A 57186-nucleotide genomic window follows, 5' to 3' on the forward strand; every position below is an offset into this window, starting at 1 on the left:
CCGGCGTGGTCGCGGCTTCGGCAAAGCGTGATGTACCGATCAGAATGCCGATGGGCACGCCAAGCGCAAGCGCGATCGCCAAGCCCACCAGCACACGGCGCAAGCTGACCATGACATGCAGCGGCAGGTCGGAGCCCGTCAGCAACTCGCCAAGCGCGGGCAGGGCAGCGGTTGGCGAGAAGCGTGCGGCGAAGCTTTCCGGCCGCGCCAGAACATCGGTGCCGAGCCACCAGGCTGCCAACAAGACGCCCAAGCCCAGCAAGCCAAGAACCAGACGGAGCGAGCGGGCGCGCAAGAGATTTGCGCGCGCGTTCAACGCCGGCGCCGAGGCCGGCGCAAGGTTGCTGGCAGAGAGGGGCTCGGATTGGACGCTCACGCCGCAATGATCTCCTGGCGTGTGTAATCGCCGGCGAGGCCGAACGCCTGAAGGCCGCCCGAGGCTTCGAGCGCTTGCTTGACGAAGCGATCGTCGACGAGATCCTTGGCAGCGAATTCTGGATCGAGCGCATCGAGGAAGGCACGGTCACCTTCGATCATCGTGTCCTTCAAACGGCGCACCAGCTCTTCCGTGTAGCTCGGGAAGGGGTAGGGCTGGAAGTCGATGCGCTTTTCGCGCCAGTCGGGATGACGGATAGCGCCGCTGTCGACGTATGTCTGGATGTCGGCTTCCTCCGGCGCCAGGACGCGCTTGAGAACGGGTGCCGCATGCGGCGTGTAGCGGTTCGGATCGTCTTTCGACAGCAACTGGGCGGTTTCGGCGCGGTTCTCGCGCGTCCAGAGCTGTGCCTTGACCATCGCGTTGACCACCTTCTGTGACCATTCGGGCCGGTCGGTCAGGTCGGCTTCCTTCATGAAGACGACGCAGCAGGCATGGTCTTTCCAGACATCGCCGGTGAAGCGCAGGATCTTGCCGACATTGAGCGCTTCGCCAGCCGCATTGAACGGTTCGGCCACGATGTAGCCGGCGATCGTGCCGGCAGCCAGCGCCGGCACCATGTCGGCGGGCGGCAGGATGACGAGGTTGACCTCGTTGGCGGCTGGCGTACCCGTCTTCTTGGAGACCGGCGTCAGGCCGTTTTCACGCAGAAGGGTTTGCAGAACCACATTGTGGATCGAATACCAGAAGGGAATGGCGACCGTCTTGCCGCCGAGATCCTTCACCGCGTTGATGTCCGGTGCGACGCTGAGGCCGGAGCCGGCGGTGTGGTTCCAGGCCACGACCTTGGCGGGCGCCTTGCTGCCATAACGTGCCCAGACAGTGATCGGCGACAGGAGGTGCACGACGTTGACTTGCCCAGCAAGGAAGGCCTCCACGATCTGCGACCAGGAGCGGAACATCACCGGCTTCTCGGCCTTGAGGCCCTCGGCGTCGAAGAAGCCTTTGCCATGCGCGACGAGCAGGGGCGTTGCATCCGTGATCGGCAGATAGCCGATGCGGACGGGGGCGTCCGGCTCCTGGGCTCGCGCTTCACCGGCGCGGAGGAATGGCAAAGCGCCGGACGCAGTCAGCAGAGCCGACAGCTTGAGGAGGTCGCGTCGGGAAAAGAAATCGTCGGTCAGCATGAAAACCCTCCTGTTAGTGGTGAAGCCGCGCGTTGCGGAGTGTGGAAAGAATGTCGATGCGCAAGCGGCCGAGTTCGGACACGGCATCATGGCGTGGTTTAGGAAGATCGATCGTCCACTGCCCGATCTCGTGACCGGGCGAGCCGCCAAGCAGGATGATGCGGTCTGACACCAGCAGCGCCTCATCGATGTCGTGGGTGACGAGGACGGCAGACGTTTCTAGATCACGGACGACCTTGAGCAGGAGGTCCTGCATCTCGGCGCGGGTGATTTCGTCAAGGGCGCCGAAGGGTTCGTCGAGCAACAGCACCTCCGGCTTGCGAGCCAGACACCGTGCCAGTGCTGCGCGCTGCGCCATGCCGCCTGACAGTTCGGACGGCCGGCGACGGCGAGCATGATCGAGGCCGACTTCCGCGATGGCCGCATCGATGCGATTCTGGCGTTCCTCGCGTGAGAGCTTTGGTTGGCGGGCAAAGTCGAGGCCGAAGGCGACGTTCTTTTCAAGATCGAGCCAAGGAAGCAGGCCGGGGTTCTGGAAGTTCATCGCAAGCCGTGGATGAACATCGGACAAGGCTTCCCCATCGATGCGGATGGTGCCCGAGGCGGGTGCCTGCAAACCGGCCAACACGCGCAGGAGGCTGGACTTGCCTACGCCGCTTGGCCCGAGAAGCGTGACCACCTCGCTCTTGTCGAGTGAAAAATCGAAGTCCTTCAAGACCGGGGCGCTTTGCCCTGGATATCGAAGGGAAATACCGTGTGCTTCCAGAATGGGTCCGGGGCCTGCTGTCATCAGGCCGCATCCCGGCGTTGTTGCAGGGCTGTACGAAGCTGGACGATGCTTGGCGTGATGATGGGGATGAAGGCGGCTTCGCGCCAGCGCCGGGCAAAGGCGCGGCCGGGTTCTTCCAGATAAGCGCGTCCGCCGGACGCTTGCAGCTCGAGCTGAACGGCTTGCGCGACGATGTCGGCAAGCTCGATGCGAAGCTCGAACAGCGAGGAGGCGTCTGTCACGAAGGCCTGGGAACGCAAACCGGCGGCTAGGCGCGCGTGAGCATCATCAAGCTGCCGCGATAGTTGCGCCAGCGGTTCACCGAGAACGCCGCGACCGGCACCGGCGCAAGCTTTCGCCTCGCTCAGCGCGCGCTTTGCCAAGCCAATCGACATGCCGCATTGCAGGCCGGCAAAGGCCGGGCGCGACTTCGGCAGCCATTCCCTTGCGTTGGTGCTGATGATGCGGTCATCGCCGATCTGCACATCATTGATGGCCAGCGCCGCGGTGTTGGCCGATCGCATGCCCATCAAGGCAAGATCCTCGGTCCTGGTCATGCCGGGATCGTCATGGGCGAAAGAAACAACAAGGACGCGGCCATCGTCATGATCCACCGCGCCGGCGACATGGAAGCCTTCGGGGCGCAAGTTCGTCACCCACGGCATTTTGCCGTTCAGCGTGAGCGTATCCGAGCCGGTGGCCGAGATCTGCAGGGGTTCGAGGCCGCCCAGAAATTTCATGGCATTGGACAGGCCTGTAGCACCGGCGAGACGACCCGCTAGAAGGTTCGACAGCAGGCGCTCGCGCAGACCCTGGTTCTGGCTGTCGAGCAGGAACTGGATATAAGCGCGCTGGCTCCACAACACGAAGGCGGAGGCTAGTGAATGCGACGCCACGTCCGCAATCGCGTTCACCGCATCGACGACATCACCGCCTGAACCGCCAAGAGCAGCCGGCACGCCGATCGCCGGATAGCCCGCCTCGGCGAGCTGCGGCAGGATGTTCGAAGACGGTTCTTCACCGCGATCGATCGCATCGGCTGCCGTTTCGATCCAGTCTGCGAAGCGCTTGGTCTCGGCTTTGGTGCTGCTGCCCTGCATGATGTTACTCGGCAGCCTGGGCCCGGTTGGTCCATGCAAATTGCTGAAGCTGTTCGTTTAGCGGCGGCTGGCCGAGATTGTTCGCAAAGTTGCAGAGCGTGGCCAGGCTGACGCCGAGCACGACTTCGAGGGCTGCCTGATCATCGTAACCGGCTGACTTGAAGGTTTTCAACTCGGCATCGACAACGGCGCCGCGTCCAGCGATGACGGCCTCGGTGAAGCGGGCGACAGCGTCGAGCTTGGCGTTTTCGATGGTGTTGCGGCTGCGCAGGGCTTCGACGGTGCCGGCATCGAGCCCGGCCTTCTTGGTGGCGACGGCGGTATGGCCGGCGACGCAGAAGCCGCAGCCATGGATCGCAGCAGCGGTGATCTGCACGACCTCACGCTCGGCCAGCGACAAGGAAGCCCGACCATTGATGCCGCCAAGCGTCAGATAGGCTTCAAGCGCGGTCGGCGCATTGGCGAGCACGCGCAAGAGGTTGGGAAGAAAACCATTGGAAGCCTCAGCCTTGGTGAGAAGCGGCTTGGCTTCTTCAGGAGCGTTTTCGATGGTGCGCAGTTCGAGCCTGGACATGGTCGGCCTTTCTAAACGGTGGTAGCGGCTGGTCCCGCACTGGGTCTGCGCGGGCTAGCGGCGAGAGGGAGATCTGTCTGTCCTGTTAAGCTCAGCGACGAGGAAGCCAACAGTTTACGGACAGAACCCACTAAGTCCCGCAACAGCTACCTGAATGCAGTCGTTTTGTTGAGGAATGACATTCGAACCGCGACGGGTTCTTTAGAACATCGTTCTCAAGCTGGGCTGGCTGAATCTACTCAGAGAAGCTGTCGGCAAAGAGTTCGTTCTTCAGCTCACACGATGACAAGCGCCCGGAAGTCATTGACGTTTGTGAGTGTAGGGCCAGTCTTTAAGAGATCACCCAGCCGTTCGAAGAAGCTGTAGCTGTCATGGGCAGCAAGACAGGCTTTCGCGTCCATGCCGGCCTGTGTTCCGCGCGCCAGCGTATCGGGTGTGATGATCGCGCCGGCTGCGTCCTCAGTGCCGTCGATTCCGTCCGTATCGCCAGCGATGGCCCAGATGCCGTCTTGCCCCTCGAGAGCTACTGCGAGCCCCAGCAGGAACTCCGTGTTGCGGCCGCCTCGACCGGCTGAGCCGGCGCCGATGGTGACCGTTGCTTCGCCGCCGGACAAGATCACCGCCGGACCTTTGATTGGTTGGCCCCTGTGCTTAGCCGAGCGCGCAATGCCGCCGAGCACAGTCCCCATCTCGCGCGCTTCGCCTTCGAGCGCGTCACCTAGGATCAAGGTCTGCAATCCCCATTCTTTCCCGACACGCGCTGCTGCGTCGAGAGCGAGGGCGGGCGCTGCGATGATCCGGACGTCGCCTGTGATGTCGCCGAGCTTGGGCGTTTCCACGTTTTCCTTAAGAAATTGCTGCGCGCTTTGTGGGAGATCTATGCGGCGGCGTGCTATGATTTCGCGGACGCTTTGAAGGGTGGAAAGATCAGCCACGGTCGGACCGGAGGCGATGTCAGAGGGATCGTCGCCGGGCACATCGGAGATCACCAGCGTGACGAGCTTCGCCGGCTGTGCAGCCAAAGCGAGACGCCCACCTTTCAGGCGCGACAGGTGCTTCCGCACGGCGTTCATCTCGCGGATGGTCGCTCCACTGTGGAGCAGGGCCTTGTTCACGGCCTGCTTGTCGGCGAGCGACATGGCTCCAGCGGGGGCAACCAGAAGGGAGGAACCACCGCCGGAAAACAGAGCGATCACGAGATCCTTGTCGGTCAAGCCCTGGACGGCTTCCTCCAAGGTGCGTCCTGCTTCCAGGCTCATGGCATCTGGAACCGGGTGGGCCGCTTCCAGGATGCGGATGCGGCCGGCGGGCACTGCATGTCCATAGCGGGTAACGATGACGCCCGACAGGTCCACATCGGGCCAAGCTGCATCAACCGCCCCGGCCATCGCCGCCGAAGCCTTGCCGGCGCCAATGACCACGCAACGGCCTTCCGGTTTTGATGGAAGATTCTGCGCAACCGTCTTCAAGGGATCCGCGCTCGCAACAGCGGCGTCAAACATGCGCCGCAGCAGATTGCGAACGGCATCGTCGCTCGGAATGTGCGCCGTCATTCTGCTGCCTCCCAGCGGGCCTTGCCTTGTTCAGGCTCCTTCAGCGCCTGCACGCGCTTGGCCAACCAGTCCACGAAGACGCGCACCTTGTTGCTGAGGTGGCGGGTCTGCGGATAAACGATGTAAAGAGGCAAGACCTCGCATTCCCAATCCGGGAGGATCTCCACGAGTTCTCCTCGTGCCACGGCGTCCTTCACCATGAAGCTGGCGGCTTGGCCCACACCGATGCCGGAGATTATGGCGTTGACGTAGGAGCGGGCATCGTTGACCGAGATCGCATAGCGCGGCGAGATTTCGATGACCTCGTCACCGCGGCAGAATTCCATGGATAAAACCCGACCGGCGGCGGCGTTGAGATAGCCCACCGCAAGGTGGCCTTCGGTCAGATCGTTAGGATGTGTTGGCGCTCCGTGTCTTTCGAGATAGAGCGGGGAGGCGAAGGTGCGCATCTTTAGTTCGCCGACCTTGCGCGCCACCAGCGACTGATCGGTCGGCGTGCCGCCTCGCAGCGCGCAGTCGACGTTTTCGGCAATGTAATCGACCAGCCGGTCGCCGACCCCGATATCGAGCTGTATCCGCGGATAGCTCATGTAGAAATCGCACAGGTTGGGGATGACGATGAGATCGGCGAAGGCCCCAGCCATCTCGACGCGCAATCGTCCTGATGGACCTGCCTGGGAATGCGACATCGAGCCATCGAGTTCATCGATCTCCGACAGGATCTGCAACGCACGCTCGTAATAGAGCGCGCCATCCGTGGTCACCATCACCCGGCGCGTCGTTCGGTTCAGCAAGGTCGTGCTCAGATGGGCCTCCAGCCCTTGCACCATGTTCGTGACCGTTGTCTTCGGCATGTCCAGGGCCGTTGCGGCGCGCGTGAAGTTTCCTGTTTCCACCACCCGAACGAAAACGCGCATAGCCGACAGCTGATCCACGATATTCTCCTATTGCCCGCTATTTTCGAACAGTGAAGCCAAGAATGCCTAACTTGTGCTTGTCGGTTGAGATAATAATATCGAACTCACAACAAGCAACCAGTTTTGCCAAGCGGCTTCGAGACGAACATGTCGGCGCAATCGAATAAAGACCAGATGAGCAAGGTGACTGCGTCGCCTGTGCCCATGCGGCTTTATGATGGAGCAAGGATCGGCAAGATCCCGCCCATCGTGCTTTATCTGCGCGGCCGGGCATTTCTCGACAAAGACCGCGGCGAGGTTGAACGGCCGATTGCCAAGGCGATGGCTGAAACAGGTGCCATCGTTCTAGAGGCGGACTATGGCACCATTTCGCACAACGTCTTCCCAAAGGCGATGGAATGCGCGTTCCAGGCGCTGACCGACATTGCAAGGCGGCGCAAGGAGTTCGGCGCGAGTGTGAAGTCTCCGCTGTTCGTTGCCGGTGATGAAGCAGGCGGGAATGTTGCGGCGGGCGTGGCGCTGAAAGCGCGTGATCTCCTACCCGGCGAATTGAAGGGACAGATGCTTTTTTCGCCGATGGTCGATCCGCAGATGGCGACGGCGTCGTTTCGGACTGCTGATACCTTAGGCATGCGCGAAGCCTGGTCGGACGGTTGGAGCCACTACATTGGTTCCTTCTTCCAGCATCCTTATGCGGCGCCATGCCTGTGTTCGCGGTTGGCGAAAGTGGCGCCGGCCTTGATCATCACGTCGGAAGACGATCCGCTGCATGACGAAGTGCTGAGCTATGCGGAGCGTCTAAAGGCCAGTGATGTCGAGGTTTTCCAGCATGTGTTTGCAGCCAATTGCGGCTGGACGAGTCTTTATAAAGAAGGGACCGGCAAGTGGATCCCCTCGTTCTGCACTCAGTTTTCGCAATTTATAAAAAGCGTCCACTAGAGAGATTTCAGCACCTAGTACAACTAACCCATAAGCCTTTTAGCGTGAGTATCAGCATATACTTGTAAATGATATTATGATGGAAACCAGGTTCAGAGAAGACGTACGCGCTGGACATTTCTGCAGGGCGTAACCGGGACCTAAGGGCCATTTTCTTTTTCAGCATACGCGTCGTGTCGGCGAATTGAACAAGCGGGCAATCGGAGTTGCCCAGGAGAATAAGATGTCATCGAAGATCAAGAACTGGGCCCTATGGGGTGCCGGAATGAGCGTTGCTGCGCTGATTGCAGGCGCATCATTTTATCTCGACATGCCGAAGGCTGCGAATGCTGCGCCGGCCGCTGCTCAAGCGGCTCCCGCTGTGCCGGTCAAGGTCGCGACGGTCGAGTCGCGCAGTGTCATTACCTGGCAGGAATTTTCCGGCCGGCTTGAAGCGGTTGATCGCGTTCAGCTGCGGCCGCGCGTTGCCGGAGAAATCCAGTCCGTCCACTTCCAGGAGGGTGGTCTGGTGACGGCGGGTGATCTCCTGTTCAGCATCGACCCTGAGCCCTACAAGGCAGCCGTGGCTCAGGCGCAGGGTCTTGTTGCTTCAGCCGAAGCAAAGCTCGAACTCGCCAACACCGAACTCGAACGTGGCCGCACACTGGCTGCCAAGACGACGATCTCGCAGAGCGATCTGGCTCAGCGCCAAAGCACGCAGCGGGATGCGGCCGCAGCTGTCCAGTCGGCACAAGCTGGTCTGAAGGTCGCGCAGCTTGATCTCGATTATACCGAAATCCGAGCACCAATTTCCGGACGTGCGGGTAAGATCGATGTTTCCGTCGGTAACCTTGTTGCCGGTGGTTCGGCATCCACGGCGCTGACGACGATCGTGTCCATTGACCCGATTTACGCCAGCTTCGATGTCAGCGAAGCCTTTGTTGCCAGCGTTCTGGCGGAACTTCCGGTCAACAATGGCGTCACGGCAATCGATCAGATTCCGGTCGAGGTTGCGACCCTGGCCGCCAATGCACGACCGGTCCGAGGCAAGCTGCAGTTCGTCGATAATCAGGTCAACGCGACCAGCGGCACGATCCGCGTTCGCGCCGAGTTCGGCAACACTGACGGTCGTTTGATCGCCGGGCAGTTCGTGCGGGTTCGCATGGGCCAGCCGAAGGCCGAAGATCGTTTGATGATCAGCGAGCGTGCGATCGGCACCGATCAGGACAAGAAGTTCGTTTTCTCGGTCAACGAGGCCAACACGGTCGATTATCGTCCGGTCCAGCTCGGCACGACGGTTGATGGCATGCGCATCGTCGAGAACGGCCTCAATCAGGGTGACCGGATCGTCGTAAGCGGCCTCCAGCATATTCGTCCGGGCGCAGTTGTTGCTCCGGAAGTTGAAGGCCAGGTAGCGGCCAAGTAATCGGCCGCTACCACCCGCGCACTTGTAGTTAGCTTGGAACGGGACGCTCGCAGTTTATCGAACTGCGGGCGACGGACCAGCATGTCTGTTCGACCCGTAGAGGTAGGTTCACAATGAACATTTCCCGGTTTTTCGTCGACCGGCCGGTGTTTGCCGCCGTGTTGTCGGTCTTGATCGTGGTGGCCGGCCTTCTGGGCATGCGGTCGCTTCCGATCTCGGAATATCCTGAAGTCGTTCCGCCCTCTGTGGTGGTGCGCGCGACCTATCCGGGGGCGAACCCAACCGTCATTGCCGAAACGGTCGCGACGCCGCTCGAAGAGCAGATCAACGGCGTTGAAGACATGCTTTACATGTCAAGTCAGGCGACCTCGGACGGCGTGCTGACGCTGACCGTTACCTTCAAGCTCGGCACCGATCCGGATAAGGCGCAACAGCTGGTGCAGAACCGCGTGTCGCAGGCGGAGCCGAGGCTTCCCGGTGAAGTGCGTTCGCTTGGCATTACGACCGTGAAGAGCTCGCCGGACTTCATCATGGTGGTCAATCTCGTCTCCACCGGTGATCGCTATGATCTGACCTATCTCAGGAACTATGCGACCTTGAACGTCAAGGATCGTCTGGCGCGCATCGAAGGCGTTGGCCAGGTCCAGGTGTTCGGTGCCGGCGATTATTCCATGCGCATCTGGATCGATCCCCAGAAGGCGGCGGAACATTCACTTGCCGCCAGCGACATCACCAATGCAATCCGCGGCCAGAACGTTCAGGCTGCAGCTGGCATCATCGGCGCTTCGCCGAGCTTACCGGATGTCGGTTTGCAGCTGAATGTGAACGCGCAAGGGCGCCTGCAAACGCCGGAAGAGTTCGGCAACATCATCGTGAAGACCAACGAGGATGGCGCGATCACGCGGCTGCGCGATGTCGCGCGCATCGAGCTCGGTGCGGCCGATTACACGCTGCGTTCGCTGCTCGACGGCAAGCCGGCCGTGGCGATTCCCGTGCTTCAAGCGCCCGGCTCGAACTCGATCGAGATCGCAGACAATGTTCGCGCCACGATGGACGAGTTGCAGAAGGCGATGCCGGAAGGTGTGAAATACGAGATCGTCTACGACACCACCGAGTTCGTCCGCTCTTCGATCGAAAAGGTGGTCGACACCCTGCTTGAAGCCGTAGCGCTGGTTGTGCTGGTCGTGATCGTCTTCCTGCAGACCTGGCGCGCTTCGATCATTCCGCTGCTGGCCGTTCCGATCTCGATCATCGGCACCTTTGCCGTGATGTATATGTTCGGCTTCTCGGTCAACGCGCTGACTTTGTTCGGCCTCGTGCTTGCAATCGGTATTGTGGTCGACGACGCGATCGTTGTGGTCGAGAATGTCGAGCGCAATATCGAAAATGGTCTGGCGCCGCGTGAAGCGACCTATCGCGCGATGAAGGAAGTGTCGGGCCCGATCATCGCCATCGCGCTGGTTCTGGTGGCGGTGTTCGTGCCGCTCGCATTCATCTCCGGCCTGTCGGGACAGTTCTATCGGCAGTTCGCGCTGACGATTGCAATCTCCACCGTGATCTCGGCGATCAATTCGCTAACGCTTTCGCCCGCGCTCGCGGCTTTGCTCCTGAAGGGACATCATGCCCCGAAGGATCGTGTGACGCGCGCGATGGACTTTGTGTTCGGCTGGTTCTTCCGTGGTTTCAACCGCGTCTTTGGCGCGGCGTCGAACGGCTACAGCCGCACGGTCGGCGGGTTGTTGTCGCGCAAAAGCCTCGTGATGATCATCTATCTGGCGCTGGTCGGGTTGACCTACAGCATGTTCAACGCCGTGCCGGGGGGCTTCGTGCCGAGCCAGGACAAGCAGTATCTCGTGGGCTTTGCTCAGCTGCCGGATGGCGCAACGCTCGACCGGACCGAAAGTGTCGTCAAGCAGATGAGCGACATCGCCCTGAAGCAGCCGGGCGTCAAGCACACGATCGCGTTTCCGGGCCTCAACATCAACGGTTTCACCAATGGCTCGAACGCCGGCGTGGTGTTCGCCGTGCTGGATGACTTCAAGGATCGCCAGACTCCCGAACTGTCCGGTGACGGCATCGCGATGGCTTTGAACGGTCAATTCTCGGGCATCAAGGACGCGTTCATCGCGATCTTCTCACCGCCCCCCGTCAACGGTCTTGGTACCACCGGCGGCTTCAAACTGCAGATCGAGGACCGCTCTGGCTTCGGCTACCAGACGCTCGACGAGGCCACCAAGGCGGTGATCGGCAAGGCTTACCAGACACCGGAACTCGCCGGCATCTTCTCAAGCTACCAGATCAACGTGCCGCAGCTTTATGCCGATCTCGATCGCGCCAAGGCCGAGCAACTCGGCGTCTCGGTGACGGATGTGTTCGAAACGCTGCAGATTTATCTGGGATCGCTTTACGTCAACGACTTCAACGCGTTTGGCCGCACTTACAGCGTGCGCGTCCAGGCGGATGCCGCCTTCCGCGCCAAGGCGGATGACATAGGCAACCTGAAGGTCCGGTCGCAGTCCGGCCAGATGATTCCACTTTCGGCACTGCTGAAGGTCGATGAAACCGCAGGGCCGGAGCGCACTACGCGCTACAACGGCTTCCTTTCGGCCGACATCAACGGTGCTCCGGCACCTGGCTTTTCTTCCGGACAGGCGCAGGCTGCGATGGAGAAGATTCTCGACGAGACGCTGCCGTCCGGCGTGGACTACGAATGGACGGATCTGACCTATCAGCAGATCCTCGCCGGCAATTCGAGCATCATCGTGTTCCCGCTGGCTCTGCTCCTGGTCTATCTCGTGCTTGCCGCACAGTATGAAAGCCTGACCCTGCCGCTGGCGATCATCATGATCGTGCCGATGGGCGTGCTGGCGGCGTTGACAGGTGTGTGGCTCACGGGTGGCGACAACAACATCTTTACGCAGATCGGTCTGGTGGTGTTGGTGGGCTTGTCGGCGAAGAACGCGATCCTGATCGTGGAGTTCGCGCGAGAGCTGGAGTTCGAAGGAAGAAAACCGCTGGAAGCTGCGATCGAAGCCAGCCGCTTGCGCTTGCGCCCGATCCTGATGACCTCGATGGCCTTCATTATGGGCGTGGTGCCGCTCGTCACATCGACAGGCGCTGGTGCGGAGATGCGCTCGGCCATGGGTGTCGCGGTGTTCGCCGGCATGATCGGCGTGACCTTCTTCGGCATCTTCATGACGCCGGTGTTCTACATGCTGGCCCGTCTGTTGACCGGCGCAAAGCCGCTGCGCCAGCATGATCCGGAACCGGAGCCTCTGCTCGTGCCTGCGGAGTAGCCAGCGTCCACTCGAGCCGCGCTCATCCTTGTTCGGCAAGACCGGCAAGGGTGAGTGCGTTGCTTGTGGCGGCACCTGAGGCGGTGTTGTCGAAGATGCACCAGGTTTCGGCACCCACAGTCGTTGCCTCGACCAAGGTATTGAACCAGCGCGCCAGCGTGGGGTCATCGTAGGAAGAGCGATAGATGACCGGCGAACCATGCAGCCGGGAATAGCGCAATCCTGACCAGCCGCCGGGTTCATCGGCTTGTGCAACCGGAGCCGGATCAGCGGCAACGCGTGCGATCCGGTGGTCGACCAAGAGATCAGTCGCGGCTGGCGTGAACCAGCTGACGTGGCGCGGCTCACAGGCGATTGGGCATTGAACTGCGGCTGATAGTCTGTCGAAAAGCGTGTTCGCAGCCGCGCTGTCGAATGCGTGCTTTGGAGGGAACTGGACGAGCAGCACGCCGAGTTTCTCGCCCAGGCCACCCACCTCCTCGGAGAAGCGGGCGATCAGTGCTTCCTGATCTTCGTTTGAGGCCGCATGCGAGATCGATTTTGGCAGTTTAACCGAGAAGCGAAAATCCTCAGGCACACTAGCGGCCCAGCGCTCGTAGGTCGCTCGACGATGAGGCCGATAAAAGGATGAGTTGATCTCAACGGCACTGAAACGCGCCGCATAGCGTTGCAGGTGGGTGCCCTCAGATGGGAACTGGTCTGAAACGCCGCTCGGCACCGACCATCCGGCCGTACCGATCCGCAGGGGAGCGGATGACTGGCCTGCAACTTCGCCGGTCGGCAAGCTGGGTGGAGCGGCGGCTTCTTCGATCAATGCTCTTTCCCGATAGCTGCCTCAGCGCAGCAGCCCGTCCAGATCAAACGCATCCCAGCCTCTCAGCGGCAAATCGAGTGCATCACCTCTTTGTGCATCCGGCGCGAGTTGGTTGGTCTTTCCCGCGCGCGTTCGTGCTGCTTTTCCCGCCGCGCGACGACGGTTTTCGGCAGCAGCTTGCGCGTCATCCTCACGCCAGAGGGAAGGGAGGTCGCGATCAAGCACGTCTTCGATGTGGCGGGGATCGAAGACGTGGAAGGTGACGGCCTTCGCCCGCCCACGAAGCTTGACAGTTCGCGTGCCTGCGCTCTTCAAACGGCCATCCTTGAGCCAGCGGTGACGCTCGGCCTGAGAGATCGTCAGGATATCTTCGACCTCACGCGGAATGACGGGTAGGGCTTCAATCCCATCGAGCGTCTTCGACACGAGAGCCGATAAGGCTTCGAACGCAGTGTCTTCACCTTCCGCCATGCGCAAGGCGAGAGCGCCAGACTCGACATCGAGAGACTTTCTCGCCGGGAACGGCATGCGCGCTCTCACCTCAAGCAAAATGCCTTTCGCACGAACGGAAGATCCAAGCGTCGCTGCGGGTGTGAGGGTCCATTCCTGCACCAGCTTCAGAGGCGCAGTTGTTTTCGGTTTTGATGCCATAGAGGCTAAATAAGTCGGGGACCAGCAGAGTTCCAACTATGGTACGAACGGCAGCTAAGCCTTCAGCACGCGGGCACTTTTTTCCTGCTCATGGTGGCCATAGCAAGCGGCTCTATCTTAGCCTGCACATCGTTGAAGTGGTTGCGGGATCAAATCTTCATCCACTTCGTTGGGCCGCATGAGCTTCCCCTTCAACGTTTCGCCTGACCCTTACATCCTTCTCCTGATCGGTGCCGGCTTCCTGATCGCCTTGGTAGCTTGGCTACCATTGGTGCTCCGGAGGCTACCGCTTTCCTTGCCTATTGTCTGCATCGGCTTGGGCGCGCTGATCTTTGCGATCCCCGGCGTCTCGTTTGATCCGCTTCCCGTCAATTATCCGGAGTTCACGGAGCGGTTTTCCGAGTTCGTGGTCATCATCGCCTTAATGGGCGCGGGGTTGAAGATCGACCGGATCTTCGGTTTCCGTGACTGGTCCGTCGCGTGGCGGCTGATCGGCATCACCATGCCGCTTTGTATCGGAGCGATCACCCTGATCGCGGGATGGTGGGTCGGCTTATCGTGGACAATCGCGCTCCTGATCGGAGCAGCGCTTGCCCCTACCGATCCGGTGCTGGCGGCTGATGTCCAAGTCGGGCCACCGAAGTCGGGTGAAGAAGACGAGGTTCGCTTCGGCCTGACCTCAGAAGCAGGACTGAACGACGGCTTCGCCTTTCCCTTTGTTCATCTGGCATCGCGCTAGCCCTGGCGGCATCGAGCGGCGAGCCGTGGTTCACGAAGTGGCTCACTTACAATGTGTTGTGGGAGATTGGGGCCGGCGTCGTGGCCGGATATGCCATTGGCAAGGCCTTCGGCTGGCTCACCTTTCATGTGCCGGCCGAGTCCAAGCTGGCGAAAACCGGTGATGGCCTGATCGCGCTTTCGGCGACCTTCGTTTCCTACGGGCTGACTGAGTTGATCCATTGCTACGGCTTCCTTGCCGTGTTCGTCACCGCTTTGACCTTCCGCCATTCCCATCGCGATCATGAATTTCAGCTCGATATGCACCAGCTAACCGAGCAGATCGAGCGCATCGCGATGATGGTGCTGCTGCTGCTGTTCGGTGGCGCGTTGACCAGCGGATTGCTCGCGCCGCTTACCTGGATCGACGTGGTTGCGGTTCTCGCCATCCTTTTGGTTGTGCGCCCGATTGCTGGGCTCATTGGCCTGCTTGGGCACCAAACCGACTGGACGGAACGGCTGACGCTGGCCTTCTTCGGCATTCGCGGCGTCGGCTCAGTGTACTACCTGGCTTACGGCCTCAACCAGATGGAAGAGGTGGAAGGCGCTGAGCGTCTTTGGGCTTTTGTCGGCCTGGTGATCCTGGTGTCGATCCTCATGCATGGTTTGACGGTGACGCCGATCATGCGCCTACTCGACAGGCATCATGGCAGAGACCCTGATGCCGACGAAGCGACGCCGCCGCCCGGGCTGCAAGGTCCGGCTTCGGCATTGTGATTTAGAGGGTCGAGCAGAAGACGGAGGTCTGGAGCTCAGATGACTTTGCAAAGGCGGTGGCGGCTGCTATGTTCACGGAGTGTTCCAGGTAGATCGCGCGACGAATACGACCATTTCGATGATGCACAATCGATCGATCCTGACCGAAAAGGCGGCTGACAACACGAGCGTGGAAGAGCCGCGCATCCGCAAGATCATCCATGTCGACATGGATGCATTTTACGCGTCAGTCGAGCAGCGCGATAATCCCGAACTCAGAGGCAAACCTGTAGCGGTCGGGGGCTCTGCAGCGCGTGGCGTCGTGGCTGCGGCGAGCTACGAGGCGCGTGTGTTCGGGGTCCGCTCGGCACTCCCCTCGGTAACGGCCAGACGCCTTTGCCCAGACCTCATCTTCGTCAAGCCACGGTTCGAAGTCTATCGCTCCGTGTCAAACCAGATCCGCGAGATCTTTGCGGAGCATACCGACCTGATCGAACCGCTTTCACTGGATGAAGCCTATCTCGATGTGACCGAGAACAAGAACGGCATCGGTGTTGCCACCGAGATCGCGGCCTTGATCCGCGCCCGCATCAAGGAGGTGACAGGGCTGAACGCGTCGGCTGGCATCTCCTATTGCAAGTTCTTGGCGAAAACGGCGAGCGATCTGAATAAGCCCAACGGGCAGGCCGTCATCACACCGCGTTTGGGACCGGACTTCGTGGCATCGCTGGCGATCAAGAAGTTCCATGGGATCGGTCCTGCTACGGCTGCCAAGATGCAGCGGCTAGGCATCGAAACCGGGGCTGATCTGCGTGAAAGATCGCTCGTCTTCCTCCAGCAAAATTTCGGCAAATCTGGACATTGGTACTACCGCATTGCGCGCGGCATCGACGAACGCGCGGTGCAGCCGGACAGGCAGCGAAAGTCAATCGGTGCGGAAGACACTTTCGCTTCCGACATCTTCGACCTCGACCTTGCGCGGCAGGAACTCGTTCCGCTCGCCGACAAAGTCTGGAAGCACTCCCTGACCAAGCAGTTGCGGGGTCGAACGGTGACGTTGAAGGTGAAATATGCAGACTTCCAGCAGATCACCCGCAGCCGCACCTTGCCGGACTGTGTCGCCGGGTTGAACGACATGACGGATGTCGCGGGATCGATGCTGGCAGCCTTGTTTCCCGTCAGCAAGGGCATCCGTCTGCTCGGCGTTACCCTGTCGTCCCTGGAAGGCGTCGACGGTGAGGGCGGGCAGCAGCAACTGGCTCTGTTCTAGAGCAGCCGCGGCTCCTCCTCTTCCTGTACTGGTTGAGAGCTCCCGTCTTCCAACGCACAAAGCCGCTCGACATCCTGTTGATAGGCGTTCAGGTTGATCTTACGCAGCGAGTTCTCGTTTTGGTATCGCACCGTGCCAAAGATCGGGCGCTTGACCCAGGGTCGGTCATGAAGGCCGTAAATCCAGGCGACATTGGTGAAGGAGTTGGGGTCGCGGCCGTCGAGAAAGAAGCGGTTGTTGAGCCGCAAGGTTCGGTCAAACCCGTCCTCAGGTGTTCTTGACCATTCCAGGATCTTCTTGCCCCAATACATGCGCAGGTGATTGTGCATGTAGCCGGTTTCCCGCATCTCCTTCATGGCGCTGTTCCAGCCATCATCATGCGTTTCGCCCCTGGCGAGCTGATCGTCGGTGTACAGATGCGGACGCGCGTCTCCAGCTCGTTCCGCCAGGGTTTGGCGCGCCCATTCCGGCACCGCATCCTCGTAGGAGTCATATCTAGCGGTATAGAAGACGTGGTTCATCGCGAGTTCGCGCCGAACAACCACTTCTTCCACAAAGGCCGCCTTATCCTCCCTGCTGGCATTGGCCGCCCGGGCCGCAAGCACGATCTCGACAGGTGAAATCTGGCCGAAATGGAGGTAGGGGCTCATATGCGAAGCAGCGCCTGCTTCCGGCTTACCGCGGTTGTCTCCATAGTGCTCGAAGGGACCTGATAGAAAGGCTTTAAGCCGCCGCCGCGCCTCGGTTTCGCCGCCCTTGAAGCGCTTTACGGGACCAACAGATCGATCCAGCGTCATTGAAGCCAAAACGGCGTCAGGATCTGAAATGTCGATCTCGCTTGTCAGCCCGAGCTCTTGGGCAGGATGTTTCACCTTGCGCGAACGTAAGGGGCTAAGGAAGTCTTCGAGTTCGTTTGCGATCTTAGGGCGCAACGTCCGCGCGCCAAATTCGTGACGCGGCGATGCGACCTCCACGGGTACGGCGACATCACCTTCCACCTGCACGATGCTGGTGTGCACCTTCTTGCAGATATCCGCGTACCATTCTGTCTGGATACCGAGATAACCCCGGTCGAGCACAAGAAGCGCCGCTTCCTCGGCGAGGTCGATCGCGATCCGTGCCGGCGAGCATTTGCGCATCACAAAGCCGATCTCGCGTTTGGCAAGACCCCGCGCAGCGTCGCTCAGTCCCTGCAGCAGGAAAGCATAATGGCGGGCATTGGCTTCCGGAAAGCCGTTGGCGCCATCGAGTAGGCCAAAGCATGCAACAACCGGAAGGCCCCTTTGGTTGGCTTCCTCGATAGCTAATTCCAGCGCCGGATTGTTATAGGCCCGGTTCGCCTGCTGGAGCAGGTAAAGAACATAGCGTCCCTTGGTGTCCGCCGGGGCTTCCTTGAGCATCCGTATGCGGCGCGGATCGATTGTCAATGCGTGATCCCTGGTGGATGAGGCGCCGGTATCAGCGTGTCGCTCCTGTGCTGCCCGCGTGCGGCAGCGGTCGGAGCAGTAAAGAACGTCGTTCCAGTTGCGCGCCCAAGCCTTGCGCCAAACCATAGGCCTGCCGCACTGACGGCAAGGTTTCGACGGCAGGTCAGCTTTGGCGCGCATCTTCGGCATGGCAGGCAAGATATGCTGCGGTGTGACGCGGGCAAGCTTGCAGCCGGAAACTTGCTTGATGAATGCTGACACATCTCAGTCGGATCGTGCCGCACGCCCAACCAAGTGCTCCTTATCGTTCTTGCTCGCCGGGAACATGATCGCCGTATCCATAGTTCGGCAGAGACAAGAGTCAGACCCGACAACCGGACGCAGTTCCGTGTTGATGCGGCTGAGATGGGAGGAGACAATCATGATCACCACCGACGCCTTCTACATACCCGTGCCTCTGCCTACAGGACCAGATACTAAGCGTGATATCCGCACGCTCAGCGAAATGCATGAGTTCCTGAGCGGCTGGCCGTGCGTTCGTGTCAGTCCGAGCTACGAGGCGGCACGGCGGACATGCTCTGCTGCCCGCGCGGGACGCTTGTCAGTGGAGCAAGCAAGGCGAGCACTGCTGACCTTTGCGCAATCCGCGGAATATCTTGGCAGCAAGCACGCGGCTATGCCTCGCACTGGCCAGCAATAGATCACTGCAGCGCAGATAGGTGCTGCGCGAGGGCTCGTGCTAAGACAATGAACGGTCTTAGCATGGAGCCGCCATGAATATCCGACAGTTGGAAGTGTTGCGCACGCTGCTCGCGACCGGCTCCACGATCGCGGCGGCCAAGTCGCTGGGCTTGAGCCAGTCCGGTGTGAGCCGGTTGCTTCAGCAATTGGAAGCCGACCTCTCGGTCACCCTGTTTGCACGCGACAAGGGCCGGCTTGTTCCGACGCCTGAGGCAGAACTGCTGGGCCGCGATGCGGAAAACGTCCTTCTGGCCGTCGAGCGCATGAACGGCCATGCCGAAGATCTGCGCAGCGGCGCCGACGGGCCGGACATCGTGCGCATCGGGCTGCCGAGCAGCATGTGGGAGAATTTTGCGCCGGCGATGTTGGTCGAATATGCGCGCGACTTTCCCGGTGTTCGCATCGAAACTTTCTTTGAAAGCACCACGGCGATCCAGAAGCTGCTCGAAGAGCGCGTCATCGACATCGGCTTTCTTCGAATGGAAGGGCAGACCGGCCCGACCCTGGAAGTGGAGCATGTTGCCAGCGGCGAAAGCGTCTGCGTGATCCACAAAGATCATCCACTGGCCGCACTCGAGGAAGTGTCGGTCAAGGACTTGCGGGGTGTACCCCTGATCCTGATTGGTCGTCAGCGGCCGAACCGGATGGGGCTGGACCAGGCGTTCAAGCGGGCAGGCGTGAAGCAGACGGTGAAGGTTGAAACCCACACCAACAGCTCGGCCTGTTCCTACGTCGCGCATGGACTGGGCGTGGCCATCATCAGCAGCTTCTATGCGAATCTCTATCCGCATTTGCCGGTGGTGCGACGACGCTTTCTTCCGCATTCAACCCAGCAATTTGGTATTGCCCGCTCTGCGGGCTTGCCGCTGTCGATCGCCGCTCAGGCACTTAGCGATGCTTTGACCCGACAGATCCAGCTTTCGCAGAAAAGCTTATAAAAACAGTGGCCTAGCGATCAGGTCGCTGCGGTGCACGAGTCTTCCCGTGCACCGCATCTGCATAGATGTATGATGATTATGCATAATATTGCGCATTATCGTCAAACCTTTCATAGTCTCCACAAATGAAGATGTTTGGGCCGATCATTGGATCGGTCACCAAGCCGGGGGACCAATGATACGTTTCATCCTCAATCGTGTGTTGATGGCGCTGCCGACGATCGCACTTGTTGCGATCACGGTTTTCGCCTTAATCCGCTTTATTCCTGGCGACCCGGCAGAACTGATGCTGGGCGACATGGCGCAACCGGCACAGATCGAAGCCCTGCGTACCGAACTCGGGCTTGACCAGTCGCTGCCGCAACAGTTCCTGATCTGGCTCGGGAATGTTCTTCACGGCGACTTCGGCCGTTCGATCGTCAACGGTGAAGCCGTTCTGCCACTGGTGCTCGAGCGTTTTGTTGTGAGCGCGGAAGTCGTGGTCGTCGCCGTGTTTCTGGCGAGCCTGATCGCTGTTCCGGCAGGCGTCATTGCCGCGTGGCGCCAGAACAGCGTCACGGATCTTGCGCTGGTGGGCACCGCCACCGTGCTGCTGTCCATCCCGACCTTCTGGCTTGGTCTGTTGCTGATGCTGTTCTTCGGCCTGAAGCTCGGCTGGCTGCCCGTGCTTGGTTACGTTTCCATCCGAGACAACCCGACTGCCGGGCTGCTTTACCTCATTTTGCCGGTGATGACGCTTGTGATCCATGAAGCGGGCGTTCTGATCCGCATGGCGCGCGCATCGACGCTGGAAGTGTTGCGGCTCGATTACATCACCCATGCACGGGCCAAAGGACTGTCCGAAAGCGCGGTGTTGTGGCGACATGCGTTCAAGAACGCGTTCGGTCCCACCTGGACGATGATCGGCCTGATCCTCGGTAATCTGCTCGGCGGCATCGCCGTCATCGAAACGGTGTTCACGATCCCAGGGCTGGGACGCCTGATGGTGGAGAGCATCTTCGCCCGCGATTATCCGGTCATCCAGGCCTGCCTGCTGGTGGTCGCCTTGTCCTACGTGTTGGTCAATCTCGTTGTCGACCTGCTTTATCCCCTGTTCGATCCGCGGGTGGTCGCCGAATGAAAAAGCTCACCTTCAATGGTCTGATCGGCGGCATCCTGATTGGCGTTCTTCTTGTGACGGCGTTGCTCAGCCTGGTGTGGACGCCCTTCGATCCGATGAAGCTTTCCTTCACCGCGCGCTTGGCAGCACCTGGCGCAGAACATTTGCTCGGCACCGATGAGTTCGGCCGCGACGTGCTTAGCCGTTTGATGGTTGGCGCGCGCGCTGCCATCTGGATCGGCGCGCTGACGGTGGCCTTTGCAACGGTCTGCGGAACGATCATCGGCCTGATCAGCGGCTATGCGCGCGGCTGGATCGACGGCGTGATCATGGCGATCAACAACGCGCTGATGGCCTTTCCCGGCATTCTTCTGGCGCTTGGTCTGCTCGCTGTGTTCGGGGCCAATCAGTACGGCATCATCTTCGCGCTCGGTATCGCCTACACGCCGTCCATGGCGCGTGTTGTGCGCGGCGCAGTGCTGTCGTTGCGTGAACGCGAGTTCATCGAAGCATCCAAGGTGATGGGCAACAGCGAGCTGTTCACGATGCTGCGCCACATCCTGCCCAATTGCCTGGCGCCGATCACGGTGCTCGCAACATCCATGTTCGGCTGGGCAATCTTGTCTGAAAGCGCGCTTTCGTTTCTCGGCCTCGGCGTGCCGCCTCCGGCTCCGACCTGGGGCAACATGCTCGCGGCTGGACGGCCCTTCTTCGAGCAGGCCGTGTGGCTCGGTCTCTTCCCTGGCCTGTGCATCGCGCTGACGCTGCTCGGCATCAATCTTCTGGGCGATGCGCTTCGCGACAAACTCGACCCACGCATGAGGGGGCTGAAATGAGCGGCGCTGAAGTGCATACGAACACGCTTCTTTCCGTCCGCGGCCTCTCACTGGCTGTGGCGGGAAGCGGTCGCCAGGTCGTGAAGGATGTCAGCTTCGACATCGCGCCCGGCGAGATCTTCGGCATTGTCGGTGAAAGCGGTTCGGGCAAGACGCTGACAACCCGATCGCTCATCCGACTGCTGCCGCAGGCGATTACCGTCACATCCGGCCTGGTCCAGTACAAAGGCCGCGACGCGCTTGGAATGACGCATCGCGAGCTCCGGGATCTGCGCGGCGCCGAGATCGGCGTCGTGTTCCAGGAGCCGATGACCTCGCTCAACCCGTCGATGACGATTGGTCGGCAGCTCGAAGAAGGGTTGATCCTGCACACCAAACTTCAGCCGGAGGAACGCCGCCACCGCATCCTCGACATGTTGAAGCGCGTCGGCATCCGCGATCCTGAAGGTGCGCTGACTGCCTATCCGCACGAATTCTCGGGCGGTATGCGCCAGCGCATCATGCTGGCTTCGGTGATGCTGTTGAAGCCGGCGCTGCTGATCGCCGACGAGCCGACCACGGCCCTCGATGCCGTGATCCAGCGCGATGTCATGGAACTGATGGTCGAGCTGACCCAGGCAGAAGGCACAGCCGTGCTCCTGATCAGCCACGATCTGCCGATGGTGGCGCGTTATACAAGCCGCATCGTGGTGATGGAAAAGGGTTCGATCGTCGAAGCGGGCCGAACGGAAGACCTGCTCGACGCGCCGCAGCATTCTTATACGAAGAAGCTTCTGCAATCCCTGCCGCTGCGAGGCGAAGTGCGCGTGCTCGACACGGCAAAGGCGCCGATGGTTTCGGCGAAAGACATCGTCGTCGATTATCCCGGTCGCAAGTCTTTCCTCAAGAAGGCGCAGGCCAAGCGCGCCTTGCACGGGGTGTCGATCGACATCCACGAAGGCGAAGTCGTCGCGCTGGTGGGCGGTTCCGGTTCCGGAAAGACCACGCTCGGGCGCACCATTGCCGGCCTGGTCAAGGAAAGCAGCGGCAATATCCAGTTCCAGGGACGCTCGCGCGATGCGGACTGGCGGGATTATCGCTTGAACTGCCAGATGGTGTTTCAGGATCCCTATTCTTCGCTCGATCCACGCATGACCATCCTTGCCCTCGTTGAAGAAGCGTTGCGGCTTGTTCCCGACCTCGACCGCGCGGCCAAGCGCCAGCGGGCGAGGGAAGTGCTGGAAGAAGTCGGCCTCGGCGGCGACTTTGCCGATCGCTATCCGCACGAACTGTCCGGCGGCCAGCGTCAGCGCGTGGCGATCGCCCGCGCCATCGCGCGCCGCCCGCGCTTCCTCATCGCCGACGAACCGGTATCAGCGCTCGATGTGACGGTGCGCGCTCAGGTACTCGACCTCTTCTCCGACCTGCAGAAACGCTATGGCTTTTCCTGCCTGTTCATCAGCCACGATCTCGGCGTGGTGGAACAGGTCGCCGATCGCGTGGTGGTGATGCAGGACGGGCGGATCATCGAACAGGGTGACCGCGACACGATCTTCGACAATCCGCAGGAAGCCTACACGCGCCGGCTTCTTTCGGCCATTCCCGCCCTTGCCATTAACGAGCAGGGCGGGGTGAAACTGAAATGGCGCCTGGAAGCATGATGGACACCGAACGCAACCTCGCCACTCTGCGCCGAGACCTCGACGCCATCTGCGACGCTCAGCCTTTCGTCACCCGCTTCATGGCGCGCAACCTGTTGACAGGCGACGAGGTCGGCCGGGGCGAGAACGAGGAAACGCCGTCCGGCAGCACGCGCAAGACGTCCATCATGATGGCTGCGCTGAAAGCGGTGTCGGAAGGCCGGCTCGATCTGGACGAGAAGATTGTCTACGAACAGCGCTTGGCCCAGGAAGTCGCCAGCGGCATGATCCGCTTCATGACCCCGGGGCTCGTGCTTTCGCTGCGCGATGCGATCACCGGCATGATGGTGCTCAGCGACAATGTCTGCACCAAGATGGTGCTGGAGCGCCTGACGCTGGAAGAGGTCGACGGCTACTGCAAGGCGCTCGGCATGGTGAACACGCATCACCGCTTCCTGATCCCGCCTCTGGCCCTGCCGATCGACCACTCGCTGAAAAGCGTGACCACGACCTCTGCGGCCGACCAAGTGCTTCTGCTGCAGACGATCCTCGATGCCCAGACATCTGCGGAAGCACAAGCCAAGCTTGGCTGCACGGCCGAGCTGTGCGCCTGGGCGCTACAGGTGTTGAAGAACCAGGTGCTGCGCTATGGTCTGCGTTCCCGGCTGCCCTTTGAGACCGTAACCGCCAGCAAAAGCGGTCGCGGCAAGCGTGGTCGCATGGATGCCGGTGTCGTCTACAGGAACGGCGCGCCGTTTTTCATCGTCACCGCCTATACCGACGACGTGCCTCAGGAAATGCCTGACGGCACGCCAGGCTACACGATGTCACTCGAAACCATCGGTCGCATCGCCCGCGCCTGCTGGGATCGTTTTGCGGTTCAATGATCAACGACAACAAAGAGGGTAGAACAATGAAGAAAATTCTTTTGGCAGGCGTCGCCCTGCTGGCGATCGCAGGCACGGTGCAGGCGCGCGATCTAGTGGTTGCGCAAAGTTCGGATCTGCGCTCCAACAACCCAGGCGTCAACCGTGACGGCAATACGGATGGCGTGATCCTGCACATCGTGGAAGGCTTGGTGGGCTACACCAACAGCGGCGAGGTCAAGCCACTGCTGGCGCAAAGCTTTGAGACCTCTGAAGACGGTCTCACCTATACGTTCAAGCTGCGCGACGGCGTCAAATTCCATAATGGGAAGGTGCTGACGGCTGAAGACGTGGTCTGGAACTGGACCCGTTATCTTAAGCCGGAAACCAAGTGGACCTGCCTGAATGACTTCGTCGAAGGTGGCGCGGCACCTGTCGCTGGCGTGAAGGCCATCGATGCTTCCACGGTCGAGATCAAACTCACCAAGCCTTCCGCCGTGTTCCTCGGCCTGATGTCGCGCCCGGAGTGCGGCTACACGGGCATTCTCTCGCCGGACTCGGTCACTGCGGACGGCAGCTTCGACAAGCCGATCGGAACGGGCCCGTTCATGTGGGATGAATGGAAGAAGTCGGAATATATCCGTCTCGCCAAGTTCAACGATTACCAGTCGCCTGACAACGACGGCAAGCCGGATGGCATGGTCGGGTCCAAGCGCCCGCTGGTCGATGGCGTCAAGTTCATGGTCATTCCGGACGCATCGACCGTGAAGGCGGGACTGGAATCCGGCGTGCTCGATACGGCGGAAATCTCGCCGGATCTCATTCCGGAGTTCCAGAACAGCGACAAGATGCAGCTCATCGTCGCGCGCAACAACGGCAAGAACCTGTTCTACTTCCAGACCCGCGACAAGGTTCTCAGCAATCCGGGCGTGCGCCGCGCCATGGCCATGGCGCTTGACCTCGATCAGCTGGTGGCCGCTGCTTCCAACGGCACCGGCGAAGCCAATGGTTCGATGGTTTCGCAGGACTCGGTTTATTTCAACGAAACTCAGAAGAAGCGTCTTCCCTATGACCTGGAAGCCGCCAAGAAGGAGCTAGACGCAGCCGGCTACAAGGGCGAGCCGATCTCCATCATCGCCAACAAGCGGGGCAACGTCCCAAGCTATCCGGCCGCGATCATGGCCCAGGCCATGATGCAGCAGATCGGCCTGAACGTGCAGATCGAAGTGCTGGATTATGCCACGCAGGTCGATCGCCGGCGTTCGGGCAATTACCAGGTGATCTCGCAGTCGGTAGCGCCGCGCCTCGATCCAGCGCTGATGTACAGCTTCTATGTCGGCAACAAGGACAAGAACGCCTCCCTGATGTGGGATAACCCCAAGGCGGTCGAGCTCATGAACGCCGCCTACGCCGAGGCCGATCAGACCAAGCGGCAGGCGATCTTCGACGAGTTCCATGAGCTGATGCTGCAAGAGATGCCTGGCATCTTCTTGTACGACATGGTCGACGTCTGGGGCGCCTCCAAGACGCTGAAGGGCGTGCCGGTCTGGCAGTCGAACACGCGGCTCTGGGAAGTCTCGCTCGAAAACTGATCGTGAGAACGCGCCGGCAAGATCCGGCGCGGTTTCCTTTGAAATGGAGCGACGAGCGCTGTGCCGGCAGTCGCGTCAACACGCACCAACACGATAGGGATAGTGTGCATGAACCAGCAAGCAGTGGAGTCGATCGCGCGTTCCGTCGACGCGATGAAACCGACCTTCAGCAAGCTCAGCGACAGCATCTGGGAGTTCGCCGAGCTGAAGTTTCAGGAGCAGCGCTCCTCTGAAGCACTTGCTGGTGCGTTGGAAGAGGCTGGCTTCTCCGTGCGACGCGGTGTAGCGGAGATGGAAACCGCATTCATCGCCGAAGCCGGCAGCGGTAAGCCTGTTATTGCATTCCTCGGCGAGTTCGATGCGCTTGCTGGCATGAGCCAGGCGGCCGACCTCGCAGAAGCCAAGCCGCTGGTCTCCGGCGCAACCGGGCATGGCTGCGGCCATAACTTGCTGGGCGTCGGTTCGATGATGGGCGCCATCGCGGTCGCCCGTCACCTCAAGGAAAACAATCTGCCTGGCACTGTCCGCTATTACGGCTGTCCGGGCGAGGAGGGCGGCTCCGGCAAGACCTTCATGGTGCGGGCGGGCCTTTTCGACGATGTCGATACCGCACTGACCTGGCATCCAGCGCCGTTCAATGGCGTCCGCTCCACGAACAACCTTGCCGTTCTTGAATATTACTACCGCTTCAAGGGTATTGCCGCGCATGCATCCAATGCGGCTCACCTCGGCCGTTCGGCTCTGGATGCGGTGGAACTGATGAATGTCGGCGTCAACTTCCTGCGCGAGCACATGCCGCAGGATTGCCGCGTTCATTACGCCATCACCGACACGGGTGGCCGCGCGGCCAACGTCGTGCAGGCGCAGGCAGAAGTGCTTTATCTCGTACGCGCCCCTGAGATGAGCCAGGCGCTTGCCCTTGCCGAGCGCGTGGACAAGGTTGCACGCGGCGCCGCGATGATGACGGAAACCGAAGTCGAGATCATCTTCGACACGGCTTCCACCAATCTCCTGCCCAACATTACGCTGGAGACCGCGATGCACCAGAACATGGTGGCGCTCGGCCCGGTGCCCTTCGACGAAGCGGATCTCGCTTTCGCGAAGGACATCCAGGACACCTTCACCGATGAAGCCATCAAAAGCAGCATCCGCCTGTACCAGATCAAGGGCGACGTGTTTTCCAACGCGAAGATCGACGGCTCAACGCCGCTGCATCTCGGCTTGCGTGACTTCGAGGGACAATCCCACTTTCGTGCCGGTTCCACCGATGTGGGCGACGTGAGCTGGGTCACGCCGACGGCGCAATGCTGGACGCCGGCATGGGCGATCGGCACCAATCCGCACACCTGGCAGGTCGTGGCGCAAGGCAAGAGCCCGGCTGCGCATAAAGCCATGGCGCATGCCGCCAAGACCCTGGCAACCACCGGGTTGGCCCTCATGACGCAACCCGATCTGCTCGCTGCCGCGAAGGCAGAGTGGAAGGAAAAGACAGAAGGCCAGCCTTACGTGTGCCCGATCCCAGCCGAGGTTAAACCTGGCTCTATCACGCACTAACCGAATCGGCGGCCGGTGCCTTCACTTGGCAACCGGCCGTCCAACATCAAATGTTCTGACCGCCGGACACCTCGATGCGCTGGGCGTTGACCCAGCGATTGTCCGGTCCTAGCAGACTGGCGACGGCAGGACCGATGTCGTCAGGTATACCTACACGGCCCAGCACGGTCATTGATGCGAAAGCTTCGTTATAGGCCGGCGTGTCACGCACGGCACCGCCCAGGAAGTCGGTTTCGATTGCTCCGGGGGCAATCGTGTTGGCTGTGATCCCGCGGCTTCCCCATTCCTTGGCCATGTAGATCGTAAGGATCTCTACCGCTCCCTTTGCCGCGGCATAGGCTCCGAAGCCGGCGGATGAAACGCGTGTGAGGCCGCTGGAAAAGTTGACGATCCGCCCGCCGTCGGCAAGCAGCGGCTCCAGTGCCTGGCTCAGGAACAGGACGCCTTTCACATGCACAGCGAACAGCGTGTCGAACTGCGCTTCCGTGGTTTCGATGAGGCTCGCCATCTCGCCATGGCCGGCATTGTTCACGAGATGGTCGAACGTTTCGCGCTGCCAGGTTTCGCGGAGTGCAGTCCGAACCTGTGCGACAAAGATCGGGAAGTCGCTCATTTCGCCTGTATCGAGACGTAAGGCGACTGCTTTGCGGCCCAAAGCTTCAATTTCCCCTACCACACCAAGGGCATTCTCTTCTCCGCGATGGTAGGTCAAGATGACGTCGCCGCCCCGCTGGGCGATGCTGATGGCGGTGTTGCGGCCTAGGCCCCGGCTGCCGCCGGTGACGATCGAAATGGTGCTCATGCTTGGCTCCTTGCTGCCTTCGTTCTGCAAGGATCATCGCTGGTCATCTACCTCCGGTGTTGCTTGATCTTGGCATTGTCTTGCCTAATCCTCCAAGCCGGCTTGCGTGGAGCTTCGGCTGGCGCTAGCCTGTGAGGATGACCTCCGATCTGCTCCACACCGCAATCCGTGTTGCTGAACACCAGCCTGTTCGAACAGGTATGGCGTCCACATCGATTCCAGGCCTATCCGTGGTCCGCGAGATTATACCAAGCCCACTCCAGCACGCGGTCAACCGCCCCTTGGTGGCGCTGGTGCTTCAAGGCAGCAAGCGTGTCGCGATGGGAGCGAGCTCCCTCGATTTCGGGGCCGGGGAGTCTCTGTTGATTACGGCCGACGTGCCGACCGTCAGCCAGATCACCCGCGCAAGCCTGGCTGCGCCATATATCTCCGTCGTCTTCGAGCTGGATCCCGCAGTGATCGCTGAGCTGGTTACGGAGATCGGGCCTTTGCCATTCGTGGCCGGAGCACCGGTTCGGGTGGACCCAACCGAAAGGGAGGTGGCAGACGCAACCCTGCGCCTACTGAGACTGCTTGATCGCCCCGCGACAATCCCGGTGTTGCAGGCGCAATTATTGCGGGAACTGCATTACTGGCTGCTGATGGGACGTCATGGCGGAGCCATTCGCACGCTCGGCATCCCCGGTAGCCATGCTCAGCGGATCGCGCGGGCCGTCAGCCTGATCCGCAGTGATTTCGCAAAGCCGCTGCGTATGGAACAGCTGGCGATGGCGGCTGGCATGGGCGTTTCGTCTTTCCATGCACATTTCCGCGCGGTGACATCTTTGACACCGCTGCAATTCCAGAAGCAGCTGCGGCTGATTGAGGCTCGCCGGCTGATGTTGTCCGACGGGGAGGCCATCAGCAATGCGGCTTATGCCGTCGGTTACGAGAGCGTCCCGCAGTTTACCAGGGAGTATGGCCGGCTGTTCGGTGTGACGCCGGCGCGAGACATGCGAGCCACGAAGCTCGGAGAGGCTGCCTCTTTGATTGCGTAAATTGCTGGCCACGCCCAGCAGCAACCGCAAACGAAAGGTCGCCTTTCCATTCGGCGACCTTCCATGTTCATGCGGGGGCGAGCTTACGGCGTGACGTCGAAGCCGAACCACTTTTCGGACAGGCGCTTGACGGTGCCATCGGCCTTGGCAGCCTCGATGGCCTCGTCAAACATCTTCTTCAACTCCGGCTCGTTCTTGCGCAGGCCAACGGCCACGCCGCGTCCGAGAATACCGCCCTTGAAGTAAGGTCCGGTCATCACGATGCCCTCGTTGCCCGGCTTCTTGGCAGCGTCGGTGAGGTAGGCGAGCGAAGCGACGATAAGGTCGACGCGGCCGGAGCCAAGATCGAGATCGTGCTGGTCTGTCGTCTTGTATTCTTGGATTTCGATGGAATCCTTGAAGTACTTGTCCAGCAGCGACAGGCCGAGCGAAGCGCTTTGAACGCCGACCGTCTTGCCCTTGATCTCAGCCGTCACATCATCGATCGCCTTCTGAACTCCAGCCTCATCCTGTGCGAGGTAGAGCGTCTCGCCCGTATGAGGAAGCTTGGCATACGGGCTGTCCTTCAGCGTTGCGAAGGTCTGAGGGGTGAGGCCGTAGGAGATAGAGAAATCGATGGTCTCTTCGCGCTTCGGCGTGGCGGTCAAGCCAGCCATGATGGCGTCGAACTTGCCGGCGGTGAGTGCGGGGATGATGCTGTCGAAAGGCTGCGCCACCATCGTGCACTCGATCTTCATGCGTGCGCAAAGATCCTTGTAAAGATCGACTTCATAGCCATCCAGCGAGCCATCCGGATTGGTGAAGTTATAAGGACGGAAAGCGCCTTCCGTCGCGATGGTGAGCTTGGTCCACTTCTTCTCTTCCGCATACGCAGAGGCGGTGGTCAGAACCAGCGCGGAAACGATCAGTGTCTTCAACAGTCTCGTAGTCTTCATGTGAATACCCTTGGGTGGCTACCCGGAAAGCACCGCCATCAGCGGTCCAACCAGCTTGGACAACGCTGCATTATCACGGCTTTTTAGCCAGCGACATTGCCAGGACTAACCCGTCGGGCGTTTGTGGATGGGACGGTAGGCCGGTTGCTCGGTAAGAGCCGTCAGCCTGCCGTCCGCAGAAGCTCCATCTATGCTCAGCGGACTACGTGGAAGTTGGAGACGCCATCATTGGCGAGCTGCGCGACCAGTTCGAGCTCCCAGTCGATATAGGCCTGCATGTTGGCTCTTGCATTGTCCGTGCCTTCGTAGGGCCGTTTGTAGACGTCGATTGGCTCCGACAGATAGTTGGCTTCGCTATCGAGTCCGTAGCCAGCCGCGTGCCATGCCTCTGTGCCGCCAGCCAGGATCAGCAACTCGCGCGATCTTAAAGCGGATATTTCGGTCAGGTTCGCGGCGGCAACACGGCCGTCAGGCGAAGTGAGAACCAACGGATCGTTCCCATCTAGCGTTGCAACGTCGCGGGCAAGCTCCGGCCCTGATGCAAAGTAGGCGCCGGGGATATGGCCCTTGCGGTAGGCAGGACTGCGGGCGAGGTCGACGACGACCACTTCGTTTAAGCGATCGTGCAGTTCGTGCGGCGTGATGGCACGGAATGCCCTCTGACCGTTTGGTGAAATCGGACTATCCTCCGCCGCAGGCAGATCCGCTGCTTCAGAGAGAACAAACACGTCCCAACCCATCTGGATCAGCCAGGACGCCGCCATCCGTGCGCGGACGCCATCGTCGTCATAGAGGACGACACGAGCACCGCGCACGCCGAGCCATTCATCGGTTGCCTGAACAAGCTGGCCGCCGGGTGCGGATGCAAAGCCGGCTGGGTGCCCGGCAACGTATTCGCGGGGATCGCGGACGTCGAGTGTGTAGAGCGTGCGTGTCTCTGCCTCGCTGCGAAAGCGGGAAAGATCCTCTGTTCCGATAATGGGCACGCCGACATGCTCAGCCCACCTACCAGCGCGCGAACGCGCGTGGCTGCGCGCTTCGTTGGACGGCGTGTCGACCCGCGCGCTTTGGTGGCTTTCAAGCCCCAGCCCTTCAAGCGTCCAGCCGATCGTTCCGTTGCGCAGAGCCACGACGCGGTTAGGGATGCCGGCATTGACGAGGCTCTGCGTGCCAATGATCGACCGCGTGCGTCCAGCGCAGTTGACGATGACGAGCGTTTCCGGCGACGGCGCGACGTCGTGGATGCGGTAAACGAGTTCGCCGCCGGGCAGGCTGCGCCCACGCGGAATGCTCATCGTGTTGTATTCTTCGAAGCGGCGTGCATCCACCACCACAACATCCTCTTGTGTCTCGAGGATCTGCTTTACTTCATTGGCCGGCAGCGACGGGGTGTGGCGGATTGCTTCAACGAGTTCGCCAAAGGCTTTCGAAGGCACGTTGACATCTCGATAGACTTCGCCGACCTCACGATAAGCTGAAAGGCCGCCTTCGAGGATCGCGACGTCGCTATAGCCGAGAGCGACAATGCGCGTGGCGGCTCGCTCGGCATACCCCTCACCATCATCATAAACGACGATCGGCGCCCCAAGCCGCGGCACGAGTGTGGGAAGAGATATTTCCACTTCGCTGACCGGCACGCTGAGCGCAAACAACGGATGAGCTTCGGAAAAAGGGCCCTCCTCGCGCACATCGAGCAGGGCGACTTCGCGCCCGGTTTTCCAGAAGGCGCGAAGTTCCTTGGGGGTGATCGTCTTTGTCATGTCTTTCCTCGAATACGGTGTCGCGCTCAGAAGAAGGCGCCGGTCGGCGGCAAGGCACCGTTCAGATAATGATCGCCGAGAACTCGTTCCTTGTAGATGCGCGGATTATGCGCGGCGATGACCTTGAGGTTGCGCCAATGACGGTCGAGCGCCTTCGAGCTCGAAACGGCGCTGCCGCTGCCGACGTCGAGCAGAAGGCCGGCCAGGTTCGCCGCCACTTCGTCCGTTACCACCTTCGCCTCCGCGGCCGCGATGCTGGCTGCAATCGACAGGGCGCCGGCTTCCGGCGATGCTTCTTTCGCCCAGGCGAGATCGAGCGCGGCGATGGCGCGATCGACCGTGCCGAGGATCGCAGCGCGGTAAGCGGCAATCCGCCCGATCACCGTCTGGATCTCTGGCTCATCGGTCGGCTTTTCAGCAAGCGCGTGGTAGAAGTTGCGGCTGCGCGAGCGGACCAGCGCCAGCGCATCCTGCAAGATGCGGGTGACGATGCCGGAGATGATCGTGGTCAGATAAACCTGATGGAAGGTGAAGCCGTAAAGATAGGGATCATTCTCGCCCCGCTCGGGAAGTTCGTAAAGGTCTTCTGGCGCCACGCCCACATCGGCAAAGATCGTTTTACCTGAGCCTGTCAGCTTCTGGCCGAAGCCGTCCCAGTCATCGTCAAGCGTCACGCCATCTGCTTTGGTCGACACGAGGAATTGGGCGATCTTGCCTGTTCGTCCATCCAGTGCCGAGGCGAAGAGGTGGTCGGCATAGATGTTGCCGGTGCTATAGATCTTGGTGCCGGTGACACGATAAGCGCCATCGGCATCGGACCACCGCAGGGCCGAGCCCGGAACCTGGCCGCGGCTTCCGGCGGGTCCGCCGCCTGCTTCGGAGAAGGCCACGCCGAACATCCTGTTCTGTGCGGCAAGGGCTAGAACGCGCTGCGAGAACGGCTCGGCTGCCGTTTTCGCGTGTTGCTCGACAGCGTAGAAGTGGTTGCGAAAGACATGCGCAATGTTGGGATCGGCGGTCGCGAGATCACGAGCGAGGGCAAACAGGTCTGGAAGTGTGATGCCCGCGCCGCCTTGGTTCACCGAAAGGCGGACTGCACCGAAACCGCGCTCCTTCAACAGCCGCGTTTCTTCGAAGATCGGACGACGGAAAACATCGCGCTCCGCAGCACCGGCCGCGAAGTCCGCGAACAGCGGATCCAGGCCCAGCCGGCGCGTGACCGGATGCCAGACCAGTTGCGCCGCGGCGGAAGCATCAAAGGTTGAGACTTGCAGCATATCAACCCTCAAGCGGCCGTGCCAACATGCCGGACAGGCTCGGCATCGCGCGGATCGACATAGTGAGCCAGCCCCAGGTGGTGGCGGAGCGTCTGTCCGGTGTAATCGGTGCGGAAGCGACCGGCCTTCTGCAGGATCGGGATGACATGATCGACGATGTCTTCGAGACCGCTCGTCTGCACGTCGATATTGAGGTTGAAGCCGTCGGCCGCACCCGTGTCGATCCAGTGCAGGATGTCAGCCGCGATTTGCTCCGGGGCACCAACCACCATGCGGTGACCGCCGATGATGTTGCTGAGGGCGGCCTGGCGCGCCGTCCATCCATACGTCACCGCTTCCGACAGGATCTGCTTGCGCGGCCAACGGGACGCGATCGGCACCCTTGGCTCGGCTGCCTCGATGCGCGCGAACGGCAGCGGCTCGTCCAGCGGCAGGTCATCGGGATCGAGTGCGAAATGGCGGGCGAGTTCGCCATGCAGGAAGTCGAGGTCGAGCCCGGCATCGAGATCGGCCTTGCGTCGCAGGGCCTCCTGTTCCGTGCCGCCGACGATCGGGAACAGACCCGGCATGACGAGAAGATCATCCGCGTTGCGACCGTTGGAACGGGCAAGCGCCTTCACGTCGGCATAGAACTTGCGCCCGCCCTCGATGACACGCTGCCCCGTGAACAGCGCATCCGCATAGCGCGCGCCGAAGGCCTTGCTGTCTTCCGACTGGCCGGCTTGGAAGATCACCGGTCGCCCTTGCGGTCCGACCGGCGCTGACAATGAGCCCTTGGTGCGGAAATGCTTGCCTTGGATGTCGATCGGGCGCAACGCCTGTTCATCCACGAAGACGTTGCGGGCGTGATCGGCGACAATCGCCGCATTCGGCAACGAGTCCCATAGGCCGGTGACAATCTCCGCGAACTCGCTTGCGCGACGGTAGCGTTCTTCCTGGTCGAAGCCTTGATCAAGGCCATAGGCAGCCAGCGCAACGGGCGACTGGCTGGTAATGATGTTCCAGGCCGCGCGCCCCTTGCTGATGTGGTCGAGCGTGGCGATCTGGCGCGCAACGACGTAGGGATGGCCGAAGATCGTGGAGGTCGTGGCAACCAGACCAATGCGTTCCGTTACTTGGCTTAGTGCGGACAGAAGCGTGATCGGATCCAGCGCGCGCCAGGGCCGGTGAAAAGCTTCATCCACCAATCCTCCTGGTCCGTCGGCCAAGAAGAGCGCATCGATCTTGCCGCGCTCGGCGACCTTGGCGATGCGGATGAAAGCGTCGATGTCGCTGGAAAGGCCGGCGGCATCGGGCAAGGTCTTCCAGGCAGCATCGTGACGGCCGGATGCAAGCACGTTGACGCCGAGGCGCACAGGTTTGGCGGCGGGCATGAGACGAACTCCTCTGGGTTCTGAAAAAGAAGGCGCGACGGCTGCCAGTCAGGTTCGGCCTAATGAAGATCAGACGCGCAGAACATGGTCTGAAACAGTGATGCGTTCGGGCAGGATGGAGCGTTCAGCCAGCCAGTCCGCCGCTTTCTGGAAATCGGCGAGGAAGCCTGTGTCATCGGCTTCGTAGAACTTGTTTTGACGCTTGTAGGCGACGAGATGATCGCGCACGGCGTCGCTGTACTGGCCTTCCTTCTGCGCGATGGTTTCGGCCTCCAGCGGATTGTCGCTGATCCACTGGCCTTCCTGATGGTAGGCGTCGATCACGGCGCGCACGAGGGCTGAGTTGTTCGTCGCGAAATCGCGCAGCGTGACCAGCGAGGAATAATCGATCAGGAAGTCGAGATCCGTTCCTTCGAAGAAGATGTCCTTGGCGTCATATTGTTCGCGCGCGATATCGACGGCCGGCGTCCACATCGACCAGGCATCGACGCGGCCTTGGCCGAATGCCGGCGAAGCGTCTGGCGGGTTCAGGTAGACGAATTCGACATCCTTGCGGTCCACGCCGTTCTTCTCAAGCGCTGCCACCAGCAGAAACTCACCCAATCCGGACCGATTGACGGCAACCTTTTTGCCGACGAGATCGGCAACGGAGTCGATGCCGGAGTCCTTCTTCACGATGATCGCGGTGGAGCGCGGCGTGTAGACGTTGAAGTTGGTGAAAACGAAGGGTGACCCGGCGATGATGCCGGCAAGGGCTGGCGTCGTGCTGCCCCAGAAGCCGAAATCGGCACTGCCGCCGACCACGGCCTGAAGCGACGGAGCGTGGTTGGGAAAAGGGCCTACCCACTCGACCTTGATGTCTTCACCGGCAAGTATCTTCTCGAACTCGCCACGCTGCTTCGCCACGAGCGGCAACCCGCCGCGACCCCAGCCAAGGCGCACCGTATCGGTATTGCGGGTGCCTTGCGCTGACGCACTGCCCGTCAATGCGACGCCGGTTGCCGCGGCGCCAAGCGCCAGGGTCGCGCCTTGAAGAAGGCTGCGGCGGTTGATTTTGAAGTGTTTGGAAACCGTCATGCTGAAACGTCCTGTCTGATGAAAGAGGGCAAAGGGATGACGTTCGACCGGCTGCAGCCTGTCGTGAAAGCCTTGGTTAAGAGTGTTTACGTGCTAGGCGGCGCGCTCGTGGAGCGTGACGCCGAGTTGGCCGAGAAGCTTGTGCCGCAAAGACTGGGGACCGCTTTCGGTCTCCGCTGCGACTTCGTATGTTGAAGCGATGCGACCACCGCGCATCACCAAAATGCGGTCGGCCAGCGCGATGGCTTCATCCACGTCATGGGTCACAAGGAGAACGCCAGGCCGGTGCAGGGCAACGAGATCCTTGATCAGTTCGTGCATCTTGATCCGGGTCAGCGCGTCGAGTGCGGCGAAGGGCTCGTCCAGGAGAAGAAGCGACGGTTCGCGCACGAGGGCACGAGCAAGTGCAACACGCTGCGCCTGTCCGCCGGAAAGATTGCGAGGCCAGTCGTTTTCACGTCCGCCAAGCCCGACTTCTTGCAGTGCGGCAATGGCTTTCGCCTTGCCTTCCGCCGTGTCCATGCCGAGTGCCACGTTCTGCCAGAGAGGCGCCCACGGAAGCAGGCGGTGTTCCTGAAACACGACCGCAGGCTGGGCAGGTCCGTCGATCGAGCCGCCATCCACCGGATCGAGACCGGCCAGCGCGCGCAAGAGCGTGGTTTTACCGCATCCGCTTTCACCCAGCATGGCGACGAACTCGCCGGGCTCGATGCGCAGGTTCAGGCCTTCGATGACGATCCGCTTGCCGTAGTGACGATGCAGGTCGCGAACGACGACCGCGGCGTTGTTCTGGAGGCTCAACGGCGTTCTCCCTTTGCATAGTTGGGATGCCAGGCGAGAAGCCGGCGCTCCAGGGCGCGCGCTGCGCTGTCGGCCAGCACGCCGATGGCGGCATAAATGACAATGGTCAGCACGATGACGTTGGTTTGCAGGAACTCACGCGCGTCCATGGCAAGGAAGCCGATGCCCTTTGTGGTGGCGATGGTCTCGGCAATCACAAGCGCAAGCCATGCAACGGCAAGGGCGTAACGCACGCCGGTGAGGATTGAGGGCAGCGCGCCCGGCAGGATGATCTTGGTGATGCGCCCGCGCAAGGAGAGCCCCGTGACCTTCGCAAGTTCCAGAAGCTTCAAATCGATCTGGCGGATGCCCAGCACGGTGTTGATGTAGATCGGGAACATCACGGCCAGCGAAACAAGGAATATCTTGCCGGCTTCGTCGACGCCGAACCAGACGATGACAAGCGGTAAGAGCGCAAGAAAGGGAATAGCCCGGATCATCTGGATCGAGCGATCGAGGAGCGCTTCGGCGAGCCGTGAGAAACCAACGAGGATGCCGAGCGCAAAGCCGATGCTCCCGCCGATGGCGAAGCCGATCGCCGCGCGAAGCATGCTATAGCCGAGATGTTCAAACAGCGTGCCATTTGCTAGGAGCTTCCAGGCGGTGGCCACAACCGTGCTGGGCGCCGGCAGGACCTGTGGTCTTATCCAACCGAGATGTGCGGCCAGTTCCCAAGCGACCACCAGCAGAAGTGGCGCTAGCCAAGAGAGCGCCAGCAACTCGCTGTCCCGCAAAGCTCTGTGGGACCGGGTGTCGATCAAACCGCTTGAGCGGGATGATCGGAGCGTCGGGCCGGACGACAAGGACGTTTCAAGCGTCATGACAGATCCTGTTCGTTGAGGAGGGGACGCTCAGAGCGCGTTCAACGTGCCGTAACGACCATTGCCGTAAGCAAGCGCTGCACCATCACGCAGCCTGACGGCTCGTACGGCACCGAAGATCAGGGCGTGGCTATGCCGCTCGATCACCTCTTCGACCTCGCAGTCCACCGAGGCGAGCGCATCATCGAGCACGCCCGCGCCGGTCACGAGGCGCGACCAAGAACTACCGAGATACCGCGCCGGACCCTTGGTCCCACCGCGCCCGGCAAACCTGTCCGCGACCGCCTGCTGTTCGTTGCTCAGGACATTGACGCAGAAGTGCCCGTAGCGACGAATGGCCGGCCAGGTCGAGGACGACAGGTTGATGCTGACGAGCATCGTTTCAGGTTCGACGGAAAAGGAAATTGCCGTCGTCACCGTTGCGCCGGTTCTATCCTCGCCGATGCCAGCGGTGATTACACTGACACCGCCAGCGGAACGCCGCATGGCATCCCTCAAGGATACCGTTGGGAGGGATAAAGCCCTGCTAGCTACTGGAGGGCGAAGCGCATCTGCGACAAGGGTCATCTAATGATCTCTATCGTTTCCTGACGTGCCGAAGCAGCGTCGAGCACCTAAATAACCAAGCCTTCAGAGACCTCGCGACAAACCGGATGCTAAATCTACTAGCTTTGTAGGAATTTAAATCCCAAGGCGAGCTATCAACTCGGCGTGGATCGCATTTGATCTAACCCCCAAATTTGACTGCTGCTTTCCCCCTTCGAAAAATTTAGAAGACCGGCCCTCGACAATCCCTAGTAACTTACTAGACTATCTTTGTTGACGCTTCAGCCGTCAGCCTGGCTGCGAGAGGGGTAACCTCGGCGTGGGCCCAACAAGAAGTCGCGCAGGAGGAAGCGCGCTCAAGACAAGGATGACGACCGCTTAGCCGAACAACTCGGAACAGGATGGGAGAGCCTCCATGAGCATCGAATTTGCAGGCCTTATACTGACCCAGGCAGAAGCCGGGGTGCCTCGCCTTCACGAGCATCGCCGCAAGTCGGATCTGCCTCAGTCGTTTGCTCAAGCCGGGTTCGATACGATATTGGTTGGGGGAGCTGGTGCTCTTGGACTGGCGCGCGGACTATCTGCCGACCGTACCGGGCCGAAGCTCACCATCCAGCACCGTCCGCATGAGGAACTGGTTGAAGCGGCGGATACGTTTGCTTTGCTGGACTGTAGCGCTGCTGGCGGGTTGAGCGTCGAAATCGTGGGCGAGCCCACTTCAATCGAGCGTGCCTCCTTCGTTCACGAAACGGACCAGGCAAGAACCGACGAGTATCTCACCTTGTTGAAGCGCCTTTGGCTCAACGATAAAGCGATCGACTATGAAGGCCGCTTCTTCAGCCTGCACGGTGCTATACTCTCGGCGCGGCGATGTCACAGGACGCTGCCGCTCATCATAGGCGGGCGTTCCGCAGTCGCTGTTCGCGTCGCGGCACGGCATGCGGATGTGTTCAAGCTCGGCGGCGTTGGCCTTGCTGAAGCCAAGGACCTCATTGCGCAGGTGGAAGCTGCAGCGATACCGTTCGGTAGATCAGGCCGCATTCGCTACTCACTGGATATTCAACCGAATGATGTACCCCTAACAAAGTCAGGAACACGCTCGTTGGTCATGATGCCACCGCAGGAAGTGCTGGAGTTAACCGGCCGCGCGGAAGACATGGTGCTGCAACTCCTTCCTTATATTGAGCTAGGCGTGTCGCACTTCACAGTGCGCGGGCTGCAAACGCCGGAGGATGTGGCCAGTTTCGGCGAAGACGTCATCTCGCTTCTGCGCCGAACACAGGAGCGCGCCGTGCACCACCGCTTTGGCTTGCATCCTGAAATTCGTTTGATGCAAACGCTTTCATAGAATCCAAGACACGGTCCCCCGTCGGGCCTAGAGCGTTGCCGGAGCCAGGATGAATGCTCATCTTGGCTCTACAAAAACTGCCTTTGAAGCGACTGCAGGCGTCAGCTGCGCTGGCGACGTCGGTGCAGCTTCGTTCTCAACGAAAACGCTTCTTCGATGTAAATCTTCCCTGATCTGCCATCACAGCGAATGTCCCATGCTTGGAAGTGCGATCAAGCTCATGGGAGCGTGGTGCAACACCATTGGTGAAGCAGTGAGGAAGCACCATGAGCCACATCCACAAAATGGCCGAATTGATCGCGTGTCGAACGACCGGTTTATCGTCGCAAGGAGTCGCTCGATGACCAGGATCGTTCCTGTGCTGGATCTCAGTCAGCTTGAACGTGGCGAGCAGGCGCGAAGCGCGTTTCTTGCCGATCTCCGTTCAGCCGCGCGCGACATTGGCTTCTTCTATCTTGGCGGCCACGGCATTTCGTTCGACGAGATCAATCAAGTCCTGAAGGCTTCGCGTCAGTTTTTCGCCCTTCCCGATGCCGAAAAGCAGGCGATCGAGATGGTCAACTCCCCGCAATTCCGCGGCTATACCCGCGCTGGCGGAGAGCGCACTCAAGGCAAGGCAGACTGGCGCGAGCAGCTAGACATTGGCTTTGAGCGTCCAACGCTCGTGCAGGAGCCCGGCTCACCTGCTTGGACGCGGTTGCAAGGGCCCAATCAGTGGCCTGCTTCGCTTCCTGATCTTCAATCGCGTTTGCTGAATTGGCAGAACAAGGTCACCGATGTTGGGATCCGGCTGCTACAGGCTTTCGCGCTCGCGCTTGAACAGGATGAGGATGCGTTCGGCTCGATCTATCGCGGCGAGCCGAACCATCGCATGAAGATCGTCCGATATCCTGGGCGCGAGACGGAGGCGAATGATCAGGGCGTCGGCGCGCATAAGGATGGCGGCTTCCTGACCTTGCTTCTCCAGGACGAAAACCGCGGCTTGCAAGTGGAATATGACGGCAGCTGGGTGGATGTCGAGCCGCTGCCGGGCACCCTCGTCGTCAACATCGGCGAACTTCTGGAACTCGCCTCCAACGGTTATCTCCGCGCAACGGTACACCGTGTCGTTGCACCGCCTGCTGGCGTCGATCGCATCTCCGTCCCGTTCTTCTTCAGCGCAAGGCTCGACGCCACCATTCCGCTGCTGGATTTGCCGGAGGAGCTTGCACGGGAAGCGACTGGTCCGGCCAGCGATCCGGATAATCCATTGCTGCGCGATGTCGGCGCCAATGTCCTGAAGAGCCGGTTGCGCTCCCATCCGGACGTAGCGGAGCGCCATTACGCCGATCTTCTCGGCAAGGCGCCCCGCGCAGCCTGATGGATGGTTTGTTCCTCGTCGACGAACAATTTAGAATCCTGTTCGTCGTGAGGTGAAGCCGGGTCTGCCAGAACAACCGAACGCCCGCTGGTTCCTCTTTCGGCGGACGTGTTCCCCTCAGAAGGTCTCGCACCTTCCACTTGACCGGGCCGCATGCGCGCCCGGTTTTTCTTTTCCCGTCAGTCGTTTAGCCGCATATTCGAGATGCCTCAAAGTTTAGCACGCTGCTCGTCAAACCAGCTGGATTTTAGTTTGGAATTTCTAGTCTGAAGCCTCTGAGCAAGTACCCTGAGATTATCAACCACGGCGGGGGACGCCGGCTGGACGATAACAAACGAGACTCAGGAGCATTCATCATGACGTCCACGAAACGCTTGGGCCATGGCTGGAGATCGGTTTTGGCAGCTGGCCTGGCGATCAGTACAACCTTTCTCGCGACGCCCGGTCATGCCGGTCCGACACTGGACAAGATCAAGGAGCGCGGCTCCATCAAGGTTGGCGTTGGCACGACGCCCGGCTTCTTCGCGCCCGACAGTAGCGGTAAGTGGCAGGGTTTTTTCATCGATTACGGCCGCGCGCTGTCGATCGCCGTGTTCGGCACGCCGGATAAGGTCGAATTCACCAACTCATCGCCGCAGCAGCGTCTGCCCGCGCTTCAATCCGGCGAGTTCGACATCCTTCTTTCGGGCGTCACCGTCACCGTTACCCGCGCCTTCCAGCTCGGCTTCCACTTCGGTCCGACCATCTTCTATGATGGCCAGGGCATTCTGGTGCGCAAGGATCTAAACGTCGGAAAGGCGGCTGATCTCGACGGCGCAACGATCGGCATTCAGAGCGGCACAACCGGCGAGCTCAATATTGCCGACTTCTTCCGCAAGACTGGCAAGCAGTTCACGCCGGTGACCATCGAAGACACCAGCGAATTCATCGACGCGCTGCAATCAGGCCGCGTCGATGCGATCACGCAGGACTCGTCGGATCTTGTCGGCAAGCGCACGCAGCTGAAGAACCCGGATGACTACGTCGTTCTGCCCGAGCGCCTGTCCAAGGAGCCGCTCGCTCCGGCAATCGCCGGCGGCGATGATCGCTGGCTGGAGATCGTTAACTGGACCGTCAATGCCACGATCCAGGCTGAAGAGTGGGGCATCACTTCGGCTAATGTCGACGAGTTCCTAAAATCCGAAGATCCGGCCATCAAGCGCTTCCTCGGTGTCGATCCTGCGCTCGGCCAATCGATCGGCCTTGATCCGAAATGGGCTTACAACATCATCAAGACCGTGGGCAATTACGGTGAGTTGTTCGACAAGCACCTGAAGCCGCTGGGCTGGGAGCGTGGCTACAACCGCCTGTGGACCGACGGCGGCCTGCTTTATTCGCCGCCGTTCCGCTAAGCGCAAGCATCCATGACAACCGAAACGATACTGCCGGGCCCGACAAGGCCCGGCATCTTGCGTCAGGTGCGCGCCTGGTGGGGGCCGCATGCGCTGTCGCAAGGGCTGTTTATCGCCGCACTCGGCCTGCTGGTCATTGTGCTGGCCAGCAACACGCTGGCGACCATGACGCGCATCGGGATTACACCCGGCTTCGACTTCTTGTGGCGCTCGGCCAATTTCGAGATCGGCGAGGGCTTGATCCCCTTTCGCGCTGGCGATCCCTATTTTCGCGCGATACTCGTGGGGCTGCTCAACACGATCAAGGTTGCAGCACTCGGCTGCGTTTTCGCCACCATTTTAGGCGTGATTCTGGGTGTTGCCGGACTGTCGGGCAACCTCCTGCTCGCCACCCTCGTGCGTTGGTATATCGAAGCGATCCGCAACACGCCGCTGCTGTTGCAATTGTTCTTCTGGATCGCGCTCGCCAAATCATTCCCGCCGCCTCGCGCCGCCATCAGCGCATTTGACTCCGTGTTCCTCACCAATCGCGGCGTGTTCGTTCCTACGGTCAATCTCGTGGAGGCGAGTGCGTGGACCTGGTGGCTGATCATCGCGATTGTTGCTGCCCTTGTCGCTGGTTTGTCGTGGCTGCGCCGTGGCCATGGGCTGACTTTAAGCCGCTTCGGGGTGCTATTCGTCGCCGGCCTTGTCGCGATTGCCATTGTTCTACTCCTCAGCGATGGCCGCTTCAGCGCCGAACTTCCTGTTTTGGCCGGGTTCAATATTCGTGGCGGAGCAAGCCTGACGCCGGAATTTGCCGCGCTGCTGACGGGTTTGACCGTGAAGTTCTCCGCGGCCATCGCCGAGATTGTGCGCGCGGGAATCCAGTCCGTCAGCCAGGGGCAGTGGGAAGCAGCGCGGACGCTCGGCCTGCGCGACGGCCAGATCATGCGCCTGATCGTGCTGCCGCAGGCGCTGCGGGTGATCACCCCGCTGACAACGTCCAGCTATCTCGACCTCACCAAGGATTCCAGCCTCGCCGTTGCGATTGGCTATCCCGACCTCGTCAATGTCATCAACACCACGGCCAACACGACAGGCCAGTCCTTTGAAGCGCTGGCGATCCTGATAGGCCTTTATCTCACCCTCAATCTGACAGTGTCGGCTGCTATGAACCTGTATAATCGGCGCGTTGCCTTGCGGGGGCAGGCGCGATGACCGACGGCTTCCAAACTGTCCGGCAGGCGAACGTCATTTTCGATCGCCTACGTCGCGGTCTGTTCGGCGGATGGCTGAACACCAGCCTCACGGTTCTGACGGTAGTATTGCTGGTTTGGATTGTACCTCCGCTGATCCGATGGGGGCTGCTTGATGCAAGCTTCTCGGGTCCCTCGGGCGATTGCGTCGCGGCCGGTGGTGCGTGCTGGTCCTTCGTCGCCGCCAAGCTGCGTTTCATCCTGTTCGCCTTCTACCCACCCGACCTGCAATGGCGTCCGCTGCTGGTCATGCTGCTGCTTGTTGCGCTCCTAGTGATCACGGCACAGCCACGCTTCTGGCGGCGCGAACTGCTGATTGCCTGGATCGTCGTGATCGTCGGCAGCTGGGTGCTGATGTCCGGCGGTTGGCTCTTGCTGCGCGTGCCGTCGAACCAGTGGGGCGGCTTGCCGGTCACACTCTTTGTGTGGACCGTCTGCTTCGCCCTCGCCATGCCGCTCGCCGTGCTACTTGCCCTTGCGCGACGCTCCCGCATGGGCGGCCTCCGCACTGTCTCAATCCTCTTAATCGAATTGATGCGCGGCACGCCGATGGTGGCGATCCTTTATGTGGCGATGCTGATCCTGCCGATGGCTATCCCTGGCGGTCAGGGCTTCGACAAGACGCTGCGCGCCATGATCATGATCACCCTGTTCTGGTCGGCTTACGTGGCAGAGGTCGTGCGCGCCGGTCTGCAGACAATCCCGGCTGGCCAGGAAGAGGCGGCCACCGCGCTCGGTCTCGGCTACTGGCGCACGATGCAGCTGATCGTCTTGCCGCAAGCGCTGCGCCTTGTCATTCCCGGCCTCGTCAACCTGGCGATCGGGTTCCTGCTTGCGACCTCGCTGCTTGCAGTGATCGGCATCTTCGATCTCCTGAACGCCGCCCGCGCCTCCGCCACCGACCCGCAGTGGCTGGGTTTCTATGACGAAGCCTACCTCACCGTCGCCGTGATCTATTTTGTGTTCTGTTATGCGGGATCGCGTTACAGCCGATGGCTTGAGCGCAGGCTGGGAAGCCATGTTAGGCCGTGATCCAAGGACTGTTCCGCATCGATCTGTCCGCGCACGGAAAGGTGGTCAGTCCTGTTGATGACCTATGGACTAATGCGCGGTCAAGCGTCCAAGCAGCGAGCGCCAATCGCCTGTAACTTTCGACCGCCAGGTTCCGGCCTCTTGTCGGGGCTGAAACACTGTGTCAGATTGATGCGACGGGGCCGGTAGGCTTGCAAGGTTTTTGAGAGCCATCGCTGCGACGCCGATTGCGCCGACTTCGGCTTGAGCGCTGCGTGTGACAGGGCGATTGAGAAGATCAGCTTGTAACTGCATGAGAAGATCGTTCGCCGATGCGCCGCCGTCGGCGAGCAGGCCGTGCAGCGAGCCTTCGATGTCCTGCTCCATGGCGTTGAACACGTCGGCGATTTGAAGAACGATAGCTTCCAGCGTTGCGCGAGCGAGGTGGGCTCGGGTGGTTGCGAGCGTCATGCCGGAGATGGTGCCGGAAACAGTGTCGTTCCAGTGCGGTGCGCCGAGGCCGGCGAGTGCCGGAACGAAGGTCACGCCGCCGCTATCTTCGACGGTTTCTGCAAGCTCGGAAAGGGCTTTGGCGTCAGGCAGACCCAGCATGTCGGCAGCGAAGGCGGCTGCCTGTGCGGAAACTGTGATGTTGCCTTCGAGAGCGTAGGTTACGCCCTGATCCTGCTCGCTCCAGGCGATGGTGGCGGAAAGGCCGTGCTTTGACAACACGCGTTCCGGTGTCAGCGTCATCAGCGAGGAGCCGGTGCCGTAGGTGGCTTTCACAAGACCCGGGGCGCGCACGCCATGGCCATAAAGCGCGGCATGGCTGTCTCCCATCATGGCAAGGATCGGAACGCTAGCGGGCAGGGCGGTTACACCGTCTGCCACTTCGCCGAAGCGGCTGTTCGAGGCGCGGACGTCCGGCAATGCCGATAAAGGCACATGGAACAGGTCACACAGACTTTCGTCCCATTGCAGCCGCTGGGTGTTGAACAGTTGCGTGCGAGATGCGTTGGAATGATCTGTGGCGAACGTTTTGCCACCGGTCAGACGGTAAAGCAGCCAGCTATCCACCGTTCCGGCTCGAAGCCGGCCTTGTTCGGCAAAGCTCCGGGCCTCCGGCACATTCTCCATCACCCATCCCAGCTTTGAGGCCGGGAAGAGGGCGTTGATCGAAAGGCCGGTCGCTTCCACGACCGCGGGGTTGGCTCCATCCGCGATCAGCGCGTCGCAAACTTTGGCGGTGCGTCGGCACTGCCAAAGGATGGCTGGCGTAAGGGGTAAGCCTGTTTCGGCATCCCACACCACCAGCGTTTCGCGCTGGTTGGCGATGGCCAGGCCGCTGATGTCGTAGTTGCCCGATGCCATGATGTCGGCGATGACGGCCTGGACGCTGGCCCAGATTTCCACGGCGGATTGTTCGGCCCAGCCGGGGCGCGGATAGGTCGACTTCAGCGGCGCCGAAGCCTTGGCGACGATGCCACCTGCCATGTCAACCAGGATCGCCTTGGTATTGGTCGTGCCCTGGTCGATGGCAATGACATGGCCGGTGCTCATGCGCGCTTGCGTCCGATCGCCTTGCGTGCCGTGCGGGCAATGCCCTCAGCCGTCAGCCCGAAATGGTCGAACAGCCATTCAACGGAGCCGGTCGGAACGAAGCCCGGGAAGCCCATGCGTTCAACCGGCACTGGCTCGCTGGACGCGGTATATTCGGCTACCGCGCCGCCGAGGCCGCCATGGATGTTGGCTTCCTCGATCGTGACGATCGCACCCGTTTCATGCGCCGCCGACGCAATCGCTGCTTCATCCAGCGGCGTGATGGTCCCCATGTTCAAAACGCGGGCGGAGATCCCCTCGGCTTCCAGGTCGGCTGCTGCCTTGGCAGCCAGATGAACCATCGTGCCGCAGGCGATCAGCGTCACATCGCTTCCATCGCGAACCAGTTCGGCCTTGCCGTGCGCGAACTTGCGATCGGCAACTTCCAAATCGGGAACAGGCATGCGGCTCAGGCGGATATAGACCGGGCCTTCATGCGACGCCGCCCATTTCACCGCCTCTGCCGTTTCCCAGGCATCGGCCGGGACAACGATCGAGATGTTGTTGAGCGGGCGCAGCCAGGCGAAGTCTTCGATCGAGTGATGGGTCGGTCCAAGCTCGCCGTAAGCAACGCCGGATGACTGTCCGACGAGTTTGACGTTGAAGTTGGCATAGGCGACATCTGCCTTCACCTGCTCCAGCGCGCGTCCGGTCAAAAAGCAGGATGCGGCGGAAACAAAGGGAATGCGGCCGCCATTGGCGAGGCCTGCGCTGACGCCGACCATATTCTGCTCGGCAATGCCCACATTGATCAGGCGGTCGGCATGCTTCTTCTGGAAGCCGCCGAGCTTCGAAGAGCCGACAGAATCGTTGACAACCACGACGATGCGCGGATCCTGCGCGGCAAGATCCTCGATCGTCCGCGCCCAGGCATCGCGGCAATCGTGCAAGCCGTCCTGTTTTACAGCGGGAGCAGCCATCAGATCAATTCCTCCAAAGCGGTGGTGTGTTGCTCGGCATTCGGTACGCCATGGTGCCAGGAAGCAATGTTTTCCATGAAGGAAACGCCCTTGCCCTTGATCGTGTTGGCAATGATGCAGAGCGGTTTGGTTCGCCCGCCCGCCGGCTCGCTCAAGGCGGTCAACAGCGCATCGACATCATGGCCGTCGACCATCTCGACATCCCAGCCAAAAGCGCGGAACTTGTCGTCGAGCGGATCGAGGCCGTTGGTTTCCTCGGTGCCCATGCCCTGCTGAAGCCGGTTGCGGTCGACGATTAGCGTGAGCTTACCGAGCTTGCGGTTGCCAGCGGTCATCGCGGCTTCCCAGTTCGATCCTTCTTGTAACTCGCCGTCGCCGGTGAGAACGAAGGTTCGGTAATCTGCGTTGGTCAACTGCCCTGCGATGGCAATGCCGAGCGCAACTGGTACGCCATGACCGAGCGGACCGGTATTGGTCTCGACCCCTGGAAGGTAGTTGCGGTTCGGATGCCCGTTCAGCTTGGATTGCGGCTGCATATAGGTGTTCAGCCAGTCTTCCGGGAAATAGCCGGCTGCGCACAGACCCGTATAAAGAGCGCCCGTCGCATGCCCCTTGGACATGATGAAGCGATCGCGTTCCGCCATCTCCGGCTTTTTTGGGTCATAGCGCATGACGCCGAAATACAGCGTCGCGATGATGTCGATTGCCGAAAAGTCACCGCCGGGATGTCCCAGCCGCGCGTCGAAAACCATTGTGAAAGCCCTGCGGCGCATCCACAAGGCTTTCTCGCGGATGGTCTGGGCGATGTCATTCGTCGACATAAGTCATGCCTTTCATAGCTAAGTCGGCTCTTGCCAGACGGCGCCTACATGGCGCCGTACAAAGCCTTCTGAGCGATCTTCAATGCACCGATGGCGTCATGGCGGCTTTGCGCCTCACGAAGCGCATCGATGTCGAGCGCATCGAGACCGCGAGCGGCTGCCTTGAGGAAATCAATGGCGTGGTTGGCGGTCGCGACGCTGTCTTCGCGGAACGGGAACTGGTCGAGCTGCCACACACCTTCCCACTTGTTCTTGCGCAGCACGTGGAAGAACTCGAAAAGCTCGATCGGATGCAGGCTGCCGGCGACGAGATCGTCATCCCATGACCGGTAGTTGTCGTTGACGTCCATGCCGAACAAACGGCCGTAATCGATAGCCAGCTGTGCGCTGTCGGCGGCGTTCTCACCGCCCATGATGGCATGGCCGAAATCGAGCAGGATGCCGACATTGGGCAGACCGATCTTCTCGATGCCCAGCAGGGTGCGGGCAACGGAGCAGAAGCTCATATGAACGCGGGGTTCGCGCGGCTTGTATTCGATGACGAACTTCAGATCGGGATTTTCGCTGGCAAGCTTGCCGACGCCATCGAGCGAATGCTGCCACAATGTGCCGTAATCGACCTGGAACGGGTAATCCCAGCCGTCCTGGCCCGGCCAAAGCTTGACGTAATCGGCACCGAAATAGCGGACTTGCTCACAGGCTTCCGTCACCAGTTCATGCGTCCGGCGGCGCACGCCGGCATCGGGGTTGGTGAAAGAGCCTTTGACGAATTCGCGGGTATAGATCTCCGGCGTGATGCCGATAACGCTGAGTTTGTTGCGATCCAGCGCTTCCTTGACCTGCGCGTTGGAAAAATCGCCGCCGAAGAAGGGATAGTTGAGATCCACAACCGACAAGTCCTTGACCTGGCCGGCCAGGTCGATGGCGTCGATGACGCTGCGCGGGGCGCCGTAGCCATCGGTGGCATAGCGGTCAAGATAGGTGGCGAAGTGCCAGATGCCGGCGCCGAAACGTTGTTCGCTCATAGGTTCCTCCATGTCCTTTGGGTATTTGAGTGCGGTTGTTCGCGCAGCCCATCAAGATACGCGGATGGATGCAGATAGTGCCGCACCCCTCCTGCTCCTCCCGAACAAACATCCGCATCCAACCAGTATACGTTATGCGCGATTGTCTTCGATTATTTTCGTTTGATTGGTTATCTCGCATGAATTGCGCTTTCTTTCAACCAAAAATATCGCTGGTGGTAGGCAAGATGTTGGCTGCGTGAGCGGAAAGACCGTCTCGACTGTGCTCTGCGTCGGCAGGCTGTTAGCGAAGCTGAACGAAGCCGCTTCAAAAAGAGATTGACTTCAAACGAAAGAGATCGATAGTTTGATGCCAAGCCACTGGAGGGTGGTCTTGTTCAACGGGAGGTCTTCATGAAACTCAAGAACCGTCTTTTGATGTCGGTCGTTGCCCTTGGCATTGCCAGCGCGATGTCTGGCGGCGCCTTTGCGGCTGATACGATCGCGATCATCACCCCAAGCCACGATAACCCGTTCTTCAAGGCCGAAGCCGATGGTGCCGCCGCCAAGGCAAAGGAACTCGGTTACGAGACCATGGTGCTCGTCCATGACGATGATGCCAACAAGCAGAACGAACTGTTCGACAGTGCCATTGCCGCCGGCGTAAAGGCGATCATCCTTGATAATGCCGGCGCTGACGCTTCCGTGGCCGCAGTGCAGAAGGCCAAAGACAAGTCGATCCCCTCGTTCCTGATCGATCGTGAAATCACCACCACCGGCGTTGCCGTGTCGCAGATCGTCTCCAACAATTATCAGGGTGCCCAGCTCGGCGCCGAGGAATTCGTCAAGCTCATGGGCGAGAAGGGCAACTATGCCGAGCTTCTCGGCAAGGAGTCCGACACCAATGCCGGCATCCGCTCGCAGGGCTACCACGACGTTATCGATCAATATTCCGATTTGAAGTCTGTTGCTCAGCAGACCGCCAACTGGTCGCAGACTGAAGCTTATACGGTGATGGAATCGATCCTCCAGGCTCACCCCGATATTAAGGGCGTGATTTCGGGCAACGACACCATGGCCATGGGCGCCTATGCCGCGCTTGAAGCTGCCGGCCGCAAGGATGTTATCGTGGTTGGCTTCGACGGCTCCAACGACGTGCGCGATTCCATCAAGAACGGCGGCATCAAGGCGACCGTACTTCAGCCGGCTTACCAGCAAGCGCAGAATGCCGTTGAACAGGCCGACAAGTTCATCAAGACCGGCAAGACCGGCTTGGAAGAAAAGCAGCTGATGGACTGCATTCTCATCAATGCCGACAATGCGTCGAAGCTCGAGACCTTCGCGCTGAGCGAATAAGCACCGCGAACGCCACCCGTGCGCGAGATTTGCGAACGGGTGGCTTCCGCTTTGACCAAAGTGCGGTTCCCATGACAGTCAGAACACTCTTTGTGGCAGGCTTGCTTGCCACGTCTCTTTGCGGCTGCAAGCTGGTTGCCACCGGTAGCAGTGGTTCCGGCGGTGCTGCTGCCGACCCGATCGCCGAGCTCGTGGAAACGACCTTTGACGCAAAGCTTGTGCCCGCCCTCACCGAGAAGGCAGCCGATCTCGCAACTTTGCGCGGCGCCATCAAGGATGGTTTGGACAAGGCCGGCGAAAGCCAAGGTGTAAAGGTCGGAGGTGCCGGTGGCGGTTGGAACTTTGCCGTCAAGGGAAGTGGCACGATCGTCGATGAGAACCGCGCTTCAAAGGCAGCCGTGGCCGAGATTGACCTCGACGGTGACGGTGCGGCCGACGCGACGCTCCAGCTTGGCCCTGTGATCAAGGGCAGTGCGCTTCGCGACACGACCAACCTCTACGACTTCTCCACCTTCCGCGACCAGATCGAATACGCAAAACTGGGGCGGGCACTGAATGACAAGGCTGTCTCAAAGCTCCCGGCCGCTGATGCTCCCTTGAAGGGCAAGCGCGTCAATTTCCTTGGGGCGATGGTCATTCGCTCCGGCAGCGAAAAGCCGCTGGTGATGCCGGTGTCGATCGAGGTTGCGCCATGAGCGACGCCAGTCCTGTCGAGCCTCATCCGATCGGCCTGTCGATCCGCAACGGCTCGAAAATCTATCCCGGCACGCAGGCGCTAAAGAGCGTCGACTTCGACCTTCGCATGGGTGCGGTCAATGTTCTGGTCGGCGAAAACGGCGCCGGCAAGTCGACGCTGATGAAGATCATTGCCGGCGTCGAGCAACTCAACGGCGGCACGATCGAACTGGACGGCAAGCCCGTTGTCTTCGCCGACAAGGCGGATGCCGCCAAGCAGGGCGTCGGTATCGTCTTCCAGGAACTCAATTTGTTCCCGAACCTGACGGTCGCCGAGAACATCTTTGTCGGCCACGAAAAAACGAAGGCCGGCATCCACATCGACAGCGCCGCGCAGACCGCCACGGCTCGCGCTTTGATGAAGCGCCTCGAGCAGGAGATCGATCCAAACGCACCGCTCGGCAATCTGCGGATCGGCCAGCAACAGATCGTTGAAATCGCCAAGGCGCTGGCGGAAGACGCGCGCATCCTGATCCTCGACGAGCCCACATCGGCACTTTCGGCAACGGAAGTCGAGGTCCTGTTCCGGGTCATCAAGGACCTGAAGAAGCAGGGCGTGGGCATCGTTTACATCTCCCATCGTTTGGAAGAACTGATCCGCATCGGCGACTACATCACCGTGCTGCGCGATGGGGTGATCACCGGCTCGCGCTCGATGCAGGGCGTCGACATCCCTTGGATCGTTGCCAACATGATCGGCAGCGCGTCCAAGGAGTTTCCCAAGACCGTCGAGCATGAACTCGGCGCCGAGATCTTCCGCGCCGAGGATGTTTGCCTTCCAAGCGCCGCCGGCGGTTACGCCGTTGATCACATGTCGCTGTCGGTTCGTGCAGGCGAGATCGTCGGGCTTTACGGCTTGATGGGGGCAGGGCGTTCAGAACTGCTGGAATGCATCATGGCTCAGCATCCAAATTCCTCGGGCCAACTCTTCATTTCGGGCAAGCTGGTGAAGGAAAAGAGCGTTGCGGGTCGCATCCGCCGCGGCCTCGCTTTGATCCCGGAAGACCGCAAGCGCGATGGGCTGGTGCAGATCATGTCGATCCGCGAAAACCTTACCATGTCTTCGCTCTACGATTTCACCCGCGGCTTCCACCTCAGCCTGAAGGCGGAACTCGCCAAGGCTGCGGACTATGTGAAGCGTATGGCGATCAAGATCGCCAGCCTGGAACACCCGGTTTCGAGCCTGTCGGGCGGCAACCAGCAGAAGGTGGTGATCGGCAAGGCGCTGATGACCAAGCCGCGCATTCTCCTGATGGACGAGCCCTCGCGCGGCATCGACATCGGCGCCAAGGCCGAAATCTTCCGCACCATGCGGCGCCTGGCGGCGGACGGCCTAGGCATTCTCTTCGTCACCTCCGATCTGGAAGAGGTTCTCGCCCTTTCCGATCGCATTCTCGTCATGGCGAATGGCCGGCTGACCGGACAGTTTCCGGCCGGTGCCAAGGCGTCGGACGTGATTTCGGCGGCGACGCCCAATCTCAACAGGGTTGAAGTATAATGAGCAGCATCAACGCCGCGGGTGATGTCAAAACCGTCACGAAAGGGGTGAAGTCGCGCACATCCACGCTGCTGCTGCTTTTGCACATGCGGACCTTCGTTGCGTTGATCCTGGTCTTCGCTTTCTTCGCGATTGCCGCGCCGAACTTCCTGTCGACCGGCAACATGCTGATCATCTCCAAGCATGTGGCGCTGAACGCCCTTCTCGCGATCGGCATGACCTTCGTGATCATTGCGGGTGGCATCGATCTTTCGGTCGGCTCCATCGTCGGTCTATGCGCCATGGTTGCCGGGTATCTCGTGCTGTTTGGGATCGATCTCAACTTCCTCGGGATCGCCTACAGCGTTCAATTCAACACGATCGAAATTTGCCTCATCGTGCTCGTGGTCGGCGTCTTCATAGGATGGATCAACGGCATGCTGATCACCAAGTTGAACGTCGCGCCGTTTATTGCGACGCTGGGCGTGCTTTATGTCGCGCGTGGTGCAGCACTTCTGTTTTCGGAGGGGCGGACGTTCCCGAACCTCGCCGGTAACCCCGAATACGGCTCGGACACGTTCCGCATCATTGGCTCCGGCACGCTGCTCGGTCTGCCGATCTCCGTGTGGATCATGATCGTAGTTGCGCTTTTGGCCGCCTATCTCGCAACCCGTACGCCGCTCGGCCGGCACATATATGCCGTGGGCGGCAATGAACGGGGCGCTGCCCTGTCCGGCGTGAATGTCGACCGCATCAAGCTCTTTGTTTACATGTTCTCCGGCTTCTGTGCGGCCTTTGTCGGTCTCATCATCTCGTCGCAGTTGCAGGCCAGCCACCCCGCAACGGGCGAGACCTTTGAGCTCAATGCCATTGCTGCAGCGGTTCTGGGCGGCACCTCCATGTCCGGCGGTCGCGGGCGCATCGGCGGCACGATCGTGGGCGCCTTCGTAATCGGCATCCTCGCCGATGGCCTGATCATGATGGGCGTTTCGTCATTCTGGCAGACGGTGATCAAGGGTCTTGTTATCATCGCCGCCGTCGTGGTCGATCAGATCCAGCAGAAGCTTCAGGCGCGTGTGGTTCTGCAGCAGAACGCCAATTGAGGTTGATGCGACGTGCCGATGCTATAAGGATCACTGGGAGTAAATCGATTAATCTCGATTGATTGCGATAGTGCGGGTGTGGGCCGATCCAAATGGAAGCAAAAAGCGAGCATGACGCATCGGACTCGATGATCGGGCTGTTGTCCGAGCCGAGACGGCGCCGCATCCTCGAATGGCTTCAGGAGGAAGGTTCGGCCCGGGTAAGGGATCTGGCCGGTGCGTTTCACGTTTCGGAAGCGACTATTCGCCAGGACCTCGAGCGGCTGGAGAATGAGGGTTTCATAACCCGAGAACACGGCGGCGCTTACCTGAACTCCGTCGCGCCGCAGACCGGCACCATGACGCTCCATCATCAGGAGAACATGGATAAGAAGCGCCGCATCGGCGCTCTGGCCGCAGGTCTCATCAAGGACGGCGAAACGCTGATCCTCGATGCGGGTACGACGACGACGGAGATTGCTACCCGGTTGACCAGCCGCCGCGATCTCACCTTGATTACCAACGCGCTGAACATTGCCGTGATACTCGGGTCGGTTCCGAGCTTCGCGGTTCATATGCCCGGCGGCCAGTTCAAGTCGCCCACGCTGTCCTTGTCCGGCGACAAGTCGGTCGACTATTTCCGCAACATCTTTGCCGGCAAGCTGTTCCTTGCCACCGCCGGCGTTGCGCTCGATGCGGGCCTGACCTATCCGAGCTTCGCAGACCTGCAGCTCAAGGAAGCCATGATCAAGGCCGCGGCGCATGTGTACCTCGTGGCTGATTCCACCAAGATCAACCGGTCGTCCTTCACGCGTCTCGGATCGCTCGATGTGATCCATTCCTTCATCACCGATGACGGCATCTCCGATCGTGATGCGCGGGAGTTTGAAAAGCGCGGGATCGAAGTTCTGATCGCGAAGTAGATCGCAAAGATCTCGCAACTGTCTGCTGGCTGTCTGCTCTTGGTCTTTGAAGGGTTGCAGTCAGTACCGGTTTCGCAATACAGTCGATCTGTTCTCAGGGCGGGGCGAAACTCCCCACCGGCGGTATCGGGCTTGTCCCGGAGCCCGCGAGCGCTTCCCGGTTGGGAAGGTCAGCAGATCCGGTGCGATGCCGGAGCCGACGGTTATAGTCCGGATGGAAGAGAGCAAACCCGCGGTGATCGCAACAAGGTCACTCGTGGTGCTTGTTCGCCCAAGGGAAAGTTTTGTCGGCGCGAGCCGATGCAACAGCCTTCACCGGCTTAACCCTTGAAAGACTTGACCATGCCTATTTCCAAAATCGAAGATGCAGTCAAAGCCATCGCGCGTGGCGAGATGGTTATCGTCGTGGATGATGAGGATCGCGAAAACGAAGGCGATCTGATTTTTGCGTCCGAAGATGCAACCCCCGCCAAGATCGCGTTCATGATGAATAAGGCCCGTGGCCTGATCTGCGTCGCAATGGACGGCGCACGTCTCGACGCGCTCGACCTCCCATTGATGGTGCCCAACAATACCGAGTCCATGAAGACGGCCTTCACCGTTTCCGTGGACTACATCCCCGGCACCTCCACCGGCATCTCGGCGGCAGACCGCGCGGCGACCGTGAAGGCGCTTGTCGACTCGGCAGCGCGGCCTGAAGAGTTCGCGCGTCCCGGCCATATCTTCCCTCTGCGGGCGAACCCGCAGGGTGTACTTGGCCGGACTGGACACACCGAAGCCGCCGTCGACCTTTGCCGCATGGCAGGTAAGCTTCCGTCGGGCGTCATCTGCGAGGTCTCCAACGATGACGGCACGATGTCCCGGCTGACGGATCTCGAACTGTTTGCCGAGCAGCATGGATTGCTCGTCGTCACGATCAAGGATCTGGTCGAATACCGGCTGGAGTTGGAGAACGCGAAGCGTTCTGCCGCCTAAGCAAATCGCATGCCTGCACTTGCGCGCCGTTATAAAATGGCGCGCAAGTCTCTCGTAGAGCTGGAGACCGACCATCGGTGGGCCGCTCAGCGTGACCAGTGCGGTCTATCGCTTCATCAAGCCCCATTGGACCGGCTTCCATCGAGAAGCCCAGGCGACAATTCTCAATGCGCCCCTCGCCTAGATGACAAAAAAGTATCAGTCGGAGTTTGCTGCTGTAGTGGAGCAGCGAGGTAGTCTCATTGTAACGTTCCTATGACGTTGAGCGGCGAGGAGGCTGCTTGGACGTTGGGTCCGACGAGGCCCAGGGGAGGATCGTTCAGCCATGCAGCCCGACCTGGAACTGGTCCACATCCGCAAAGGCGAATCCTTCGCCGCCTGGATGCATGGCTATCCGTTCCGCACCGTGCGCTGGCATTATCATCCTGAATACGAAATCCATCTCGTCGTTGAAACGACCGGCAAGTTCTATGTCGGCGATCATATAGGCGACTTTTCGCGCGGACAGCTGGTCATGACTGGGCCGAACTTGCCGCAGAACTGGATCAGCGACATCGCGCCGGGTGAAATCGTCCCGCTGCGTTCGATGGTGATCCAATTTCCAGAAGCCTTTATCGATGACGCCTGCGACATAATGCCGGAGGTAGCGGTTATTCGCCCTCTGCTCGATCGCAGCCGACGCGGTCTGCTGTTCGATGATGCCACCAGCCGCACCGTCGCGCCTCTCATGCGCAGCCTGATCGAAGCGCGGGGCATGCGCCGCCTATCGCTGTTCTGGGAAATCCTGGATGTGCTGGCCTGCGCGCCGCAACCGGAAGTGCTCGCGAGCTTGAGCTATGAGCTTAACGTCGACAGAAACGCACGCTGCGGCATCAATCAAGCCATTGCCTATCTGCGTGAGAACCTGGTCCGGTCGGTGGACGAGGGCGAGCTTGCCGAGGTTGTCGGGCTGAGTTCCAGTACCTTTTCGCGGGCGTTCAAAAAGCACACTGGCACGACGCTGGTGCGCTACAAGAACCAGCTTCGCGTCGATCTTGCCTGCCAGATGCTTTTGACCGAGCCGGACACAAAGGTGGCTGAGATCTGCTTTGAGGTCGGCTTTTCCAACCTGTCCAACTTCAATCGCCAGTTCCTGACCTTGAAGGGCATGTCACCCTCGCAGTTCCGCGAAACCTTTGCAGCGAACCAGACCCATCTGGCCGGCGAATTGCCGCCGATGGGAAGCCGCGTGACCACCAAGAATCTGGGCGATGATTGTCGACCGAGAACGGGCAATTCTGCCCACTAGAACCACCTAGGGAGGACTGACTATGAAGAGAGCACTTTTGGCGTTTTCCGTCGCGGCTTTGGCACTCAGCGCGGCGGTTCCGGCCATGGCACAGGACAAGAAGCTCAAGATCGGCATGACCTTTCAGGAGCTGAACAATCCGTATTTCGTGTCTATGCAGGAAGCCTTGAACGAAGCTGCCAAGGCAATCGGCGCGGAAGTCATTGTGACCGATGCCGGCCATGACGTCGCCAAGCAGATTTCCGACGTCGAAGACATGCTGCAGCAGGGAATCGACATTCTCCTGCTCAATCCGACCGACAGCGCCGGCATCGAATCCGCCGTGACGATGGCGAAGGAGAAGAACGTGATCGTGGTTGCCGTTGATGCCAACGCAAGTGGTCCGGTGGACACATTTGTGGGATCGAAGAACCGCGATGCCGGATACCAGTCCTGCAAGTACATGGCTGAGAAGCTCGGCGGCAAAGGCGAGGTCGCGATCCTCGACGGTATTCCCGTTGTACCGATCCTTGAGCGCGTTGAAGGCTGCAAGGCTGCACTGGGTGAAAACCCGGACATCAAGCTCGTCACCACGCAGAACGGCCGTCAGGATCGTTCGGTTGCGCTGGGCGTCGTCGAGAACATGATCCAGTCCTATCCGAACCTCGCTGGCATCTTCTCCGTCAATGACGGTGGCGCAATGGGCGCTCTCGCTGCCATCGAAGGCTCGGGCAAGGACATCAAGCTGACCTCGGTCGATGGTGCACCGGAAGCCGTGGAAGCCATCACCAAGGGCGGCGCCTTCATCGAAACCACCGCTCAGTTCCCGCGTGACCAGGTTCGCGTGGGCCTGGCTCTGGCACTGGCTCACAAGTGGGGCGCTCGTGTTGTTCCGGCCGCCGTGCCGATCGATGTGCGCGTCGTCGACAGCGCGAATGCCAAGGACTTCAGCTGGTAAGCAGTTCGTAAGCCGTCACCGCCCAGAAACGGGCGGGGACGGTTCCTGTTCCGAACTGAGGGAGGTGTAGACATGCTGCGTCTGGAAGGGATCAGAAAGCGCTTCGGACCCGTCGAGGTTCTGCGCGGCGTCGATCTTGAGGTCAAAGCCGGTGAGATCCACGCCCTTCTCGGCGAAAACGGCGCTGGCAAGTCCACACTGATGAAGATCCTGTGCGGGATCCTGACGCCTACGGCGGGCACGATCCGCATCAACGG

At 60.5% G+C, this 57186-nt stretch carries 52 protein-coding genes and 1 riboswitch (2 of these 53 only partly in view); of the genes, 29 read left to right on the plus strand and 23 right to left on the minus strand.

Features of this window, described 5'->3' with window-relative positions; genetic code table 11:
* The 7 genes from IE166_RS19005 to IE166_RS19035 form a co-directional block, all read right to left on the minus strand.
* On the minus strand, positions 1-376 hold the beginning of the coding sequence (locus tag IE166_RS19005; protein ID WP_210312995.1) for an ABC transporter permease. 467 nt of this gene lie to the left of the window's left edge; 376 of the gene's 843 nt are visible here — the first part of the coding sequence; the start codon lies at positions 374-376; the stop codon falls past the left edge of the window.
* Positions 373-1563: an ABC transporter substrate-binding protein gene (locus IE166_RS19010; RefSeq protein WP_189507082.1), complete on the minus strand. Its 1191-nt coding sequence runs from the start codon at positions 1561-1563 to the stop codon at positions 373-375. Before IE166_RS19010 ends, IE166_RS19005 begins: the two co-directional genes overlap by 4 nt.
* 13 nt (positions 1564-1576) lie before the next feature.
* Positions 1577-2353, minus strand: a complete 777-nt coding sequence (locus IE166_RS19015; RefSeq protein WP_189507083.1) for an ABC transporter ATP-binding protein — start codon at positions 2351-2353, stop codon at positions 1577-1579.
* A complete protein-coding gene (locus IE166_RS19020; protein ID WP_189507085.1) occupies positions 2353-3432 on the minus strand; it encodes an acyl-CoA dehydrogenase family protein in 1080 nt (359 codons plus the stop codon). The genes IE166_RS19015 and IE166_RS19020 overlap by 1 nt, the downstream gene beginning before the upstream one ends.
* A 4-nt stretch (positions 3433-3436) precedes the next feature.
* A complete protein-coding gene (locus IE166_RS19025; protein ID WP_189507087.1) occupies positions 3437-4006 on the minus strand; it encodes a carboxymuconolactone decarboxylase family protein in 570 nt (189 codons plus the stop codon).
* Positions 4007-4281: 275 nt separating this feature from the next.
* Entirely contained in the window at positions 4282-5559 is a 1278-nt protein-coding gene (locus IE166_RS19030) for a glycerate kinase type-2 family protein (RefSeq protein ID WP_189507089.1), read from the minus strand.
* Positions 5556-6494 (minus strand): LysR family transcriptional regulator, encoded by a 939-nt coding sequence (locus IE166_RS19035; RefSeq protein ID WP_189507091.1) that lies wholly within the window; start codon positions 6492-6494, stop codon positions 5556-5558. The genes IE166_RS19030 and IE166_RS19035 overlap by 4 nt, the downstream gene beginning before the upstream one ends.
* A gap of 129 nt (positions 6495-6623) precedes the next feature.
* Between IE166_RS19035 and IE166_RS19040 the strand changes: the two genes are divergently transcribed.
* From IE166_RS19040 to IE166_RS19050, 3 genes are all read left to right on the plus strand, one after another.
* Positions 6624-7415, plus strand: coding sequence for an alpha/beta hydrolase fold domain-containing protein (locus IE166_RS19040; RefSeq protein ID WP_189507093.1), 792 nt, complete (start codon positions 6624-6626; stop codon positions 7413-7415).
* A gap of 223 nt (positions 7416-7638) precedes the next feature.
* Positions 7639-8820: an efflux RND transporter periplasmic adaptor subunit gene (locus tag IE166_RS19045; protein WP_189507095.1), complete on the plus strand. Its 1182-nt coding sequence runs from the start codon at positions 7639-7641 to the stop codon at positions 8818-8820.
* 113 nt (positions 8821-8933) lie between these two features.
* On the plus strand, positions 8934-12116 hold the full coding sequence (locus IE166_RS19050) for an efflux RND transporter permease subunit (RefSeq protein ID WP_189507097.1): 3183 nt from the start codon (positions 8934-8936) through the stop codon (positions 12114-12116).
* Positions 12117-12138: 22 nt separating this feature from the next.
* On the opposite strand, the gene IE166_RS19055 is transcribed toward IE166_RS19050, so the two are convergent.
* Positions 12139-12930: a DUF72 domain-containing protein gene (locus IE166_RS19055; protein WP_308430533.1), complete on the minus strand. Its 792-nt coding sequence runs from the start codon at positions 12928-12930 to the stop codon at positions 12139-12141.
* Between the two features lie 21 nt (positions 12931-12951).
* Positions 12952-13581: a hypothetical protein gene (locus tag IE166_RS19060; protein WP_189507099.1), complete on the minus strand. Its 630-nt coding sequence runs from the start codon at positions 13579-13581 to the stop codon at positions 12952-12954.
* 178 nt (positions 13582-13759) lie between these two features.
* On the opposite strand from IE166_RS19060, the gene IE166_RS20895 reads away from it, so the two are divergent.
* From IE166_RS20895 to dinB, 3 genes are all read left to right on the plus strand, one after another.
* Positions 13760-14320: a cation:proton antiporter domain-containing protein gene (locus IE166_RS20895; protein WP_308430534.1), complete on the plus strand. Its 561-nt coding sequence runs from the start codon at positions 13760-13762 to the stop codon at positions 14318-14320.
* 80 nt (positions 14321-14400) lie between these two features.
* Positions 14401-15075 (plus strand): cation:proton antiporter domain-containing protein, encoded by a 675-nt coding sequence (locus tag IE166_RS20900; protein ID WP_308430535.1) that lies wholly within the window; start codon positions 14401-14403, stop codon positions 15073-15075.
* Between the two features lie 118 nt (positions 15076-15193).
* Positions 15194-16324, plus strand: a complete 1131-nt coding sequence (dinB, locus tag IE166_RS19070) for a DNA polymerase IV (RefSeq protein WP_280514892.1) — start codon at positions 15194-15196, stop codon at positions 16322-16324.
* Here dinB and IE166_RS19075 read toward each other — a convergent pair.
* Complete coding sequence (locus IE166_RS19075) at positions 16321-17940, minus strand: DUF2256 domain-containing protein (protein ID WP_308430536.1); 1620 nt, start codon at positions 17938-17940, stop codon at positions 16321-16323. The genes dinB and IE166_RS19075 overlap by 4 nt on opposite strands.
* A gap of 232 nt (positions 17941-18172) precedes the next feature.
* Between IE166_RS19075 and IE166_RS20985 the strand changes: the two genes are divergently transcribed.
* The 8 genes from IE166_RS20985 (at position 18173) to IE166_RS19115 (ending at position 26996) form a co-directional block, all read left to right on the plus strand.
* On the plus strand, positions 18173-18451 hold the full coding sequence (locus tag IE166_RS20985) for a DUF982 domain-containing protein (protein ID WP_189507103.1): 279 nt from the start codon (positions 18173-18175) through the stop codon (positions 18449-18451).
* Between the two features lie 73 nt (positions 18452-18524).
* Positions 18525-19430 (plus strand): LysR family transcriptional regulator, encoded by a 906-nt coding sequence (locus tag IE166_RS19085; protein WP_189507105.1) that lies wholly within the window; start codon positions 18525-18527, stop codon positions 19428-19430.
* A 175-nt stretch (positions 19431-19605) separates the two neighbouring features.
* A complete protein-coding gene (locus IE166_RS19090; protein ID WP_189507107.1) occupies positions 19606-20550 on the plus strand; it encodes an ABC transporter permease in 945 nt (314 codons plus the stop codon).
* Entirely contained in the window at positions 20547-21365 is an 819-nt protein-coding gene (locus IE166_RS19095; protein WP_189507109.1) for an ABC transporter permease, read from the plus strand. The genes IE166_RS19090 and IE166_RS19095 overlap by 4 nt, the downstream gene beginning before the upstream one ends.
* Before the next feature lie 11 nt (positions 21366-21376).
* Positions 21377-23005: an ABC transporter ATP-binding protein gene (locus IE166_RS19100; RefSeq protein ID WP_189507250.1), complete on the plus strand. Its 1629-nt coding sequence runs from the start codon at positions 21377-21379 to the stop codon at positions 23003-23005.
* Entirely contained in the window at positions 23005-23871 is an 867-nt protein-coding gene (locus IE166_RS19105) for a serine hydrolase (RefSeq protein WP_244641606.1), read from the plus strand. The genes IE166_RS19100 and IE166_RS19105 overlap by 1 nt, the downstream gene beginning before the upstream one ends.
* Before the next feature lie 26 nt (positions 23872-23897).
* A complete protein-coding gene (locus IE166_RS19110) occupies positions 23898-25442 on the plus strand; it encodes an ABC transporter substrate-binding protein (protein WP_189507111.1) in 1545 nt (514 codons plus the stop codon).
* A 108-nt stretch (positions 25443-25550) separates the two neighbouring features.
* Entirely contained in the window at positions 25551-26996 is a 1446-nt protein-coding gene (locus IE166_RS19115) for a M20 family metallopeptidase (protein WP_189507113.1), read from the plus strand.
* 46 nt (positions 26997-27042) lie between these two features.
* Here the strand turns inward: IE166_RS19115 and IE166_RS19120 are convergent, their stop codons facing one another.
* Positions 27043-27798 (minus strand): SDR family oxidoreductase, encoded by a 756-nt coding sequence (locus IE166_RS19120; protein ID WP_189507115.1) that lies wholly within the window; start codon positions 27796-27798, stop codon positions 27043-27045.
* A gap of 137 nt (positions 27799-27935) precedes the next feature.
* On the opposite strand from IE166_RS19120, the gene IE166_RS19125 reads away from it, so the two are divergent.
* Positions 27936-28835 carry an AraC family transcriptional regulator gene (locus tag IE166_RS19125; protein WP_189507117.1) on the plus strand — a complete coding sequence of 300 codons (900 nt, stop codon included), beginning with the start codon at positions 27936-27938 and terminating at the stop codon, positions 28833-28835.
* An 83-nt stretch (positions 28836-28918) separates the two neighbouring features.
* Here IE166_RS19125 and IE166_RS19130 read toward each other — a convergent pair whose 3' ends face one another.
* The 8 genes from IE166_RS19130 to IE166_RS19165 all read right to left on the minus strand — a co-directional run bounded on the left by IE166_RS19130 (position 28919) and on the right by IE166_RS19165 (position 37404).
* Positions 28919-29770 carry a transporter substrate-binding domain-containing protein gene (locus IE166_RS19130; protein ID WP_189507119.1) on the minus strand — a complete coding sequence of 284 codons (852 nt, stop codon included), beginning with the start codon at positions 29768-29770 and terminating at the stop codon, positions 28919-28921.
* A 194-nt stretch (positions 29771-29964) separates the two neighbouring features.
* Positions 29965-31530, minus strand: a complete 1566-nt coding sequence (locus IE166_RS19135; RefSeq protein ID WP_189507121.1) for a rhodanese-like domain-containing protein — start codon at positions 31528-31530, stop codon at positions 29965-29967.
* A gap of 26 nt (positions 31531-31556) precedes the next feature.
* Positions 31557-32807, minus strand: coding sequence for an acyl-CoA dehydrogenase family protein (locus IE166_RS19140; RefSeq protein WP_189507122.1), 1251 nt, complete (start codon positions 32805-32807; stop codon positions 31557-31559).
* Between the two features lie 8 nt (positions 32808-32815).
* Positions 32816-34180, minus strand: a complete 1365-nt coding sequence (locus IE166_RS19145; protein ID WP_189507131.1) for an NtaA/DmoA family FMN-dependent monooxygenase — start codon at positions 34178-34180, stop codon at positions 32816-32818.
* A gap of 69 nt (positions 34181-34249) precedes the next feature.
* The gene (locus tag IE166_RS19150; protein ID WP_189507133.1) at positions 34250-35257 is read right to left on the minus strand and encodes an NrtA/SsuA/CpmA family ABC transporter substrate-binding protein; all 1008 of its coding nucleotides are present in this window, start codon (positions 35255-35257) and stop codon (positions 34250-34252) included.
* 93 nt (positions 35258-35350) lie between these two features.
* Positions 35351-36058 (minus strand): ABC transporter ATP-binding protein, encoded by a 708-nt coding sequence (locus tag IE166_RS19155; protein ID WP_210312996.1) that lies wholly within the window; start codon positions 36056-36058, stop codon positions 35351-35353.
* Positions 36055-36918, minus strand: a complete 864-nt coding sequence (locus tag IE166_RS19160; protein WP_189507135.1) for an ABC transporter permease subunit — start codon at positions 36916-36918, stop codon at positions 36055-36057. Before IE166_RS19160 ends, IE166_RS19155 begins: the two co-directional genes overlap by 4 nt.
* A 30-nt stretch (positions 36919-36948) precedes the next feature.
* Positions 36949-37404: a flavin reductase family protein gene (locus IE166_RS19165; RefSeq protein WP_244641593.1), complete on the minus strand. Its 456-nt coding sequence runs from the start codon at positions 37402-37404 to the stop codon at positions 36949-36951.
* 475 nt (positions 37405-37879) lie between these two features.
* Between IE166_RS19165 and IE166_RS19170 the strand changes: the two genes are divergently transcribed.
* The 5 genes from IE166_RS19170 to IE166_RS19190 all read left to right on the plus strand — a co-directional run bounded on the left by IE166_RS19170 (position 37880) and on the right by IE166_RS19190 (position 43833).
* Positions 37880-38812, plus strand: coding sequence for an LLM class flavin-dependent oxidoreductase (locus IE166_RS19170; RefSeq protein WP_189507138.1), 933 nt, complete (start codon positions 37880-37882; stop codon positions 38810-38812).
* A gap of 340 nt (positions 38813-39152) precedes the next feature.
* Complete coding sequence (locus IE166_RS19175) at positions 39153-40172, plus strand: isopenicillin N synthase family dioxygenase (RefSeq protein ID WP_189507141.1); 1020 nt, start codon at positions 39153-39155, stop codon at positions 40170-40172.
* A gap of 356 nt (positions 40173-40528) precedes the next feature.
* Positions 40529-41563 carry an amino acid ABC transporter substrate-binding protein gene (locus IE166_RS19180; protein WP_189507142.1) on the plus strand — a complete coding sequence of 345 codons (1035 nt, stop codon included), beginning with the start codon at positions 40529-40531 and terminating at the stop codon, positions 41561-41563.
* A gap of 12 nt (positions 41564-41575) precedes the next feature.
* On the plus strand, positions 41576-42763 hold the full coding sequence (locus IE166_RS19185; protein WP_244641594.1) for an amino acid ABC transporter permease: 1188 nt from the start codon (positions 41576-41578) through the stop codon (positions 42761-42763).
* Positions 42760-43833, plus strand: coding sequence for an amino acid ABC transporter permease (locus tag IE166_RS19190; RefSeq protein ID WP_189507144.1), 1074 nt, complete (start codon positions 42760-42762; stop codon positions 43831-43833). The genes IE166_RS19185 and IE166_RS19190 overlap by 4 nt, the downstream gene beginning before the upstream one ends.
* Positions 43834-43902: 69 nt before the next feature.
* Here IE166_RS19190 and IE166_RS19195 read toward each other — a convergent pair whose 3' ends face one another.
* From IE166_RS19195 to IE166_RS19210, 4 genes are read right to left on the minus strand one after another with little or no spacing between them, the layout of a single operon-like run.
* Positions 43903-45372: an FGGY-family carbohydrate kinase gene (locus IE166_RS19195; protein WP_189507146.1), complete on the minus strand. Its 1470-nt coding sequence runs from the start codon at positions 45370-45372 to the stop codon at positions 43903-43905.
* Positions 45369-46331: a transketolase family protein gene (locus IE166_RS19200; protein ID WP_189507148.1), complete on the minus strand. Its 963-nt coding sequence runs from the start codon at positions 46329-46331 to the stop codon at positions 45369-45371. The genes IE166_RS19195 and IE166_RS19200 overlap by 4 nt, the downstream gene beginning before the upstream one ends.
* Complete coding sequence (locus tag IE166_RS19205) at positions 46331-47152, minus strand: transketolase (protein WP_189507150.1); 822 nt, start codon at positions 47150-47152, stop codon at positions 46331-46333. The genes IE166_RS19200 and IE166_RS19205 overlap by 1 nt, the downstream gene beginning before the upstream one ends.
* 44 nt (positions 47153-47196) lie before the next feature.
* The gene (locus IE166_RS19210; protein ID WP_189507152.1) at positions 47197-48177 is read right to left on the minus strand and encodes a sugar phosphate isomerase/epimerase family protein; all 981 of its coding nucleotides are present in this window, start codon (positions 48175-48177) and stop codon (positions 47197-47199) included.
* Positions 48178-48570: 393 nt separating this feature from the next.
* On the opposite strand from IE166_RS19210, the gene IE166_RS19215 reads away from it, so the two are divergent.
* The 9 genes from IE166_RS19215 to IE166_RS19255 form a co-directional block, all read left to right on the plus strand.
* Positions 48571-49512, plus strand: coding sequence for a D-ribose ABC transporter substrate-binding protein (locus IE166_RS19215; protein ID WP_189507155.1), 942 nt, complete (start codon positions 48571-48573; stop codon positions 49510-49512).
* Positions 49513-49583: 71 nt separating this feature from the next.
* Positions 49584-50207 (plus strand): DUF2291 family protein, encoded by a 624-nt coding sequence (locus IE166_RS19220; protein WP_189507157.1) that lies wholly within the window; start codon positions 49584-49586, stop codon positions 50205-50207.
* Entirely contained in the window at positions 50204-51745 is a 1542-nt protein-coding gene (locus IE166_RS19225; protein ID WP_189507159.1) for a sugar ABC transporter ATP-binding protein, read from the plus strand. Before IE166_RS19220 ends, IE166_RS19225 begins: the two co-directional genes overlap by 4 nt.
* Before the next feature lie 86 nt (positions 51746-51831).
* Positions 51832-52827 carry an ABC transporter permease gene (locus tag IE166_RS19230; RefSeq protein WP_244641608.1) on the plus strand — a complete coding sequence of 332 codons (996 nt, stop codon included), beginning with the start codon at positions 51832-51834 and terminating at the stop codon, positions 52825-52827.
* A 92-nt stretch (positions 52828-52919) separates the two neighbouring features.
* Positions 52920-53729, plus strand: a complete 810-nt coding sequence (locus tag IE166_RS19235; RefSeq protein ID WP_189507163.1) for a DeoR/GlpR family DNA-binding transcription regulator — start codon at positions 52920-52922, stop codon at positions 53727-53729.
* 86 nt (positions 53730-53815) lie between these two features.
* Positions 53816-53959, plus strand: a riboswitch (FMN riboswitch).
* Positions 53960-54071: 112 nt separating this feature from the next.
* Positions 54072-54704 carry a 3,4-dihydroxy-2-butanone-4-phosphate synthase gene (gene ribB / locus IE166_RS19240; RefSeq protein ID WP_189507165.1) on the plus strand — a complete coding sequence of 211 codons (633 nt, stop codon included), beginning with the start codon at positions 54072-54074 and terminating at the stop codon, positions 54702-54704.
* A 325-nt stretch (positions 54705-55029) separates the two neighbouring features.
* Positions 55030-55992: an AraC family transcriptional regulator gene (locus tag IE166_RS19245; protein ID WP_189507167.1), complete on the plus strand. Its 963-nt coding sequence runs from the start codon at positions 55030-55032 to the stop codon at positions 55990-55992.
* Between the two features lie 22 nt (positions 55993-56014).
* On the plus strand, positions 56015-56929 hold the full coding sequence (locus tag IE166_RS19250; RefSeq protein ID WP_189507169.1) for an ABC transporter substrate-binding protein: 915 nt from the start codon (positions 56015-56017) through the stop codon (positions 56927-56929).
* A gap of 72 nt (positions 56930-57001) precedes the next feature.
* Positions 57002-57186: the 5' portion of a sugar ABC transporter ATP-binding protein gene (locus IE166_RS19255; protein WP_189507171.1), read on the plus strand. Its footprint extends 1318 nt past the window's final position; only the first 185 of its 1503 coding nucleotides appear in the window; it begins with the start codon at positions 57002-57004; the stop codon falls past the right edge of the window.

Source organism: Tianweitania populi (assembly GCF_014652875.1).
Classification (GTDB): domain Bacteria; phylum Pseudomonadota; class Alphaproteobacteria; order Rhizobiales; family Rhizobiaceae; genus Tianweitania; species Tianweitania populi.

Excerpts from the sequence above, each read along its gene's own strand:
- IE166_RS19010 (WP_189507082.1), bottom strand. The coding sequence starts at position 1,563 with ATGCTGACCGACGATTTCTTTTCCCGACGCGACCTCCTCAAGCTGTCG.
- IE166_RS19015 (WP_189507083.1), bottom strand. The coding sequence starts at position 2,353 with ATGACAGCAGGCCCCGGACCCATTCTGGAAGCACACGGTATTTCCCTT.
- IE166_RS19020 (WP_189507085.1), bottom strand. The coding sequence starts at position 3,432 with ATGCAGGGCAGCAGCACCAAAGCCGAGACCAAGCGCTTCGCAGACTGG.
- IE166_RS19025 (WP_189507087.1), bottom strand. The coding sequence starts at position 4,006 with ATGTCCAGGCTCGAACTGCGCACCATCGAAAACGCTCCTGAAGAAGCC.
- IE166_RS19030 (WP_189507089.1), bottom strand. The coding sequence starts at position 5,559 with ATGACGGCGCACATTCCGAGCGACGATGCCGTTCGCAATCTGCTGCGG.
- IE166_RS19040 (WP_189507093.1), top strand. The coding sequence starts at position 6,624 with ATGTCGGCGCAATCGAATAAAGACCAGATGAGCAAGGTGACTGCGTCG.
- IE166_RS19045 (WP_189507095.1), top strand. The coding sequence starts at position 7,639 with ATGTCATCGAAGATCAAGAACTGGGCCCTATGGGGTGCCGGAATGAGC.
- IE166_RS19050 (WP_189507097.1), top strand. The coding sequence starts at position 8,934 with ATGAACATTTCCCGGTTTTTCGTCGACCGGCCGGTGTTTGCCGCCGTG.
- IE166_RS19060 (WP_189507099.1), bottom strand. The coding sequence starts at position 13,581 with ATGGCATCAAAACCGAAAACAACTGCGCCTCTGAAGCTGGTGCAGGAA.
- IE166_RS20895 (WP_308430534.1), top strand. The coding sequence starts at position 13,760 with ATGAGCTTCCCCTTCAACGTTTCGCCTGACCCTTACATCCTTCTCCTG.
- dinB (WP_280514892.1), top strand. The coding sequence starts at position 15,194 with ATGATGCACAATCGATCGATCCTGACCGAAAAGGCGGCTGACAACACG.
- IE166_RS19075 (WP_308430536.1), bottom strand. The coding sequence starts at position 17,940 with ATGCCGAAGATGCGCGCCAAAGCTGACCTGCCGTCGAAACCTTGCCGT.
- IE166_RS20985 (WP_189507103.1), top strand. The coding sequence starts at position 18,173 with ATGATCACCACCGACGCCTTCTACATACCCGTGCCTCTGCCTACAGGA.
- IE166_RS19085 (WP_189507105.1), top strand. The coding sequence starts at position 18,525 with ATGAATATCCGACAGTTGGAAGTGTTGCGCACGCTGCTCGCGACCGGC.
- IE166_RS19090 (WP_189507107.1), top strand. The coding sequence starts at position 19,606 with ATGATACGTTTCATCCTCAATCGTGTGTTGATGGCGCTGCCGACGATC.
- IE166_RS19095 (WP_189507109.1), top strand. The coding sequence starts at position 20,547 with ATGAAAAAGCTCACCTTCAATGGTCTGATCGGCGGCATCCTGATTGGC.
- IE166_RS19105 (WP_244641606.1), top strand. The coding sequence starts at position 23,005 with ATGGACACCGAACGCAACCTCGCCACTCTGCGCCGAGACCTCGACGCC.
- IE166_RS19110 (WP_189507111.1), top strand. The coding sequence starts at position 23,898 with ATGAAGAAAATTCTTTTGGCAGGCGTCGCCCTGCTGGCGATCGCAGGC.
- IE166_RS19115 (WP_189507113.1), top strand. The coding sequence starts at position 25,551 with ATGAACCAGCAAGCAGTGGAGTCGATCGCGCGTTCCGTCGACGCGATG.
- IE166_RS19120 (WP_189507115.1), bottom strand. The coding sequence starts at position 27,798 with ATGAGCACCATTTCGATCGTCACCGGCGGCAGCCGGGGCCTAGGCCGC.
- IE166_RS19125 (WP_189507117.1), top strand. The coding sequence starts at position 27,936 with ATGACCTCCGATCTGCTCCACACCGCAATCCGTGTTGCTGAACACCAG.
- IE166_RS19130 (WP_189507119.1), bottom strand. The coding sequence starts at position 29,770 with ATGAAGACTACGAGACTGTTGAAGACACTGATCGTTTCCGCGCTGGTT.
- IE166_RS19135 (WP_189507121.1), bottom strand. The coding sequence starts at position 31,530 with ATGACAAAGACGATCACCCCCAAGGAACTTCGCGCCTTCTGGAAAACC.
- IE166_RS19140 (WP_189507122.1), bottom strand. The coding sequence starts at position 32,807 with ATGCTGCAAGTCTCAACCTTTGATGCTTCCGCCGCGGCGCAACTGGTC.
- IE166_RS19145 (WP_189507131.1), bottom strand. The coding sequence starts at position 34,180 with ATGCCCGCCGCCAAACCTGTGCGCCTCGGCGTCAACGTGCTTGCATCC.
- IE166_RS19150 (WP_189507133.1), bottom strand. The coding sequence starts at position 35,257 with ATGACGGTTTCCAAACACTTCAAAATCAACCGCCGCAGCCTTCTTCAA.
- IE166_RS19160 (WP_189507135.1), bottom strand. The coding sequence starts at position 36,918 with ATGACGCTTGAAACGTCCTTGTCGTCCGGCCCGACGCTCCGATCATCC.
- IE166_RS19165 (WP_244641593.1), bottom strand. The coding sequence starts at position 37,404 with ATGCGGCGTTCCGCTGGCGGTGTCAGTGTAATCACCGCTGGCATCGGC.
- IE166_RS19170 (WP_189507138.1), top strand. The coding sequence starts at position 37,880 with ATGAGCATCGAATTTGCAGGCCTTATACTGACCCAGGCAGAAGCCGGG.
- IE166_RS19175 (WP_189507141.1), top strand. The coding sequence starts at position 39,153 with ATGACCAGGATCGTTCCTGTGCTGGATCTCAGTCAGCTTGAACGTGGC.
- IE166_RS19180 (WP_189507142.1), top strand. The coding sequence starts at position 40,529 with ATGACGTCCACGAAACGCTTGGGCCATGGCTGGAGATCGGTTTTGGCA.
- IE166_RS19185 (WP_244641594.1), top strand. The coding sequence starts at position 41,576 with ATGACAACCGAAACGATACTGCCGGGCCCGACAAGGCCCGGCATCTTG.
- IE166_RS19190 (WP_189507144.1), top strand. The coding sequence starts at position 42,760 with ATGACCGACGGCTTCCAAACTGTCCGGCAGGCGAACGTCATTTTCGAT.
- IE166_RS19195 (WP_189507146.1), bottom strand. The coding sequence starts at position 45,372 with ATGAGCACCGGCCATGTCATTGCCATCGACCAGGGCACGACCAATACC.
- IE166_RS19200 (WP_189507148.1), bottom strand. The coding sequence starts at position 46,331 with ATGGCTGCTCCCGCTGTAAAACAGGACGGCTTGCACGATTGCCGCGAT.
- IE166_RS19205 (WP_189507150.1), bottom strand. The coding sequence starts at position 47,152 with ATGTCGACGAATGACATCGCCCAGACCATCCGCGAGAAAGCCTTGTGG.
- IE166_RS19210 (WP_189507152.1), bottom strand. The coding sequence starts at position 48,177 with ATGAGCGAACAACGTTTCGGCGCCGGCATCTGGCACTTCGCCACCTAT.
- IE166_RS19215 (WP_189507155.1), top strand. The coding sequence starts at position 48,571 with ATGAAACTCAAGAACCGTCTTTTGATGTCGGTCGTTGCCCTTGGCATT.
- IE166_RS19220 (WP_189507157.1), top strand. The coding sequence starts at position 49,584 with ATGACAGTCAGAACACTCTTTGTGGCAGGCTTGCTTGCCACGTCTCTT.
- IE166_RS19225 (WP_189507159.1), top strand. The coding sequence starts at position 50,204 with ATGAGCGACGCCAGTCCTGTCGAGCCTCATCCGATCGGCCTGTCGATC.
- IE166_RS19230 (WP_244641608.1), top strand. The coding sequence starts at position 51,832 with ATGCGGACCTTCGTTGCGTTGATCCTGGTCTTCGCTTTCTTCGCGATT.
- IE166_RS19235 (WP_189507163.1), top strand. The coding sequence starts at position 52,920 with ATGGAAGCAAAAAGCGAGCATGACGCATCGGACTCGATGATCGGGCTG.
- ribB (WP_189507165.1), top strand. The coding sequence starts at position 54,072 with ATGCCTATTTCCAAAATCGAAGATGCAGTCAAAGCCATCGCGCGTGGC.
- IE166_RS19245 (WP_189507167.1), top strand. The coding sequence starts at position 55,030 with ATGCAGCCCGACCTGGAACTGGTCCACATCCGCAAAGGCGAATCCTTC.
- IE166_RS19250 (WP_189507169.1), top strand. The coding sequence starts at position 56,015 with ATGAAGAGAGCACTTTTGGCGTTTTCCGTCGCGGCTTTGGCACTCAGC.